This is a genomic window from Pararhizobium sp. P1_E7, assembly GCF_056405855.1.
Window position 1 is genome coordinate 57,672 of the sequence record NZ_JBFUBH010000007.1, and the last position, 57,671, is coordinate 115,342.

The window sequence follows — 57,671 nt, forward strand, 5'->3', positions numbered from 1 at the left end:
GGGATTGATCGGGCAATCGTCGGACGTGGCAATTTGCGGTCTGTGCTTCTCTGGTCGTGCAGCACGATGATTATGTCGTAGACAGGCTCTACTGTCGGCGGTGCAAACTCTAAAATCGGTTTCAATATTCAATCAGGGTCTTGGGCAATGGCAGAATTTCCGCAAAAGGCGAAGGTCGTCATCATCGGTTTGGGTGGCATCGTGGGCGCGTCGATCGCGCACCATCTCATCGAGCGTGGATGGGACGATATTGTAGGCATCGACAAGTCGGGCATCCCGACCGACATCGGTTCGACGGCGCATGCCTCGGACTTCTGCTACACGACCAGCCATGATTATCTTTCGGTCTGGACCACCCAGTATTCGATCGATTTCTACGAGAAGATGGGGCACTACGCCCGCATCGGCGGCCTGGAAGTCGTGCGCACCGGCGACGACGCCTGGATGGAAGAGATCAAGCGCAAGCTGTCCTCCGCCAAGGCTTTTGGCACCCGCGCGCATTCCGTTTCGCCCTCCGAGATCAAGCAGATGTTCCCGCTGATCGAGGAAGATCAGGTCATGGGCGGCATGTTCGATCCGGACGCCGGCCTCGTCATTCCGCGTTCGCAGACGGTTGCGGGCAAGCTGGTCGATGCGGCCGAGAAATCCGGCAAGCTTCAGGTCTACGGCAACACGCCGGCCCAATCGCTGATCGTCGAGGGCGGCCGCATCAAGGGCGTCGTCACCCATCGCGGCACGATCATGGCCGATCACGTCATCGTCTGTGCCGGCATCTGGGGCCGTCTGATTGCCGAAATGGTCGGCGAGGACCTGCCGGTCATGCCGGTCGACCATCCGCTCACCTTCTTCGGCCCGTACAATGAATTTGAAGGCACGGGCAAGGAAATCGGTTTCCCGCTTCTGCGCGACCAGGGCAACTCCGCCTATATGCGCGACACAGGCGACCCGAAGACCACTGAAGGCGGCCAGATCGAGTGGGGCTACTACGAGACCACCAATCCACGTCTCTGCCACCCGCGCGAGATTCTCGAAAAGCATGAGGCGCGCCTGTCGCCGTCGCAGCGCGACCTCGATATGGAACAGATCCTCGAGCCGCTCGAAAAGGCCATGGAGCTGACCCCGATCCTGGGCGAACTCGGCTACAACGAAGGCCATTCTTTCAACGGCCTGTTGCAGGTATCGGCCGCCGGCGGCCCGTCCTGCGGCGAGAGCCAGAAGGTGCGTGGCCTCTGGTACTGCGTCGCCATCTGGGTGAAGGATGGTCCCGGCTACGGCAAGCTGATTGCCGACTGGATGACCGACGGCCGCACCGAAATCGATCATAACAGCATCGACTATGCCCGCTTCTACCCGCACCAGCTGACGGAAGAGTTCATCGAAGGCCGCAGTTTCGAGGCCGCGCAGAAGATCTACTTCCCGGCCGTGCACACCCGCGAGCCCTATGCGTCCGGCCGCGGCGTCAAGCGCTCACCCTTCCACGAGCGCGAGAAGGAGCTTGGTGGCTACTTCATGGAACTCGGCGGCTGGGAGCGTGCGCACGGCTACAAGGCCAACGAGCACCTCCTGGAAAAATACGGCGACAAGGTTCCGGTGCGCGAGAACGAGTGGGACAGCCGCCACTTCTGGCGCGTCTCCAACGCCGAGCATCTGGCAATGAGCGAGGATTGCGGCATCGTCAACCTCTCGCACTTCCACATGGTGGATATCGAGGGACCGGATCATGTCGAGCTGCTCGAATGGCTCTGCGCCGCCAAGATCGGTGGCGACGGCAACATCGGCAAGGGCATCTACACCCACTTCCTCGACGACGAGGGCATGGTCCGCGCCGACTTCACCGTCATCCGCATGGCCGACCGCTGCCGGTTGATCAACGGCGCCGACGCCGGCCCGCGCGACTTCCACTACATGCGCCGCGTTGCGGAAGACCGGGGCCTTGATGTCACCATCACCGACGTCACCGAGAAGTACATCACCATCGGCATCTGGGGCCCGAACGCCCGCGATACGCTGAAGAAGGTGGTTGCGGACCCGGCCGGCCTCGATCCCGAGAACTTCGCCTTCGCCGCAATCAAGCAGATCGAAATCGGCGGCCGACATGTCACCGCCTTCCGTATCTCGTATGTCGGCGAGCAGGGCTGGGAACTGCATATGAAGTACGAGGACGGCCTGGCAGTCTGGGATGCGCTCAGGGCAACCGGCGTCATGGCCTTCGGCGTCGAGACCTACGCGAACTCGCGCCGCATGGAAAAGAGCCTGCGCCTGCAGAACGCCGACCTTCTGACCCAGTACAACCTTATCGAAGCCGACCTTGCCCGTCCGAAGGTCAAGGAAGCCGACTTCCGCGGTAAGGCCAAGCATCTGGAATATAAGGCGAGGGCCCATCAGCCAGCCATGCTTTGCACGCTGGTGATGACGGAGAATACCGATAGCAAGGGCGTCAAGCGCTACCCGGTCGGCTCCATGCCCGTTATGGATCCCGAAACCGGCAAGGTGCTGGTGGACGAACTTGGCCGCCGCTCCTACACCACCTCGGTGGCTTACGGTCCGACCATCGGCAAGAACATCGCGCTTGCCTACCTTCCACACGCCTATGCCCAGGAAGGCCGCAAGCTGACCGTCGAATACTTCGCCGAGACCTACCCGGTCGAAGTCGTCGGTATCGGCTACAAACCGCTCTACGACCCGGAAAATCTCAAGCCAAAGAGCTGATCTTTTCACGGCCAGTTACACAGGAACCCGGCACCCGCTCAATCGAGCGGGTGCTTTTTTTGTTTCATTTGCGAGACTGGCTGCCTTATCTGCAGAGCTGATGGCTCGGCACGAGATGAACGCCGGTTATCCCGATCATTCAGCCCCTATTCAGCCGCCTCCTAATATTTTCCATGCAATTCCTCCGGCGTGCGTTAGTCTGGTGCGGGGCGAAGAGGCATCTTGTCCTGTCCAGGTCTACCGCCTGGAAAAGCAGGGTGCCAACAAGGGGCGGCGCTGAAGCGCTGATAGGCAATGAAAACACTCGTAAGCGCATGGGTTCTGACTGTCGCGATGGCTCTTCCGGCGTGGTCGGCGACGGTGACCAACAAGGATAGCGAGGCCGCCGTGCTGGTCGTCGTCGAAGGCGAAAGCCGCATGGAAGTGGCCATCAGTGCCGGCGGGACGGAATCGATCTGCCCCAGCGGCTGCTTCATCACGACGCCGAGCGGCGACCGCATCGGTCTGCAAGGCGACGAAACGATCGAGATCGTCAACGGCTCGGCCGTCGTGAAGTAAGGCGCGACGACTGCGCGATACGCGCGATTAAGCAGGAACGTACGTTAGCCTAATCACGTCCTCGCCAACGTGATCGGTGGAAACAAGGCGGAGTGGTGGCCGCGGGCCGGCGAAAAATGGCTTGCCTCGACCAAGCACGACGGGGTGGAAGTAGAGTCGATACTCATCAACAAGACCAAGGTCGGTTAGGCTTTGCGCCAGATCTGGTCCGGAAACTGCAATCTCCCCAGCGAGCCGGGCCCTCAGGCCACGTATCACTGCCTCGATGTCATCCTCGACAAGTGTTGCGTTGGGGCCGACTGACGTCAACGAGCGCGACACGACCCATTTCGGTTGGTGCCGCCACGCCGCCGCGAACTCGCGTTGCTCCGCATTCCACTCAGGATGGTCTTCGTCCCAGTAACGCATGATCTCGTACATGCGGCGACCGTATACGCTGCCCGTCAGGTCGCGTACTTGCGCTATCCAGTGACGAAAGAGCGCGGGGCCAGGCGCAAATTCCTGGTAGTCGACGTAGCCGTCCAGAGACTGGTTCATTCCAAAGACGAGTTTCGCCATGCTGCAAAATCTCCACCGCAGGGGTATTCAGAATAGCCTGAGGCGGCATTACGCAAAAGTGAGGTTGGGCTGCGCCGCTTTGTCGGAGTGACGAATAACCAAAGGACCGCCAACCACCCTCGTGCGACGGGGTAAAAACAGCGCGGCCTGGCCTGTGCTGCTTATGCGTCCGGTCCGAATCTCAGCCTTTTCTTTTCGCATTGAAGCGGGCTCTTATTTCAGCAAGCAATTAACGACTGCGAAAACCTTTCTGCGTAGCTTGGCCCCGGGGACAATCTTTTCAGATAGGCGATCAATGTCATTTTTCGGCGTGTCCGGAATGTACTATTCCGGTGAATCCTTGCAGCAGCATCGTATTGTGCTTGCCGAGGATTCCAATCTCTTCTCCGCCTTGGTCTCCAAGAGGCTGAAGGAACTTCTCGACATCGACGTTATCGTCTGCCGCGACTATGACGACCTGCAGTTCTCCGTCGAAAACGCTTCCTTCCCGGCAACGCTCGCCATTTCCAACATCAATCTGCCCGGCGCCGAAAACGGCGAGGCGTTGTCCTATCTCATCGACATGAGCGTGCCGACGATCGTCTTTACCGGTACTTTCCAGGAAAGCACCCGCGAAACAATCCTTGCCAAGGATATCGTCGATTATGTTATCAAGGACAGCGTTTTCGCTGTCGATATGCTGGCAGAATCCGTCTGCCGCTTCCTGACGAACCACAAGCACCACGTCCTGATCGTCGATGACAGCCCGACGGCGCGCGCGCTTTTGACGACACAGCTGAAGCGCTACAATTTTCGCACCAGCTCGGCCGAAAGCGGAGCTGCGGCGCTTGAATTGCTGAAGAAGCATCCGGACATCGGCCTGGTGATCACCGATTACAACATGCCGGATATCGACGGCTTCGAGTTGACCCGCCGTATCCGCGGCGCCTACGGGCCGCATCAGCTACGCATCATCGGTGTGTCGTCTTCCGCAAACCGTCTCCTGTCGGCGCGTTTCCTGAAAGCGGGCGGCAACGATTTCATGCTGCGCCCGTTCGTCAATGAAGAGTTTTACTGCCGGGTGAACCAGAATCTCGATACGCTGACCAAAATTCAGACTTTGGGCGCGAAAATCGCCAAAAAAGCATAAAGCCGCCGTTGATGGCGGCTAAGACAAAAGCGGCGCCAGGCTACCGGCGCCGCTGTTTCAGATGAGATGTTTACCGCGCTGCCTGCAGCGTCAGCTTGCGTTCGGCGCGTTCCTGCTGGGGCGACCGGTTGTAGAGTTCGCGATAACACTTCGAGAAGTGCGAAGCCGAGACGAAACCGCAGGCGACCGCGACTTCGACCACCGGCATGGCCGACTGCACGAGCAGGTGGCGGGCGCGGTCGAGGCGAATCTCCAGATAGTAGCGGGCAGGGGAGCGGCCCATCTCCTGGCGGAACAGGCGCTCGATCTGACGGCGCGACAGTCCGGCACCGTCGGCGATTTCCAACAGTGACAACGGCTCGGAGAGGTTGCCTTCCATCAGTTCGATGATCGACAGGACCTTGGCATTCTGCACGCCGAGACGCGCGCGAAGCGGCAGGCGCTGGCGATCATGCGGTCCGCGTACACGATCGGTGAGGGCCTGTTCACAGACGCGGTTGACGAGGTTTTCGCCGAAATCCTGATCGATCAGGTTCAGCATCATGTCCAGCGAGGCGGTGCCGCCGGCGCAGGTGTAGATGTTGCTGTCGATTTCATAAAGATCGGCATAGACATCGACCTGCGGGAAGCTTTCGGCGAAGCCCGGCAGGTTTTCCCAGTGAATGGCGCAGCGCTTGCCCGTCAAAAGGCCGGCAGTTGCCAGCACATGGGCGCCCGTACAGAGACTGCCAACGGAGACGCCGCGATTGTAGACCTCCCGCAGCCAGGCATTGACGGATTTGTTGTTGAAGTCCTCGACATAGATGCCGGAACAGACCAGCACCATGGATGGCCGGTTCTCGCCGCCGAGAAACTTCCGTTCGTCGGCAAGTGAGGTGTTCACCTCCAGGCCGATGCCGCTCGATGACAGCACCTGCGAGCCGTCCGTCGAGGAAAGGCGCCACGTATAGGCCTCATAGCCCAGCATACGATTGGCGATGCGCAGCGTTTCGATCGCTGCGGAAAACGGCAGCATCGAGAAGTTGGGCACGAGAAAGAAGACGAGAGATCGCTTTTTGGTCAGTGGCTTGTTCATCGAAGGGTCCCATGCGCCGCGGATGTCGCATTTGTCACGTGGAAATGCGTCATCAAGCTTTCCTGAATGCGACATTGGCATGGATGCCAGCGACTGGGAAGAAATAAATTCCGGGCCCCTGAGGTGGCCTGCCTCTAAAATGGGCATAATAGGGGAAAATGGCCGAAAATTTCACTCCTAGCGACAAAAATGTCGTATCCACGTCTTGCGGCCCCGAGTTGCAGCCGGTTTTTTGATGCCTATCCGGACGTGTCCTTGACTGTTTACGACATCACGGAGGGGTGGCGAGACGTGTCGGAAATAGGCCATGCAAACCGCATGGTTTTCAACAAGCAAAAAGGGCATTCCGCCGTCCTGGCCGAAATGCCCTTTGCTAAACACGATTGACGGTTTTTCGACACGGCGGACCGTCACCGGCCGTTGCTGCCTGCGTCATCGTGGTGATGCTGCACCCTTGCTCCTGTCGGCGGAAGGGTAGCCGATGTCCTTCAAGGTGTCGTAGGGCAGGTTTTCAAGAGCCCGCTCGGTACGGTGCCGCTTCCACGAGGCGACAGCACGTGCGTGYAGGCCGAAAAGGGCCGAAGCAAAGGACGAGTGCCTTGACTTGCTACTATGTTCYAAACTGAAGAATGCCATTGTTCTGGTTCCTTTTGACTGGGAGGTTTCAAAAGGTCGCGACCATGAGAGAGTAATGCCGGAACGCCATTCATCATTCAAGCGAATATAATTGATCTCTTGCATCAAGAAACATGATGCATCCGCGGATTGAAATGACGTTTTAAAACCGTCGAAAAATGTAGAGACCAACAAATTAAAATTCTCAATCCAAGAGATTGCGACGCTGACATGTAGATTGGGATTTTCGGAATCGCGAAATGCACCTCGCATTGCCGAAATCAATGGATTGCGGATGTGCTTCACGCGACTTGCATTATCGCCGAGAGCTTCCGCCTGACGACGATTGCGATTTTATCCAAAAGATTGCGATTTTGTAGAAAGTGTGCATCCAGCTCCGCTGCTAACCCCAGAAAGCTTGATATCGCGGGCCGTGTGAGGAGGGTTGTTGCCCTTTCTCGGGGCTGTCAATCAAGATCGGAAGCGGGGCAGGGAGTTCCGGACCGACCACAATAGCCTCTCCTTGCGCTAACGAGGGGATGAATGCTGCCGCATCCCGATCCAAATCTCCACACGCTCGTTCTATCGTCTCTCGATCCCGGTCGTTTGTTAGCCGATGGACGAACAGCGTGCCCAGCTGGCTGAGCACGTCGGATGGGACATCGCGAGGCCTCTGGGTGGCGATAGCTGTGGTTAGCCCATATTTACGACCTTCCTTCGCTATGAGGCCGAAAGCATCAAGGGAAACCTGGTTCGCGTCATCGCCAATTGATCGACCAATAAATTGATGCGCTTCGTCGAGGAAGCAGACCAGTGGCTGGTTCTGGAAGGTGTTCTTGCGAGCGAGGCCGAGCAGGTACCGCCCGAGCGAGTTTAGCAGCAGCTCGCGGGTGTTGTACTTGTAGCTAACATGCTCGAACGAAAGAACCAGGGCGTGCTGGTTCCGGTCTGCGATGAATTCATCGAGAACGGCACAAATGTCGACGCCATCGTCAGAAAAGAGGCATCGCATTTCCGGAGACGATAGGTAGTTCTCAATGCGCACGTTAAGCGAGTTGCAGTTGCCGAGAAGGAAGTCATCGTGTTGCCCGTAGTTGCCCATCTCATCATTGGTGTATTGCTTGACGCATTCTTCCCGTATCTGGTCAGAGAGCAGCCTGACGTCAAAATCGCAATGGTGTGAGTCCATTTCACTGGTAAGGGCAATAAGTGCGAGTGAGACCGCATTTCGGCTTTTCCCTGCTTTCCTAATGACGCCGCTTCTTCGGACCTCCACGAATGCATTTTCGGTGATGTAGAACTGTTGGTGGTCGCCCGCGACCTTCTCCATTCGATAGCGATAGGGCTCTTTACGCAGAGCGCTAACTAGCCTCAAACTTTTGATTGCACTCCTGAGGTTGGGGCCTTGAGCTTGCGCTGACGGCGTGAGAAGTGCGTATAGGTCGACTTCCGACAATTTTTTGTATGGGAAATGCGCGAGCGGTTGCTTCTCTGTCGCCTGAGAAAAAGAGAACTCGGTAGCCCCCGATACCTTGCCCTGGAACTCGCCGGTCGGGTCGAAGAGAATGCACTTCCCCTTCAGCCTTACTATTTCATTCAAAAGTTTGGATAGCGTCCAGCTTTTACCGCCACCCGTCGCACCGAATACTCCACAATGGCGTCCAAACAGCTTTTCGGGCGGCATGGCTATAAAGCTATCCGTGATCCCGGACAGGCGACCGAGGTTCACCAGAAGCCTCTCCGTTTGACCGGGCTCCAGTTCCCCTTGGAGAGCTTCCTGGATGGCCGTCGCCAGGGCGCTACCGTCAGCAAGAAACACCCCGTCGCCAACACGCGGCTTCACATTGATGCCGCGCGTGACCTTATGGGTCGTTTTGCTGACGGTAGCTAAGAGCTGGGCGCGACCTTGGGGCTCAGCGATAACCTCGCTTTCCATCTGCCGTTCAAGGCCAGGCCTCTGACGGTCAGGAATAGCAACTTCGGTAATACGACCAAGGATACATTCCTTGTCGCAATCAATAAAGACAAAGTCACCTGTCGCACCTCGGGCCAACCCCCTCTGGCCACTCGCTGCCAGTGCCAACGRCACGGTCAGCTCAATTGATGCGGCGGACACGCGGGTTACTGTGCCAAGCCGTTTGTCTTGATCGATGAGCGCGTTTACCGGATCAATCACGCTGGAAAATCCCTGATTTGGTCCAGACGCATCTGTAAGCGTTGTCGATCCGACTCTCCGGTGATCGTTGGCATGGCGTCCACTAAGTCTTCAAAACGACCATTAAGGACGGTAATGCGGGGGTCGCCCTCTCCGACTAGACGCATAATCCTTTTCTGATACTGCCGTTGGACACCGATTTCCAGATCGATCAGGTGGCCACCGGCCCCGATTGCATCAAGTCTGACCACCGGAACGAAAGACGGGTCTACAAGAATAAGCCGCAAGCTCAGGTTTGACTCCAATGCAGACCAGATTGGTGCGCTGATGTGATCGTCGGCAAAGCCGAACCCCGCAACAACCAGCGTCGTGTCAGGTTCTCGCAGGGCTGCCTGGAATGCGGCGAACATATCGAGATACGGCACCTCGAACGCCTCCTGATACTTCGTCGACCTCGGGTATATCAGTACCGGCTTTAATCCCTCGGTATCGTTGGCTTGGGAGCGTATGACGACTCCATCTTGTTTCCGCCGCCAGTCAACTGACCCGTGAAGCTTATACAGGTGAAAAACGCCGTCGATATAATCCGCCTTTGTGCCCGATGTCGCCCTTCGGACAATGTCGTGCTGGAAGTAATCCCGGTTAAAACGTTGTTCGGCGCTGTGTGAGAAACCATCAATGAGGACAACCCCGATACGGGCGGCTGATTCTTCCAAGCACAGGTCATAGTTGGTGGTAAAAAGTCTTACGCGGGGCTTTTCCACCGCCCGCTTAGCCAATTTCTGAATTAGGGCCTTGTGAGCGGAGAGCACGGTTTCGTTGTCGACGAAGTCAACCCTCTGCAGAATCGCACTCTCGGCCTTATCGATAAACTGTTTTAAGACGGTGACAGGATCAGCCGAGCTGTCCGATGGCGCAACCTCACCAACGGGCTTCTGATTTTTAGCCCTAGCTTCCAAGAGTTCAAGCTTCATTTTACAAAGACTTAGAAGGTTCTCGATGTCGCCAGCCTTACCTTCTTCGGGCAACGAGCCGATGACATCAATCACCACGTTGTCGAAGTCATCGTGACCAAACAAATTTCCTTCGCAAACCTTGTCCCTCGCGGCATGCCACAAGTCGGCCATTCCAGGGGCTCGTTTGACAGTCGCGTTCTTTGCGCAAAAAGAAGCCCCCGAACCCAGCAAGGCTATCACGTTGGTAGAATGAAGCGCCTGGCTCAGTGTGTCCTCAACGCGCGTCTTAGCTCCGGCTATCCTCCTGCTCGAAGCATCATCTGGATCGGCGTCGCGGTCTTCCCAGGCAAGCCACTTCCCCTCTCGGGTAAGGAGACGTAAGTTGGCAGCCAATCCTGCCCTGTCTGACCAATAATCGCTCACGCCACCCCCGACTCGAAATTCTATAGTAAGTTGAGGAGGAAGGTATCTGACGTGGTTGTTGATCCGCAACCCGACGGTCGGCCTACTCGGCACATATGGATGTCATCCAACGTGCTGAATTGATCGAATTTCCGGCCTCGGGGAGCAAGGGTTTAGAACTTGCAGCACCCATGCTTCAGCGCTCAAACCCTTTTTGTGTTTCCGAAACCGGCATTCGGCCTCAGAGCTTTCTCAAGGAATTCTTTTAAATTGCGGAAAGGAATTCGATAAGGAAATACACCCTGCATTTGGAAGGAAAAATCCTAGCAACGCGCAAGAATTCCTTTGGAGAGCTGCCTGTCTTGGAAATTCTCGGTCGGCGGTAGTGAGAGAAATTCCTTTGTGGGTGGCCACCAGCACGCTTCGACACAGTGGCTTTAGAGCTAAAACCCACAGATGCTCAAGGAATTACAGAGTAACGTGTGGAAGGCGAATTCCTCTGGAATGCCCTTATGTTTGAAATGTCAACATTTTAAGCGACCAAACGATTTGCACGTTAATTCTAATAGAATTCCTTTAGAATTGACACTCCTCTCTAGGTTTCCAAGGTTTTCTTCTTGCGGGGCTTCCGAGTCCTAAATCGTTTGATGCGCTCGACCGGCTCGGTAACCGGCTCACCTACTAGCCAATAGCCGTTGTCATGATAGACAAAAGCGTCTTTTGCTTCCCACAGTATCTTCCCGATACGGTGGAGAGGACGCGGGGAGTCGATAACGAAGCCCGCAGCAGTCATTTTCTCAAGCAATTCCGCTCGACTAAGCGGATGCCCCGTCTCCTTCAATATCAGGTAGGCCTGTTGTCGAACTTGCCAGGCTTGCCCGTTTTTCCGCTCTGCATGCCGTTTTGCGAAGCCTTCAGGCACCTTTAAGGCTTCAGATGCGATTTCCTCGGCTTCTAGCTGCGTAGTTTGGATCAGCGTCAGCTGTCGCTTCGCCTCCCGGATTCGGCTGACGTCCTTCTCTCTCTCTCGGACCTGTAGAGTGAGCTTTTCGATCTCTTGTTTGAGAGCATCGATGTCGATCCCCTGACGGGTGATCTGCTCGTCAAGAGAGGCAAGTATCGCCCCAATCGCCTTATCCGGCTTTGAAGGATGGTTTTCAACCGAGGTCATCATGACCCTTCCATCTCAGATAGAATCGCTTTAAGCGTTCCATTCAGTTGCTGCTGGCGGATGTCTGAGTTCGTGCCAGCTGTATTAGTAAGCCTTAACACCAAGAGAACAGCCTGTCATCTGCGGACCCGAAAACATAGGGGCGCGGAGCGGAGTTCTTGTTTCCTATGCACAGGATTTTTTAAAAGGAGCTAGCATGGACGTCGATATTGAAAACGTTTCGACGACGGTTGAGGAACGGTCGGCAGGGACTATCGCCAGAATTCTGTGGGCCAGTGATGGGGGCCCCGTTCGCCGGATCATAAACGGGCGGCAAACCAAGCCCACTGGCACTTTTCCGTCAATCAAGGCCGGGATGACCATGCCTTGGGAGTCTCGCCTGGAACGTATAGCGTTTCAGATGGCCGATGCCTCCAGTCGCATCGATATGTGGCTGGCACAGCCCCATCGGTTAGAAATGATGGTGCGCGGTCGGGGTGCTCCGCTCTTGTACTTCCCGGATATGATGCTGAAGGCCCGAACCTCTCTCGGTATTGACCTGCAAAGGGGAATGTCTTTCTCGGAGGCGGCCGCGAAACCTGTGGKAAGAGGCGCGAAGGAGCATTTGCAAACGATCATTCTTGAAATCAAGGAGGATGTTGATCCCCGCGATGGTGATGRGGCCTATCAGCAGAAGCTCGTTTTGGCGAAGGAGGTTTATCGCCGTCGCGGGTTCAAGTTCTTCGAGCTAAGGCGGAAGAAGCACTTCACCTATGAAGTGATAGAGACCGTGAGGCGTTTGAATTTCGACAAATGGGTCGCGATTGATGCTTACGATGAGCATCTATGCCAGAACGAGTTCAAGAGTGACGGCCCAAAGCAGTATTGGCGGTTGGCGAAAGCGCTGGGCGACGGTCCCTTTGGTCGGGCGAAGCTTCATGCGCTGCATTCGCGCGGCTTCGTTTCGATTGACCTGAACACGGGTCTGAAGGGAAACACCAACGTATGGCTCCTTGAGCGGGAGGCCTGGCGGTGATTTTAGACCTTTCAAAAGGGGACCGGCTCCACTTCGTGGGGTCGGGAGCTGAAGTTCGAGGTGAGTTCGTTGTTGAGGGCGAGGGCTCAGCCGATCCACTCGAATTGAGGGCTGTCGCTACCGACAACCCTTATAAAATTGCCCGCATTGACTATGCCGTTTTGCAGGCCACTGGCGGCGTCATCCGTCTTGAGCGAGAAGGCGTGGTCACCGCGTTGATTACGGCGGCCGACATAAAGGTGTTGCAGGAGCCGCTAGACGCATCTCCAACGCCATCGCAGCTGAAGGCTTGGCAGATTCGCCGGAGAGATATTGAGAGAGCAGGGCGATTGCTCTTCTACGTTCGGTGCTACGACAATAGCCCTACGTTCGTCTCACGACAGACTAACAAACTCGATGCCTTCATTCTTAGTCGGTTTGATAAAGCCAAGGAGGCGGGTTGGAAGATAGCTCCTTCGGCCAGCGCCCTCCGAAAAGCGATTGCGAAGGGACTGCCAGGTAGACGATCTCTGGGTTTGTATCTGCGCAAGAAAGGCAGCGCTGTATCACGCTCCAAATGGGAAAAGTGGGTGTACGAGCTGGGCCAGCAGATGGTCGCCTACTATTGGGGCGACTGGAAGGTGAAGTTCATCGATGCCCATAAGTGGTTCGATGTTCGGTTTTACCAGAAAATCGACGCCCTGAAGGCCGAAATTGAGGCTGCCGGAGGCGAATTCGACGCCGCTCTTTTGGACGACGGTTCGTATGGGAACCTAATTCCTATTGTTGTGCCTTCGCCTGGGACAGCCAAGTGGATCGAACCCCCGGTAAATCAAACCTTGACCAACTGGATTTACGCGGCGCGATCCCATGCCACCGTCAAATCCAAATGGGGTATTGCACCGGCTAATCGCCAGCTGAGAGGGCGGGGCTCCAGTCTGAAGGCTGTCGCGCCGTTGGAGGTGCTCGTTTTAGATGCGACGGTGGGCGACATCTGGGCTGTCGAGGAAGTTCAGATCGATGGCAGCGTCAAAATTGTCCTCAAGCGCCCGTACATAGTATGGGCGATGGACCTTTATTCCCGCATGGTCCTAGGGATGGTCATGACGTTCGAGCCGCCGAGCGTTGCGACACTGATGGCATGCCTTCGTGAAGTCATGAAGCCTAACGTGGAATTGATCCAGCGTTTCGGTGAGGCCAAAGGTGCAACAGATGGTTTCGGGCTCTGGCAGTGGCTGATCCTTGACAACGCGTTGGAAAACATCGGTGTCAGCTTGCAGCTGGTCGGCGACGTCGTCGGCTTTCAAGTTGATTACGCTCCGATACGAACACCAGAATACAAACCATGGATCGAGCGGCTTATCAGAACGATGAATTCGCACCTTCATTCGTTGCCCGGCGGCATTCCATATTCGCCTGATATCCTGCGAGCCAAGAAGCTCGACCCTCGGAAGGGCGCACAGCTTCGATTAAAAGATATTCGTGCACTTACAGATCATAAGATCATCGAATATCACCTCGACGAACACGACGGTATTGGGATGGCCCCCGCCCGTCGTTGGAGTGAAGGCTTGATCGAGTTTGGCCGTCGAACGATTGATGACGCCAGGGCGATGAACCTCATCCTGGGGCGCTACAAGAGCCGCACTTTGACTGCTTCCGGCATAGAGTTCGACGGTCACGTTTTCCACGACCAGGCCATCACAACGATGTTGCTGAATGACTTGGCCCGCCGGAATCGGGAGCGTGGAGATGGAGACCAGTCAGCCACGTTTCGAGTGCATTTCTTTTACGACCCGATGAACGTGACTTCGATATCGGTGATCAACGAGTACACCAAAGAAATCGTTGAATTGCCCAACAGTGATGAGTTTTATGCCGCCACCGTTGTTTCGTTTGCATTCGCGGCCGGGGAAAGGGCGAAACAAGCATTGGCCAACAAGGTTTTCCACTCGCGAGAGGAAAGAGCCCGTTTTCGTGCGGAGTACGAGCGCGAGCTTGCGGCCAAACTTGCCACCGACACCCATGGCGAGGGCAAGCGGACGATTCGGACCATCCATGGCGGCCCGGTGTTGGAACTCGAATTGGTCCCTGGTGACAGGATTGTCGATGACCTAATCGATCCGTCGATCTCGGGAATGCCGAAAGCTCGCAACGTTCCCGTCAAGATGGCGCTTAGCTCCAAAACGGGCGACCTGATAATTCCAAAAGGTCGTAAACCAGCAACGAAATCCAAAAATCCCGCGAAAATTCCGCAGGTTAAGGCGGCAAACGACCCTGGCAAAGCGCAAGTGGGGGAGCCAGTCACCGCCTCTGCGACCGATACGACACTATCTGACAGCAATGCTGTTGATACCGAGGCAATGCTCGACGAACTCGACCGCCTCTACAATATCTAATCCCAAACTCAAAATTTGAAGAGGACTAAACGATGAACACCCGTTCAGCGACGAACACGATTGCGTTTGCTTTCCAGAGCATGAGGATCGAGCACACATTTATGAAGAAAGCGCATTTGTGTTTTGACGGCCTGCGCGAAACCCGCCGCCAGATTCTCAATATCGGGCTTGGGGGATACGAGGCCAAGTGCGTCACCCTTTTTGCCGACACACAGAGTGGCAAAACAACAATTTTGAAAGCTTATCTCGAAAAAAACGTGGTGGACAGGTGCTACGAAGTCGGCCTTTTCAGTAGAGAGGTGCCGAGGACGCTGGTTGCTGCATTGCAGCGTGTGGTCGTCCGGGTTTCGGTGTCCGGCACGTCGACGCTGATGTCCCTTCTTGAAGACATACTCAGGGCCTACGGGGACCCAAGGCCAGAGACCGGCAATATGGGCTCGAAAAAGCATCGAATATTTCGGTACATGCAAGAGTTTCGGACAGAACTGCTTATCTTCGATGAAATGAACCACCTCAGGATCGGTGCCAGGGGGGGGTATCAGAGCGCAGAGGCCACCAGGGTCCATAATGTGCTGAAAGACTTCTTGCTGGGTGGGTGCCCTATCGTGTTTGTGGGGACCACCGAAGCGCAGGCGAAGGTCCTGAGTGACTTTCAGATTCGTGCCCGTTGCGTGAAATCGCTCTTTTTGGGGCCGTTGGTCTATGGGAATACCGAGCATCGGAGAGCCTTCACAGAATACTGTGGGATGTTGGGCATCAATCTCATGCGATCTGGACTATTTCCAGAGCGAAGCAATTTTCTCGAAGACGACATCGTACCACGGCTGTTTGAGGCGGCCGGTGGCTATTTCGGTCACGCTGCTAACATCGTAGAATTGGCCGCTCACTATGCCAAGGACGAGGGCGCTAAGCGTGTGGAACGCTGCCATCTGAGCGCGGCTGCGGACGACTATTCGGTGCTCAACAAGCTGGCGACACGCAACCCCTTTGAAGAAGAGCTGGAGTTTGCCGATGCTTGATATAGTCGACGATAAGAATGGTTTGGTCGAACACCTTGCATCTCTCGTTGGGATGAAGGGAAAGATGTTGGCGATACCCACTGATATGCAAGAGGGTGAGGCGCTGAGAGACACGGTGTTGCGGGCGTCCGAACGAAACGGGTTCAGGAACACCAAGATGGCGGTTGATCTCGCTGGAAGTCGCTCGTTCAAGAGTGTCGCGGCAATTCCTATCGGCCCTTCGGACGAGATCGACAGGTTGGTCAATATTCTGGGCATCCGGAAGGATTCGGACGCTGCMCGTCGCATGCTCTTGGAGCCGGAGTCGTCGGGACGTGACTGGATCAACTTTTTCGGCATCAACGTCCGTCGCGGACATCTCAGCGGGGCGAGGCGTGTCTCGCCTCGTTCTCTTCGGCTGCATGGTCGCCAAAAGGCAATGTGGTCTCTGAAGCCATTAAGTTTCGATCCAGAAACTCGTGAAAAGCTGCTCGATCACTGCCCGGTCTGCAATCGACAGCTCGGCTGGTCTCGCAGCTACGGGGTTGGGTTCTGCGACATTTGTACCTCGCCAGGAAGTTTTGTTGGTGCGGTGGACCTTCGCGAGTTCCCACAGCCGGTTGTCGAAGTAAATGATGACGAGGCCCTTCGGTTCGTAACAGACCTCGTCGATCCTGAGCGATTGCACGCGATTAGTTCCGTCCCATTGCATCGCGATTTGGCGGAGCAGAACCGAGGCGATCTATTTCAGTTTGCAATTCAGCTGGCAGGGGTTAGCCAAAGGAACGAGGGTATTCATAGCGATGCGCTTAATCCCTTATGCATTGCCAAAGCGGGAAGGGCTTTGTTGGGCTGGCCAGACGCGTACGATGCTATGATCGCGGCATCGAAGCCTAGGTCGGCTATGAAAGAAGACCCAAGCAAAGATTTATCCAATCGGCTCCGATACGATCCGACCCTGTCTCCTTCCGTCAGAGGTCTTTTAAAATCCCGCTTCGAAGTCGACTTGCGTAAGCAGGTAGTGCGGCGTCAGCAAGAATTCGGAACCCAGGTGCCGTATCAGTGCTCTGTAGCACAGCCTCTTCGGCAAGCCCGCAGTGAGCTGCTGCGCCTTAGGTCCAATTCTGCTCCGGATAGCGAAGTCGCGGTGAAAGTCCTGCGCGATGCGCCTGAGGCTCGCCAGCTTTCCAAAGTGCTCGGGTTGCCCGTCCCCTTTCTGGTCGAGCTTTACGATGACGGTATGGTGTCTGAATTGACTAGTGTTCTCGGTAATTTCCGAAAGGCACGCCGAACGCACTGGACTACTTCGTTGCTGCAAACGTTAAAGACAGCACCATTGGTTGAGCCATCTGGTATGGTCTCGCTTGCCGTGCTCAGCTTTCAGATGGCCCACATGGATGGAAAGCGGTGGGTGCAAATTTTTCGTGCCATGGCAGACGGCCGTGTTTCTGTTTCGAGGGGAGCAACTGACAAAGGTTGCGATGTTCGAAACCTTTATATACCGCGAACGGATCAGCTCCAAGCCGTGCTTATGGGAAGCAGACAAGTATCGGCCACCGAACGGGTGCCGCTCCGACAGTGTGAGAGCGGGCTTGCGATGGGTATCTCCCGGCCCGTAGTTGCCTGCTTCATTAAAAATGATTTGCTCCCAACAAACCCGACGATCAACGATATTGGTGACCTGAGGAAACATTGGATGCTTGCTTCGGAAATCCGTACAAAGTTGCTTTTGGAAAATCGAGTCGCCACTCAAAGATTGAGGGCTTTGGAGAAGTCCGAGGTTGCGCGGCTGTCCGTCGGGCTGACTACACTATGGTCGAGGGTGGGGGCATGCGAAAACCTCGGACTCCAAACCAGATTCCATAGGTAGCCGAGCAGATCGAGATATAAGCAAACGACCATTGGCGAGTGCCGATGAGGGCGCTGATAAATGCAACTATGGCCAATCCTGCGGCGTCCTCACCATAAACGGCCGAGATGCCGGTGAAATCCTGATCTCGGAAGGCCTGGCAGTAGCATTCATCTGCGGCAAGACCAACTGCCCTCGCACGCCAAAGCCTTGGTGCCACTATCGACTTCATGAAACTTTTGAGCGTGTCTTTAGGCAAYAGCTAACTGCTGCTTGCTATGAGACCCTATGCAATTCGAAAGGACCCCTTTATGCGCGCCGTCGTTCAGCCCATCGAAAAACATCTCTCCTTTGCGGCATTGGGCGGCTTCATTGGAGTGTGCAACGACATCGCAACGCCTCTTGCCGGATCGAGTATTTACGGCGTTCTCGTAGGAGGTATTGCGTTCGGGCTCGGGCTCCTGTCCTGGTCAACTCTCGGCTGGAGCAGAGATATCACAAAGGGCCTGATCGGCGTCGGCGGCATCATGACGATCTGCAGCGTCTATTTCCTTTATCAGACGCCCTCCGGCCCGGAGGGAAGCGACGGCTTCCTTGCCAGCAAGTTTGAGCTGGTCAGCAAGATGCAGACGGAGATGATCGGGAAGCTCGATGATATCCACGTTGAAACGAAGAAGATCGCCGCAAACACCGAGACCTTGATCGAAACGACGGACGACCTTCGCGGCTATTCGATCAGCGACGAACGATTCATTCAGGCTCTCTCGACTGGCGACAAGAAGACCGTCGCTATGGCCTGCAGGTCTGGTCTCAGGGCGACAAAGTTCATTTTCTTCGGTGGATCATCTCACAATGAGCCTGTCGAGTCCTATCAGGACCCTGGCATGGTCAGCTTCTTGGTGGACCAAGGCTGTGTTCCCCGAAAGAAGCTGTGCCGCGAGCTTTTCGTGGAGGAACCCTTCAAGGGCTCGATGGCGCAATTTGCGATCCACGACCGCGTAGAACTGATCTGTGGTGCAGATGCGCTGACGAAAGCGAAAGCGATCCAGGCAGACTATGCCGAGCGCATGTCCAAGCCGTTGTTTCAGCCACTGACCAGTGATTTGAAATTTGACGTGGACGAGCTTCTCCCGAAGACCGAATGACGGTGGATACGCAGTCAGCTGGCGCGCGAACTTTGGATGTTCTAGCGTGTGATTTGTAGGGGATACAGCCTGAAGTATTTTCTTCCGGTTCCCCTGTCCTCTAGACGACTGACCGAGGCAGGTGAAACACCGATGAGCAATCCCAAACGCCACCATTTCGTCCCGGAGCATCTTCAAGCAGGTTTCGTCGATGGAAATGACGGGCTGTGGACGTTCGATTCACGGAACAGGGGGAAGGGTGTTTGGTGCGGGACACTCAACAATTTGCTCGTGGAAGGCCATCTTTACAGCTACGTGCGGCCTGATGGATCGAAAGATGTTTCCTTGGAGCAATGGTTTTCGCAGTTGGAGGGAGCGGCAGCGCCGGTCATCGAAAAGGTCGTTGCGAGTGCGAGAAAGGCCAAACTGCCGTCGTTGACCGCCACTGAAAAGGAAACCTGGGACAACTTCCTGTATCAACAGTGGAGGCGGGTCCCGGACCTCTACATGTCCTTGCTTCCGCCAGAGGCGCATAAGGCCGAAGTCGAGCGCCTTATTGATGAGTTAGCCACGCTTGGTCGGCGGCTGACCAACAGCGAACGAAGTGAGTTGCTAGCCCCAATTTCGCTGAAGAATATGCGCCAGAATGTTCGAGTTTCCAGTCTTACAACAAGCAGTGAGCAGGTTTTGTCGACGCTGGGGAGCCGAGGCTTGGCTGTAGCCAAGGTGGCCAATCCGAAGAAATCTTTCGTCCTGGGAAGCAGACCAGTCGTCAAGTGCACCTTGCCGGGCATAACAGATTTGAGCGATCCCCAAGTTGAGCTTTGGCTGCCTATTTCCCATGACGTTATGGCCGGGATCGGACGACTGGATGAGCGAGAAATACTGGCCCCACTGAATGATCGGCAGGTCCGATTGCAGAACGAGGCAGCGGCAGCGCAAAGCACCCAAATCGTTGGGAGGTCGCGAGAACTCGTTCAGTCGTTGTCCAGGCTTGTCGGAACGAAGGCCATCTTCACGCCGGTGGGGGCGTTCTCCGGTGCTCAGGTCGCCTTCGGGAAAACGGTGTAGCGGTTATCTTTCCGATATTCGCTTATGTTTGCGCGGTTGGTGGTCGCCGGAGTTTGCGGCGACGTTTGGTCTCGCCAGGAAGTGCCCGATACTTGTTATCGATTTCCAGTTCACGGGCATGATACTCTTCGGAGATCAGATCAGTGCGGCCAACACCGATGCCACCGTCGATCAGACGAGCATATGTCGTAACGAAGGCCAAGATCAGCATGTCGTTCTCAAGCACCCACTCCATCAACGCTTCGAACTTACTGGAGGAAAGGCGTGCTGGGTGTAGCGAAGGCTAGCCATGGTAGGAAATCCGGCATCGCAATCGCCACCTCAGACCTGTCAGCTTCAGAAACGTGTGAATACCGACGTGACATGGTCTGAGAGAGACTTGGGCTCGCGACCTCGTCGTGCACAGGCGTCGCAGCAGTATCGGAAGCGCTGTGCCTTGCTGTCGCGACTGAAAACCCAATTTAGGATCATTCGTCCGAGCCCTTGCCGGGTCGGGACCTTCGGCCCCTCAAAATATTCGATGAGCCCTGTGCGCAGACAACCATTGGCGTTGAGCAGCACACTTAGGCCCTCGATTTGGGAATACCGTTGTCGGAGCATTGACCGAGCCGTGATGTCGTCGAGTTCGGAACTTCCAGACGTCTTTTCAGCCATAAAGCGAAGGAGACCAACATCGCGCCCGGCACGTTGATTGCTTTCGGTGAATATGATTGCCGCCGATTGTTTGCCATCGCGTCCGGCTCTGCCGAACTCCTGAAGATAATCTTCGACTGACGACGGCTGCTGCCAGTGGATAATGAGGCGAACGTCAGGCACATCCAAGCCCATGCCAAAAGCGTTCGTGCAAATTATGTGGTCGACAACCGGGCGGCTTTCCCCTTGGAAGCGCTTCATCAATTCCTGGCGCTCCCACTCCGTACCGAGCTTCGAGTGATAGAACGGGATTTCAAGGCCGCTATTTCGCAGATTGGATTGCAGTTCCTGACCAATACGAGCCGTTGGAACGAAGATCATGGCCTTCCGTCCCTCGATAAACGGCCTGCGCAGCAATTTCGCAATTTCCAGATGACGAGAGGCGGTGGCACAGCGCCACCGGATTAATGCGATGTTCGGCCGATCAACGCCGCGAACGAACACGGTCGCGTCCTCAATCCCTAATGATGCGAGGATGCGTTTCTGCATCGCCAGCCCGGCAGTCGCGGTGAAAGCCAAAATCGGCGGCGAGCCCAAGCTCTGGCGCACGTCCCGCAAACGCCCGTACTCGGGGCGGAAGTCGCGGCCCCATTGATCGACGCAATGCGCTTCGTCGACCACCATATATTCTGGCTTGCTGCGTGCCAGGGCGTCTCGCTCCTCTTGTCGCCGCACAAAGAAACGCTCTGGTGCGAGGTAGAGGAACTTCACGGCCTGCTTCTCGACCATGGAGTATCGGATTTCCTTCTCGTCACGACTGAGACCACTGTTGACGAAGGTGGCCGGAATCTTCTTGCGGAGCAGCCCCGAAACTTGGTCGGCCATCAACGTTTTCAGGGGGCTGACGACAATGGTCATCCCCTTTCGCAGCATGGCGGGGAGTTGGAAGCAGAGCGACTTGCCGGACCCCGTCGGGCTCACGACCAGAATGGATTTTCCGGTGAGCGCAGCCAAAACGATTGGGAGCTGACCGTCACGAAAATGGGATGCACCAAAGAGCCGGAGAATGGGACCAAAGTTCTGGGTGGACTCAAGGTCTCGCGCCTCTTTGTCCAGCCACCGAGCAAGGCGCATTGCCCAGCGCTCGATTACCCGCCGCGCAAGGCCGCCTGCTAGATTCGGGTGATGGGCTGCGTGGCAGCCATCGCAAAGGGTGACGAGATTTGAAGGCTCGTCGGAGCCACCCATGGATCGAGGTAGTAGATGATGCACGTCGGCGTCGGCCGACGACACCGTCGTTGAGCATGACATGCATGTAAAGCCATCACGCTGCAGGACAACGCGGCGCGTATGCTTCCAGTTATCTGTCAAGCTCTGGTCAGCGGCTTTCTTCATTGGGCGAAGAATGGATGAAAGTCGCTGAAAAAGCGTAACTAATAACCGGAGATTGGAGCCTCAGTGGCGGCTCCAACGATATCTTGGCTATTTCGCGACATTCGACATGAAACGGATCGAACAGTGGAAGGCCACCCGCGAAATTCCACAACGGTGTAATGTGCAAAAACTCAGTTGACGAAGTTTCCGCCCTCGGTCGGATTCTACCACATGATCAGCAGGGTAACACCACCTACAAGCGTCAGCACCAGCGCGACAAATCGTAGGGTCTGACTCTTGGTCGGACCCACGCTTGCGTAATTATTGTCAGGTCCTGGTGACTTGTCCCATCCGCTTACCATCGTCGGCTCCTTGTGTTGGGTGGATGCAATCTGCCCGAAGCGCGAAACGCTTTTCTTCTGCACCTTAAGCTTGTCGATAATTGCCTTCTACGGCAAAGTCCTCGCAGGGAGCTGAGGCATGCGGAAGCGGTATTGGATAATCGGGGTAGTTCTTTTCTATGCGATTAGTCGGCTGATGAGTGGTGATCCTGGTAACGACCATGCCGGTGTCGCGAAAGGTACCTCTGTCTCTGAACAGCTAAAACGCCCCCAGTCGGTCAGCACCAAAACTTCGAAATCGGCTGCCGAGACGGCCTTATCCGAAGCGGACCGCGTAGATGTGCAAAATCTGGAGCGACGAGAGCAAGCTGAAAGTTTACCGGTCCGGTTTATTTCCGGCAATCGCGTCGCGTTTCGAAAGGGACCTTCCACGGGTGACGACATCATTGATCGCCTGGACAGCGGACGACAAGTCCTTCTGATAAAGCAGTCTGGCGAATGGTCCCATGTCAGAGACCAACTCACCCAGCGCGATGGTTGGATGGCGTCACGATTTCTGGCCGAAAGGCAAAAGCCGCGTGATGAAAAGCCCTCGGAGAAGGCGTCAAAGCCGCAAGAGCGGGAGAAGTCGGTCCCAACAATTCCGGACTCGGCGATTATTCAGCGCATCATCGCTGAGTCTCTCGCGAGCTACCCTAGCTCGTGCGCATGTCCGTACAATACAGATCGTGGTGGTCGGCGCTGTGGGAAAAGGAGCGCCTATTCGAAGCCGGGCGGTTACGCGCCGATCTGCTATCCTCAGGACGTGACGAAGGCGATGATCGATGCAGTTAGGCGACAATAGCGTTCGTTCAACTCCCCAACCTCTTCGGCGGACGAAGGACGACATGGTGAAGGCGACCATAGCGCAAACCTAATGCACACGCTGCCCGCCATCGGCTGTGGGAACGATCAACCTGACAAACCGGTCGAACAAAGCGGTCTTCCGGATCAGGCGCTCTTCGAGCCGAACATGGGGCTTCTGTTTGAGGTTGCCATCGTCGAGGAGCCCGAGCCAGCTCAGGGGGCGCACAATTCCATGGGCGACGAATAGGCAACCTTCGAAACGACTACCGAGGCTTCCGCGCGCAGGAAACAGTTCCGTCGGAATGGCCAGTTCCGAAAGCTCCGCAACTGTAGTCCAATCGGCCAACCGAGCGCCGATCACTCGCATGATATGCTCCAGGTTCCAGAACAGGGCGTTTGCTTGAGGATCGTCACCTATCGGAGAACGCAACATATATTCCGTTAGCGTAACCTGCAGATCGCCATATCGTCCGATCATGCCAATTCCCGCCTTGGTCAGTTTTGCCCGCCCTTTGTAGTGCCGGATCAGCCGAGCATTCAGCAAGATTTCATGGATCAGGAAAAGCGGCGGAAAGTCCGGCTCATTGAGTACCTTATTTACCGCGTAAAGCTCCGTCGGTTCATATCCGGGCCACTGGAATTCTTCGGCGGACCACTCCACGCATTTCCTGTAAAAATTGCCGAGCTTAGTGATCTGAATGCCAGCATGCTGCTCCGCATAGCGCAGGAGCTTCATCGTATTGATGCACATGGGGGACGCTCGAAGCTCTTGCTCCGTCAGCGAGGCTTCAAAGAACAACAGGGGAGAATTCGCTGAGGCTTTTAGCAAACCGGTCTCCGGCGAGGTTTGGCACCTGATAGGCTCGATCTAAATCAGAATCCCTTAGCCGATCAAATTGAGACAAGGGCTTAGCATGCTCATGTTTGCTGGGTCGTGGGTTGATAATGTGCAACGTTAACAAGCCGTCGACCGAAATCCTATCGTTTTTCTTGGAAGCATTTCGGTATTGCCGGGGCAGGGCCTGCAGCGATGGCACACTACCGCATGACGCTACCTGTGCATAACGTGCAGTATCGATATTAAATCGGTAAAACACACCCTCTCCCGCATTGCAGATCATGCAAAACAATCCGTAGTTTAGTAAAGGATTGGGAATCGTTCCGCTAGGATTGCAAATGAACGCCGCAGAAATACGTCGACACATACTGCTCGACGAACCGTCGAACAAAGACCTTTTCCACGGTAAGGGGCACGAAAGAACTGCCGACGCTCTGGTTTCAGCAATAAAGTCATTCAAGAACGCCGACCGGGCGATAGGTTTGGACGGACCGTGGGGGAGCGGGAAATCTAGTGTCGTGGGCATTGCGGAACGTAAGCTCCAGCAAGCAAACGGTAATGGGAAGGTCAAGTTTCACTTTTTCACCTTCGATATATGGAAATCCCAGGGGTCGGCATTTCGTCGCTCGTTTCTGGAGCACTTGGTCGCGTGGGCCCACGTAACTTTTCCGAAGAAATCGCAGAAGCTCTTCGAGATCGAGAGTAAGATCAAAGGTAAAATTCGGGAAGTAGACAGCAGTAATCAGCTCAATTTGGACCTCTATGGGATAGGTGTGCTCTTGGCGGTTCCTTTCCTCCCCATTTACGTACTTTGGAGCAAATCGGTATTCGACGCGTTGGTTGTGGCAAAGGAAGAAGCGCAGTTTTTCTTCTCTTGGCCGATGTTCCTGATCTATGTTTTTCTCGCGGCGACATTTTTGGCGGCCTACGCTAAATATAAAGGTCAAAACCCATCTGGAAAAGGCCGTGTGGCGAGATTCCGCTTGGCACTCTCTCAGACATTGCTGATTGGTGCGAAGCAATACGAGCACCAAAAGGTCACGCAGTACATTCGCGAGACTGACCCCAATGACTTCGAGTTTCAGTCTGTACTTCGCGAGATTTTGGCAACGGTCCAAGATGACCGATCCAAGGTTATCATCGTCTTAGATAACATCGACAGGCTCCCGCCGGATGAAATTGGCGAATACTGGGCTTTGGTCCGTTCCATCTTTTCGCGGACGCACTCTGATAGTGCAACCCAACGCCACGGCCAGATCACAGCGATTGTACCCTACGACCGGCGACACATCGAAGTTGTCACGGATAACGACAAGGGGGCGGATAACAGCTTCACACTCTTGCGCAAAAGGGAGCTGTTCTCAAAGACCTTCGATGAGGTTTTGAACGTCTCCCCCCCGGTCATGTCCAACACCAGAGAGTTCTTCGATCAGAAGATACGAGTGGCACTACCGGATGTTGACGATGCCGATGTGCTATTCCGCGTATATTTGATCTTCAACATGTTGATTGATCGCGGAGGTGGGAAGGCGACGCCTCGCCAAGTGATCTCTTACATAAACGAGGTGAGCGGCCTCTATTTCTTGCACGTCGGTCGCATTCCTCTCCCTACGATTGCGTGCTACCTGGCGGTTCAGGACAACTTGGAGGAACACCCCGCTGCGTTGGCCGAATCTGGCACCATTGACAAGCATCTCCGATCCGTAGCAGCAGATAAGGACCTTGAGAAAAATCTGGCAGCGGTTCTGTTTAACGTCGAGCCCGAACTGGCCTTTCAACTTCTTTTGGACGGCCAGATCGAGAACGCCGCTAACTCTGATTCACCGGATCAGTTGGTTGCACTTTCGAAGTCGCCTGGTTTTGACGTGCGCGTCAACGACGTCTTTGTGGCAAACGCTTCGGCTTGGCAAAGCTCGTCTAAGTTTGCTTCAGCTATAAGCAATTTCTCGGACCTTCTTAAAGTTTACGAGGGGGAAGCCGCTTCTCATCTGAAAAAATCCGCCGTCGCAGCTTTTCAGGGAGTTTCAGAGATCGCATTGGGACGGGACGCACAATTAGTCCAGAAGCTCCTGACTGTCTGTGCTCCCACTGATCGCCGCACCGTTTTAGAGCATCTTGTTACCGCCGCCACAAAGGGATTGGGCTCCGACAAACTCGACCAAGCTAAAGGCAAACTATTTATCAAATTTCTGTCCGACGCCACTGCGACTGCCGCCTCTGTGGACCCCGGCATGGAGATTGCTGCGTCGGTTAAGAAGGTGATCCTGCCGTCGAGCCCGACATTTCTCTTCGGCTTTGCAATAGACGCCTTCTCCTCACCGATTAAAATGTCTCATGTTGCCAAACCCGTACTCGACTTGACGGCCGATCCGACGTTCTTGGAAAAGATGGCGATTGCAAATCCCACAGAGTGCATCCCTGCCTTTGCCAGCTTCAAAAGCGCAGCGATTATCGGGGACGACCAATGGATCGCCATATCTAGCGCCGTAGCTAAGTCGCTAGTCGATGAGACCATCGAGTTAGACCAATTCCATGAACAACTTCCCGTTTTAAGCGCAACGGCGTCTTACATATCCCCTCAGAAACTTAAGGACTTCGAACTCACAGAGATGTTGGCGAATGCGAATTTCTATAAAAGCCTTCATGCTGCCTATTTCGATGACCCAACCGATGTCGGAGTCGCTCACGCTATCTTTTTGGCAGGCGATTTTTTTGTCGCGGGGAAACTCGCTCAACCGACACGAGTCCTACCCAACAATCAACGAGTAGCGGATGCTCAGGATGAGTTCGCGTGGTTCAACAAGTTGCTTTCTGACGGATCGCCTTTAACAAAGGAACAACTGGACGTCCTTGTGGATAGGCTAGTGACACACTATCGGATTCCTCGGTGGGCTGCTTACGGCAGCACCCAGCCAGACAACAAGCTGATACTATCGGTCATTGCTGCCGCCTTCTCCAGAGCAACTGCGCCCTGGATTGCGGCATCGGACCTATTGAGGCTATATCCCTATGTTAAACGGGCGCTCGGAAGTGAGTTCCAAAACGCACTGTCGAAATTAGGCCTCAAAATTCGCGCTGACGACCTACCGAAAATTTCTATCGCCGACTATCCGGCTGATATCCTCGTAGACACCGCCAAATTTTCCGAGGTTGAGTGGAAGCTACTCCACGATAAGGCAGACGCCCTTCTAGACCAAATCAGCTCCGAGGAATGGTTGGCCCACCTATCGTCCGGCGATCAGCAACTAACGTTGGTGCTTGATAAGGCGAAATCCTCTGGATATGTACCGGCGTCTACCGCACTGAAGGATGCTTTCCTGCAGTTCGTTCTAGGAACCCTCAACGGCTCGATTACGGATATTCCCATATCAGACTACGATGCGATCATGGGCGTGATCGATCAAGGCTATCACCTGGAATTTTATCGCATGGTGAGAGAGGGCATCAAGTCGACAACAATACAGACCCTCACAGAGGCCATCCGTCTTTTCCCCTCCATCTTGCGCAACGTTATTCACAAAGGTGAAAAGTCGAGGCAAGAAAAGGAGAATCTTATTCGGCACATTCTGAGGCCTAGCCTTGAGGGCGGACTCGTTCCCGTGACAGACGCGTTTCTTGAGTTGAAACGTAGCACAATCGCCGATTTCATTCGCGCGTCGGACGAAAGCGTTCAAACCAGTATGGAACCTGCTTTGCGCTTGTTTTCGATGGCCCAGCGAGGCAACAACGAATATGTTCGAAAAGTCAGCGAATTGGTTCAAGGGAAGAAGGCAAAGTCTTTCCTTGAACGATTGTGGGGCAGCAATGCCGACGATGAGGAGGAAGAACCAGCACCTTTAGACGACGCCCGCTCTTGATATTAAGTCCGAACTAGTTCTCTGGATCGCCATTGATGTCGACATTCCAGCTGGCGGAATTTGCTGCGCCGATCATCGTCCAGACACCTCTTTCGAACGATTTCAGCGGGCGCGGGGGCGAAAGATCGCCATGGCTCCATCGAGCAATGAGCAATGAAAACGGCCTGGGCGATGTCGTGTCGGACGGTAATGAGATGCGAAGCCAATTAGACTTTGCTTGCGTCGGGGAATACGAATTTGGTTGTCGAATGCAACAGCGTCTGAAAGTGGGGTGRCCAAGTGCTTTTTCGCCATTGAATATGCGGACCGCATCAGCAGCAGTTTATCGAGAGTGACCGTAGAATAGCCTTGGGCCAGCGTAAGGCGATCACGAAGTCCGAGAAAGCTGCCGACCGGCCTTTGCACGATGGCTTCAAATTTGGATGTCAGATATATTGGAATGAGCATTTCGGCTATAGGTTTTTTAGCATGATTTTTCACAAGATTTTCGCGTTGGGCCTGGGGTTTACTTCTCTAGTTCTTGTCACTGAGCCCACCATGGCTCAATCTCTGTCGGGGGTGACGATTGGCAGCGACAGGGCGTCTCTCAATCAGCTTGGAACCGCACCCGTTTCGACGCAAACGATGGGCCCTCATTCTGCCGTCAAATTCCAGCTCCCAGGTGGAAACGAGATGTCGGCGACGTTCCTTCGCTCCAGCGGCAAAATTATATATCTGGAAACTGATTGGGGTGGCGAAGCCGCAGGCTCATTCTCGGATTTTGAACCGTTTAAGTACGGTCAGACGTCACTTGACGATGTTCGGCGGCACTTCGGTCACAATGGCATGATGTTTGATGCCAGGCCGGTGGTGTCCACGATGCCCGACGGAGGGGTGGCCCTGTTCAATTCGTACGAAATATCCGAAAGCGATATGATCGCCACCTTCGTGACGGTGATTTCGGCGACCGCGCTCACCGAGCTGCAGACAATGCACGGGAACGAGAAACTTGCTGATTACATAGGGCCAGCGGCGAAGCTCCACGCGCTGATCCTTGCTGAACGGGATTATGTTGACACCATTTGGGGTGCAAAGAAAACCTATGACTCAGGCTACACACCCATAACCTGGGGCAATACCCAAAGCCCATCGAGGGGCCCTGTGCAGAAGGCCACCACCGCCATCAGGCCGGATGAATTTCCGGTAGCAGATATTTTCACCGGCAAGACCAAGCTTCCTGATTTCAGGGGTCGCGATAAGGCTTTCAATAGCTTCCGCACCCGCATCCGCAACGGGATGAACCAAGGCCCGAGCTTTGCAGGTGAGTTTTCGGTCATTCAAATCGGGTGCGGCACAGGATGCTCGTTTGTGGTTGTGGCCAACAATCGAACCGGTCAGCCCTTCGAGTTCCCGCGCAGTGGCGAGGATAGCATGTACCTTACCTTGAAGTACCAACTTACCAGCAAGCTGATGATTGCCCAATGGGCTGACTACGATCAGTCGAAGTGCTTCATTGAGCACTTCCTATTTGATGGTTCAAGCTGGACTGCCTTGGCGAAGCGCGATGTCGGCCCAATTGAGGCTTGCTATAACGAGATTACTGAAAACTTGAAGTGAATATGATCAAAAACGCTTGCGCGAATGCTTCAGCTGACACAGCTTGAGGGCGAAGCGTTTGCTGGTGGGGGCTAGCGATGGGGGAACGACCTGGGAAGCACCGTTGTAGCGTTACCGTGGGACCGGAGTTCCGCGCCTACATCAACGATGCCATAAGCCGCTTTTCGTATCTGCATCCGTCCGTGGAAATTGAGGTTGGCGCAGACGTCACGCTTGTTACAGATGCCAACATCGACCTGACCGAGTTGGTCCGAGATTTCCATTTCACTCTCTGTCGACAAAAAATCTACGCCGAAACTCTGCCGTTGCGGCGAACTCTCATTGAGGGTGTGATGGGCCGGTGACCGTCTTCCCGCTGAAATTCAGGTCGTGCAGCGATGGTGCGTTGCTATTCGCAGACGACGCAGGCGGATATTTCAAAGCCGATACCGCTTTCCTGGGACGCTATGCCGGAGGCAATCTCAACCCGGGCGACAGGCGGTTCCTCAGTGAGAACGGCCACTCCTTCGAGGAGATAGATGATCTGGCCTATACCGGCTTCGCCTACCGGTGGGCCAACCGGCTCTACGCGCCGACCGAACTGGACTATGTCATCCTCGTTCCGACGCTGCGCTGCAATCTCGCCTGCGGCTACTGCCAGGTGTCTCGTGTCAACGAGCAGACGCCCGGCTTCGACTGGGACGAAAGCACCTTGATCGCGGTCCTTGCCTTTCTCGACAATCTCCCGACGAACCGGTTGAAGGTCGAGTTCCAAGGCGGTGAGCCGCTTCTGAAATTGGACATGCTGCAGCGGGTTCGCGATTTCTGTCGCAATCGCTTCGCCCAGACCGGATTTGTCGTCTGCACAAATCTGCAGACGGTAAGCGCAGATGCTTGGTCGTTTTTGTCGGCGTCGGATACGTTTATCAGTACGTCCCTCGATGCCAATGCGCAGACACATCAGCGCCAGCGCACCGTGACTCCCGAGCGAACAAACGAGTTTCTAGGCAACCTGCGCCGGGCCGTAGACGGGTTCGGGGCGGGGAAAGTCTCGGCGCTTCCAACGCTCGACATTCGGAACCTGCCCGAACTCACATCCGTTATTGAGAACTTCTTGTCATTCGGCTTGCGGTCCATCTATCTGCGACCGGTCAATTACCAGGGTTTCGCTCGCAAGCGTTTTGCCGCCAAGGACACGACGGCCGCCTGGAATGCGTATCATTCGGCCTTCGTCGATGCGCTCATAGAATACAATTGGACTGCTGCAGAACCGGTTGAGGAATACTATTTCGTCCACTGTCTGCGGCGTGTGCTCCGGTCGGGGCACAATGGACATGTTGATCTGCGAAACCCGAACATCCTGGGGCACAGCTACCTCGTCATCGACTACGACGGGACCTTCTATCCAACCGATGAGGCCCGAATGGTCACCCGCGTCGGCCAGCTCGACCTTTCGATGGGAAACGTCCACACTGGCCTGAATAGGGCTGCTGTCGACGCACTCAACGACGAGGCTTCCAACAATTTTCACCCTGACTGCATCCACTGTCCGTATCAGGCCTATTGTGGAGTGGACCTGATCGACGACCTGTCGCGCTATGGCCGCATCGACGTACCAAAGCACCTCACGGATTTCTGCCAGCGGCACACACACATCTTCGACAAGATTTTTGAACTGATCTATTCAACCGATCCAAAGGCGCAGAAATCTCTGGCGCTTTGGGCGGGGATGCCGGAATACGAACCCGCTTTGGCCAAGGTCCATCAATGATCGACCTCCGGCTCAAAATCGATCCACTGCCGATAGTCGAGCCATTGGTGCTGCGGCTATGTGAAACCGACCGATCCGATCCCTCCGACCAAGACGCTCGTCTCATCCGACAGGAGAGCGATTATCGCGAGTACGAATATCTCGGGTTTTCAGTTCTGGTTCACGCCACCGAAGATGTCCCACTGGATGGTGACGTGCTTATGATTTTGCCCGGGCAGGGGAGTGCGCACCGGCTCATTCGAGCCTCGTCGAGACACAACACGCTGCTGGTGACAGAGCAGTGCGATCAACTGTGTGTCATGTGCTCGCAGCCGCCGAAAAAGCATCACGTCGATCTCTTTGATCAGTTCGCCATTGCCGCGACTTTGGCCCCACGTGGAGCCTATATTGGGATATCCGGTGGTGAACCGCTGCTGCACAAGGATCGGCTGTTCGAATTTCTGGCGTCTGCTGCTTCCGCTCGCCCCGATTTGCGTTTCCATGCTTTGACCAACGCACAGCATTTTGAGCCGGATGACGTCAGTCGCCTCGATTCAATCGGCCTTGATCGCGTCCTTTGGGGAATTCCTCTTTATGCATCTGAAGCCGAACTGCACGACGATATCGTGGGCAAACCAGGGGCGTTTCACCGACTGGAGCGCAACCTTTCTGTTTTGACGCGTGCCGGAGCTTCCGTCGAGTTGCGCACCGTGGTGACACAGCAGAACTGGGAGAACCTGCGAGACCTGGCGAACTACGTAGTCAATCGGACGCCATTCGTATCTGTGTGGGCACTGATGCAACTCGAACGGATCGGCTACGGCCGGATGAATTGGCACAAGACATTCCGGGACACGTCGGCAGACTTTACGATGATCAGGTCGGCGATCAATTTGGCAACAGCGAAGGGGATCGCCGTCTCCCTGTTCAATTTTCCGCTTTGCTCGGTCCCAGAACCGTATCGACAATTCGCGCCATCGACGATCTCGGATTGGAAGCGAAAATATCTCGATTTCTGTGAAGGTTGCTCTGCTCGCTCAGCTTGTGGTGGTTTTTTTGAGTGGTATAGTCACACCGAGGGGTTTAGTGAGCTGGGGCAAATATGAAAAAAGGGTTGTTCCTTATACCGTCGTTTCTGGCGGCGGGATTCCTGCCGTCCAAGTCTGACGCGGCTCCGGCGACGGGGCTGGTTGCGAAGAAAACCGTCTCTGTTTCAATCTTCGAACGCTTGCGGCTCAACCACGTTTATACCCTAGCCGGACATCGCTCACATTCGAGCCACAGGTCCCATTCCAGTCATTCCAGTCACCGCTCATCGAACGGCGGCGGCTATGTCACGCGAAATCTGCCTCTATATGACCCCACGCCGGTCATACCAAAACGACGGATTTATCAAGCCCAACCCGACACGTATCAGTTGTTGCCGAACACCAATCAAGCCGACACGTATCAGGCGATGCCCACTACAAGCTCAACGGATTCCGACCCGAACTACTATCCTCCAGTTCCGCAAACGCAGGAAACGAAGGTGCTTCCAGGGAATTCCGATAAGTTTCGGCAAATCGTCATTCAAGTTCAAAACGCACTGAGCCTATTTGGCTACTACCAAGGCGTCATCGACGGCAGAATTGGACCACAATCGAAAGTCGCGCTGGCGAAAATGCAAGAGGATTACGGTATCAAAGTCACGGGCACCATAACGCCAGAGGTTCTCAACGCATTGAATATCAGGGCCTATTGATGGCTACGGCCCTGACAGGATGCCATCGACCTTTGTCTATCCTGGATCGAACAAAGCTGGCATAGGACGCTGCATCTTTCGGGCGCTTCGGTCGGTGCCGCGTTTTGTTGCAATACAGACAGGCAGCGACGATATTCTCCTCGATGTCGCGCCCTCCGTCGCATTGGGCCACCAGATGCTCTGCTGTGCAACGGAAGAGTAAGGCAGCCCGTTTCGAAACTCGAAAGCGTGCTCTGAAAATTTTCGGATCGGTCTCCCACATGGACAGCTGGCAGTAGTAGCATCGCCACTCCTGACTCTCGGCTGCCTTACGTCTCAGATGGATTATTCGGCTGTTTGATTTCATGAGTCCACGTCCTTTGCTTCATTGCTGAAGCGGACGTGCAGCGGACCAAAGGGCCGCCCCTCAGTTGGAAGGATACAATCCTCGCACGAGACGACGCACATGAATTGCGTCACTCCGCAGTCTTTGAACGGTACGAGCGCTTATATCTGCGCCACGCTGACGGGCCTTAAACCGGCTCCCAAGCAAGCAAATTATCTTGCTTCCGCCCGAGCCGAAGCTAACAAGACTGGTCTGATTGTCAACTGGCACTGCTTACCCGTCTACGAGACATGAGTGGCAAGGGATCAGTTGCCGAATGGGCCCGTTCGGAACATCATTCTCAGTTGGATGTGAACCGGGGCCTGCCGTCAGAATGAAGACCGTAAAGATTGCTGCAGCTCAGACGCCGGAATTCAGGAACGAAGTCGAAGCCGCCACACAGCATGCGATTAATGTCATCGCTCAGGCCGAAGCCCAACACGCCTCGCTGCTTTGTTTTCCAGAGTGCTTTCTGCAGGGCTATCTGACGGACGAGGCGTCAGCCCGTCAAGTTGCGTTTGACCTTCAATCGGACGGATTCCTCTCCTTGTTGAGCCGACTCCCACGAACTGGCCCGATGATCGTTATGGGTTTGATTGAAAACGAGGGAGGCCGTCTGTTTAACACTGCGGTCGTTGTGGAACGCGGCGTCCTTGTCGGCCGCTATCGGAAAATGCACCTTCTGGGCGGCGAACGGGTCGTTGATGCCGGAAACGACAGCTCGATCTTCGAGGTTGACGGTCTGCGCTTCGGGATCAACATCTGCTACGACACGAACTTTCCCGAAGCGGCTCAAACGGTTGCTGACGCTGGAGCTTCCTTGATTGTATGCCCTTCTAACAACATGATGCGACGGGAAAAGGCGGAAGCTTTCAAGGCGATGCATAACGCTACGCGAGGCGAAAGATGCCGAGAGACGGGTCTCTGGCTTGTATCAGCGGATGTCACTGGTGAGCGCGATGGGCGCATTGCCTGGGGACCAACGGCCGTACTGAACCCCGTAGGCGAGGTCATGGCGCAACTTCCTTTGGGGGAACCCGGACTGCTCTTGTTCGATATCCCGTGCGTTCGCTGAAGGCTCAGTATCTGCTTCTGTTTCGGCTCCTGGTATCGTCTGCCGTCTGTGCCATGCTCTAGGCTGGCGACAGGGTTTTACGCATGAGACAAAATYGGTTCCGCCGGGATGACAAAAACGGTGGTTTCTGCCCACGTTGTTCGTCGCCACCCGTGTCAGGAAGGAATTTTCTTCGGCTGGGAAAACCCGCCAATGAAGCGTCAGAATTCCTTCTCCGAGAGTGTTCATGACCTCATGGATGCATGGATCGCCAGTGCAGACGGTGCCGCTGCGAGGGACATCCATGAGGTGATCTCGAAAACGATCCGGCCGAATATGGTGCTTGCGGTGATCGACACCTCTGCCGAAGATGCGATGGATTTCGTGATCGATTTCGTCCATCGGTATCAGATTGCCACCGACGTGCAGGTGGTACCGGAACTGCAGACGCGCTGCATGTTCCGCGATTTTCGCGACCAGGAATTTCTGCGTCAACATCTGATACCAGCATGCGAAGAGGTCCTTCAGCAGCAGCCCGGTTTTTTCGCGAGTGTTGACGACTGTCGCTGGATTGCGGATCGTTTACGAGTGCCTGCGGCTTCCACAAAAATGCAGAGATGGCCGCAGTTCATGGTGCATCAGTTTCGCGGATATCAAATTTCTTCTGCCGCCGTGTCCGAAACGCCAGAATTTCGATGATGCCGACCTGAGCATCCTTCAGTTGCTGCGAGAAGGGCTCTCCGTGAAGGAAATCGGCATCAGGATTGAACTGTCACACCGAACCATAGAGCACCGGATCGAAAGGTTGAAATCGAAGATGGGCGCTCGCAGCTTGCCGCACCTTGTGGCACTGTCGATTGCTTCAGAGCTATAGGCATGCTCCTGTGGAGCAAAGCGGGTTTCACTCGGAGCGAAGCGCTTTAATAATCGCGGCGGCACGCGCAAGCGAGGCCTGTGCGGCGTTCAACTCAATCGACAACTTGAAAAGGTCGCGGTTGGCCATTTTCAGAAATGCATGCAGGACCGCGTCCGAATTCTTCGCGAGCAGGATTAGTTGCCAACCGCCCGGAGCCTTCATACCCGACAGCCAGTATTTGGCCGCCCTGTCGCTCACTCCTGTCCACCTCATGACTGTTTTTGTTGCCTGGGCACTCGTCCCAAGCTCGTCCCTCAAAGCTTTTGAGATGGCGATGGCATAGTTGTTGCGAATTTCGGCGTTGCGGGTCGGAACTAAAGTGCCCTTATTCGGAACCATATTTCCCTTCTCCTCGATATATACTCCCGCCTGCGAGCCCGACCGCACAGGGAATTGTTGACAACTAATGGTCATCGATTGGAACCAGAAGAACGGAGACGCAATAGCGCCCGAGCGAATGAAGATTCGCGCTGCGGCATATGTTCGGATGTCTACCGATCACCAGAAATACTCGACCGACAATCAGATCGAAACAATCCGCCGCTACGCCGAAAAGAATGGCTATGAAATCGTGCGCCGATATGCGGACGAGGGCAAAAGCGGCTTACGCCTGGTCGGGCGGGACGCTCTCCAGTCGCTGTTGAGCGACGTCGAGAGCGGTAACGCAGGTTATCAGGCAGTCCTCGTGTATGACGTGAGCAGGTGGGGGCGGTTCCAGGACCCAGACGAAGCTGCGGAGATCGAGCTTCGGTGCAAACGGCAAGGAATCCTTGTTCACTATTGCGCCGAGCAGTTTGAAAATGACGGCAGCATCGGATCATCGATCATCAAGACCGTAAAGCGGGCGATGGCCGGGGAATACAGCCGTGAGCTATCGGTGAAAGTTTTCGCCGGTCAAGCCAATCTGATCCGTTTGGGATATCGACAAGGTGGTGCACCAGGGTTTGGGCTCCGTCGTCAGTTGGTCGACCAAGGCGGCAATCCGAAGGGAGAACTGTCACGGGGCGAGCAGAAAAGCATCGCTACCGACAGGGTCGTCCTGATCCCTGGACCGGAGAACGAGGTGCGCGTCGTCAGAAGGATTTACTCTCTCTTTGTCGCGGACGGTCGGGGAGAGGCAGAAATCGCGGAAATCCTGAATGCAGAGGGAATTTTGACAGACTGGGGGCGAGCATGGTCACGCGGCACGGTCCATCAGGTTCTTCTCAATGAAAAATACGTGGGGAACAATGTTTGGGGCCGGACCTCCTTCAAGCTGAAACAATCACACATCAAGAATCCTGAGGCGGATTGGATACGCGCCGACGGTGTTTTCCAGGGAATTGTACCGACGGAACTATTTCAGCAAGCGCGGTCGATTATTGAGTCCAGAGCGGAGCGCTTGTCGGATGAAGTAATGCTGCAAAAACTTGCAGAGGTCCTGGGGCAGCAAGGCTATTTGTCAGGTCTCATCATCGATGAGGCCGAGGACTGTCCATCGAGCAGTTCATTCTCCCATCGGTTCGGCAGCCTGTTGCGAGCCTATGCGTTGGTCGGTTTCGTTCCGGATCACGACTACGGGTACTTGGAAACCAATCGTGCGCTCCGGCGGATGTATCCGAAACTGCTCGCCGACGTGATTCAAGGTATCGGCGCGGCCGGTGGCGAAGTTCGACAGGACCCGGCGACGGACCTGCTGATGATAAATGAGGAATTCACTGCATCGCTTGTCATCGTGAGATGCATCCAAACGTCGGCGGGATCGTCGCGTTGGAAGGTGCGATTGGATACGGCCCTGAGACCCGATCTCACGGTCGTCATCCGCATGGACCCAAGTAATTTGGAGCCCTACGACTACTATTTGTTGCCCTTGCTCGACATGCATGAGGCAGTTCTGCGGCTATGCGAGTTCAATGGCCTTTCCCTCGATGCCTATCGTTGCGAGTCCCTGTCGCGTTTCTATTCGATGGCGGCTCGAACATCACTGCTGGAGGTCGCGTGATGGCAGCAGTCCCCGCTCAGAAAGTTGAGATGATCCCCATCAACCGGATCACCGTGGTCAATCCCCGCATTCGCAGCAAAAAACATTTCAAGGAAATCGTCGCAAATATTGGGCAGATCGGACTGAAGCGCCCTATCACCGTGACGCGCCGCATGGAGGCCAGTGGACCCTTTTACGACCTCGTTTGCGGACAAGGACGTCTTGAAGCCTTCAAAGCACTGGGACAGCAGGACGTTCCCGCGCTTGTCGTCAATGCCAACAAAGAGGATTGTCTGGTAGCGAGCCTTGTTGAGAACTGCGCCCGCCGACAACATCGCGCGGTCGATCTTCTGCAGGACATCGGTGCAATGAACGAGCGTGGCCACAGCCTTCCGGAAATTGCCCGTATGACCGGTCTTTCCGCCGAGTATGTCTATGCAGTCGTCCGGTTAATTGAGAAGGGTGAGGAAAGACTGTTAAGGGCCGTGGATTCCGGTCAAATCCCGTTCAGCGTCGCTCTGGAAATTGCTGAGGCTGAGGATCACGATATCCAGGCTGCTCTTCAATCAGCCTATGAGAAAAAGCTTCTGAGAGGCAGGAAGCTAATGATTGCCAAGCGAATTGTCGAGATGCGGCGGCGGCGCGGAAGGACACTGAAATACGGTCCGACGAAATCCAAACCCCGCCCCATTTCATCGGAGGCTTTGCTAAAGGCATTTCAAGATGACGTTGATCGCAAGCGAAGACTGATCCGTCGCGCGGAAACCGCCAAAGCTCGACTTACTTTCATTACGGAGGCCGTTCGCAAATTTCTGGCGGATGCTCAATTCACCGGCATACTGGGCGAAGAAGGGCTCGCCTCACTCCCCGAAGCGTTGGCCGCGAGGCTCCAAAGCGAAGGAGGATCGTCACGATGAAATCCTCGGACCACGGTTCTTCTATTCCACTCGCGTTCGAAAACATGAGCATGCGTATACCGATTGCCGAAATTCTGCCGTTGAAGCAGTTGTCGCCTGCCGCCTTGAAGTCCGTAAAATATTCACAAATAGCCGCCTCGATCACGGAGGTGGGAATTATCGAGCCGCCAGTTGTAATTCGGGATCGGCATCAGCCTGATAAATTTCATCTTTTGGATGGTCATATCCGTCTCGACGTGCTTGCCAAACGAGGCGATGCGGAAGTGGTTTGCCTGGTTGCCAAAGAAGACGAAGCTTACACCTACAATCGTCGCATAAGTCGTCTCGCCACGATCCAGGAACATAAGATGATCCTGAAGGCGATTGAAAAAGGCGTGCCTGAAGAACGCTTGGCGCGGGCCCTCAATGTAAACATTTCCAGCATTCGCCATAAGAAGAACTTGCTGGAGGGGATGTGCGCCGAGGCCATTGACTTGCTTAAAGAGAAGCAGGTGCCCATCAACACAATTGGCGAGTTGCGAAAAATGAAACCCATGCGCCAGATCGAGGCCGCCGGTTTGATGATCGCGATGAACAAATTCACGGTCAGCTACGCCAGGTCTTTGGTCGCTGCCACGTCCGATTCTATGCTGGTATCTCCGAAGAAAAAGATTGCCGGGCTTAGCGAAGATCAAATTTCGATGATGGAGCAGGAGGCGGCGACGCTTGACCGTGAGTTTAAAGCCATCGAGCACGATTATGGCGCGGATCATCTCGACCTGGTGCTCGCCATTGGGTACGTGACGCGGATAATGGCCAATGCGAGAGTGGTGCGCCACCTAGCGCAGTTTTATCCGGACATATTGTCCGAGTTCACGAAGATGATCGCAGTCCGCAGAGCGGCGTAAACCCTGCGCCCCAGATTTCGTCGTTGCTTATGCAAGCTTCGGTCGCTCCAGGAAGTCCAGCATTGCCGCGTAGGTCTGCCCGCGACTACGGGTGGCGCTTTGGACGCGAGCGACACGACCCTATCTCTGCGAGTTTCATGCAGGTCCGTGAATAGCGACCACCGCCGGTAGAAAAAACGGGTACGTACCTCAACCAGAGTGTCACATTTTCATCTTGTGCGCCTACTACTTTAGACTAAAGTTGCATGCGCTGGAGGYCGCAGGGAGGCGGCTTCTCAACAAAAAAGATGTCAATCCTTGGGAGGAAAATGATGCAGAAATCCGATATCGCAATACCGCCAAAAGACCTCAATATGCTCCAGACGGTTCGTGACGCTTGGTGCACACAGCAGCGCATTTCGCGCAAGGATGCCACTGCGGAAGCAAAGATACTGATCAACGAGTATCAGCGCGGCAATCGCTCGCAGATCGCACTCATCGATGCACTTATAAACAGCACCACGCACTAGCGGGCTCAACTGCCGCTTATAGTCGAGAACCCGGCCTCAGCAGCCGGGTTTTTCATGCCAAATTGTGATAGCTCCCAGGACAGACCCCAGGCCCTTCGTGATGCGCGCGCGATCTAATTCACTTAGGTCAAATCAACTTCAACGTTATCGAGTGGGTCTTTTCTTTCTCCATGGTTGCGATATGATCCCGCTGTCTTTGGCTCGTAGGGGGTGCGACATGGGACGCTTTGCTTCAGCATTTTTTGTTTTCGCTTTGGTTCTTGTAGGCTGCTCATCCATTCCGAGAACCGCTTTGGCTTGGGGTGAGTTCGGCCATCTGACGGTTTGCGACCTGGCTTATAGAAATCTCACCGATGCATCACGAGATGAACTGAAACGCATCTTCCACGCGGGGCAGGGTGGCATCACCGTTCATGCAAAAGATGGGACGGAGCTTCGGCATTACACGTCGTTCAATGTCGGCTGCCTGGAGGAGGACGAGAGGCCGCGCAAGCACGCAGCTGATCACTTCGTGAACGTTGACCGCACGACAACGTCGATTCCTGCTGCGAGCTGCCCTGTCGGCGGTTCCTGCATCTTTGCTGGAATTGATCGCGACCTCACAATTCTAAAAGATCGGTCGAAGTCTGATGAAGACCGGGTCTTCGCTTTGATGGCCGTCGGACATTGGATCGGGGACATCCACCAGCCCCTTCACATCTCGTTCGCTGACGACAAGGGGGGCAACGCGATCAAAGCAAGGGTTATTGGCGGATGCGGGACTTCCTCTTATCGGCCTGGGAATTTACATGCCGTATGGGACGGATGCTTATTGGAGGCCGGTCTCTTTCAAAAGGTTCGGAACCGTGCCGACTTTAAATCGAACTGGGGCAGGCGGACGATCACGTACCGCGCAGTCGATACGCTTCTCGCAAACACAAGCCTCGTCGAGGAACAGGCTATGGTGGGTACCGATCCTGCGGTCTGGGCCAACGAGTCTTTCCAGATCACGCTTCGGCCCGACGTCCAGTATTGCGTGAAATCCGGCAATGACTGCCATTACTCGGATACCCAAGCGGGCCTCGGCCCGGATGATGAAGAGCGAAAGGTATCGTTGGGCAGCGATTACCTGGAGGAGTACGCGCCTATTGCAGAAGACCGCGTGCGCTTGGCTGGGTTCCGACTGGCGCACCTGATCAATCTTGCGTTGGATACAGCGTACCAGGGACCTGCAAAGGACTCGTTGCAGCCGTGAAGGGCTCTCACATCCGATACCGGCTGAATTTTCTTCTTGCTGCACTGTTCGTTGCTCTAACCGGCGGGACAGCATCAGCCAGCATGGCGTTGAGCGAATGCAAGGACGTCTCCGACTTGGCCACGGTAGAATTCGATGACACCCTGATTGTCACCTTGTTTTCAGATCGGAATCAGCGTGTTTGCCGGTTTAGCGTGGCCTTGCCGCCGAACCCTTCATCGTCCGCTGACCCTGGCTTGGCGGCGACCTATAACGCCATGGACGTCCTGGGGACCATTCGTAACGAGTTCAAGGTGGGGACGCCGGAGCACGCGGACGCACTCCGCTTGAAGTTCGCCCCGGTACTCTCTGACGCACTCGTTAGACCTTTGACGGAAGGCAATCTTCGCACCGAGAAAGCAGGGCCTTTGATCGAAGCGATACAGACGGCGGAAGGCCGAAATCTGATCGAGCGTTGCGTATCTGAAGCTTTACCAGGTCGGCAGCCCTTCGCCGATGAGCAACGGCTCATCTCGTGTGGGACAATCGGGGAGAGAGGTTTCGGCATCCAGGCTCGGGTCGAAGATTTGTCCTTCTCCCTTCTTTTTCCGGCTTACTGAAATGCCCGATTGGGGGAGATATCGTAGATCATCTTGGGAATGGCTGAAGGAGGGCATTCCAGGTGATATCCGGTCCATAGTCGTTAGTTCCGTAGTCGCGGCCGTAATCACCATGGTGACGACCGCTTGGATCGGTCCGGAACCGCTCCATTTCTCTGCGTTCGCGAATGCTCAGGGGTATACGCAGCCGCTGGAGCCATTGAGCAATGCCGTCTCGAAGTCGGGCGAAACTGTCGAATTCGAGTTTCAGCCGCCAGAGCTTCGAAAGGCGTATGTTTGCGAGTTCGCACAGGTGGAGGCATCAACGCATCGCCAGCTGATGCTCAACTATTTGAGCCGATATCCGACATGTTTTGCTGTTTCACAGATGTCTCAGGACAAGTATCGGGTTTTCATGACAGGATCGACGGTCGATATTCGGAAGGTTAGCGGTAATTTCCTCTGCAAATGCCCCGCGCCCTGATTTGAAGGTTTTCTGCAAAGGCTCACCTAGAAGGCCCCCCCCCTTGAAGGCACCCCCCTTGTCGGCGATACTCGCCAATCTGGGTGGCTCGTTGTAGCCAAAGTCGATGGCATTGATCTCAGTATCCACCAGCTCCTGACAGAAGGCGCGGCGCAGAAGGAAATCGGACTCAGACCGGAATTGTCGCCTCGGGCAATTGAGCATCGGTTCGAGCGGCCTACGGCCAGGGTAGGGGCGAGAAACCTCCAGCATCTGGTGGCGCTCTGGATATCGAGCAGGCTACAAGCCTCCTGCTAAGACATAGAGGTCAACGATCTTCAACAGGTAATACCAATGATTGCCTTCAACCTTAAATCCAAAAACCTCCGAAACCTCCGCGTTCCCCTGCGCATCTCAGGTCGTGGTCGCCGATTTATCCTGCCAGAACCGCGCGCTGAAATTGTTCAACCCCGCAGTGCGATGATCGGCAGAAGCCGATATTTAATGAGAGTTTCCAACACGACGTGTTGCGTCGACATCTGAGTGATCGCAACGCTTGCGCGCAGGTTTAATGCGTGCAAGGTGTATCCGTTATGGTTGCGTGTTCCCGATCATCCTCGGGGTGAATCAGTAGCTAAGGCGAACATCTAAGGGTACCTTCATGTCCGAGCAAATTGAAAACGACAGTGCCCAGCAGGCCCCAACGGTCTCCAAGGCTGCTGAAGACTTCATGGAGCTGGTCAAGCTTTTCAGTTACCAGATGGGTCCCAATGAAACTCCGACAGGGCTGACAAATTTCACATTTTTTGCGGGCGCAGGCTTTTCCAAGTCCTGGGACCCTAATGCTCCAGTTGGGTCTCAATTATTCACTTTGAAGAGTAATGTGATCGAGGAAGTAGCAGACATCGGAGCGTTGTCTCGGATGTTCGGCTTGAACGCCTTCAACGAGATTACACCCGAGCAGCTCAGGCAAATCGTTTATCAGATGGATATGTACGAGCGATATCCGGACGTGCGGTCCCGTTACGTGGACGAGCAGAACATCAGAATGTTTCGAGGCGCTCTACGTGCAGCAGTAGTGGACCGCTACGACGAATTAGCCAATCTGAATTACTTCGACGCCAATCTCGGAAAATTTCCGCTCACTGAGCCTACATCCCGACAGCTGGATATCGTCAGGTTCTTCCGACACCTCCATGCGAGGATCGATGGATCGCAAGGACCTGCTGAAGGCCTTCGAACTCACTTTGTGACCACCAACTACGATTATGTCATCGAAACAATTTTGGACAATGTGGTGGAACCGGACGACAGTCTCTTTTTATACACATATCGTGGCTTCACACCCACGAGGATTGTGGACCAGCCGAACATGGCGAAGGTCCAACATCATTGGCTCGTGCAGCATCTACTAAAGATAAATGGCGGCTTCGAAATCCTTCGAAGAGGCGACGGGTATGTTCTCGACTATAGCGCCAGAACCAGCAGCCAGGTCACGGACGACCCTCCAATTCTCATGCTCGCATCCAGAGAACAGGACTATTCCGACCCCTATTTCAAGACGGTGTTCCCAAAAGTCGTTCGATTGATGCGGGAGACGACAGTATTGGTGATAGTGGGCTACAGCCTGCCGCCTGACGACGCCCTAATTCGTTTCTTTCTCCGCCAGTTCGCAGAGGAACCAGAGGACGGGCGGGGCAAGGTGATATTCTATATAGGGCCCGGCGACGATCAGCAGAAGCGGAACGTGCTGGAGGAGGTGTTTCCTTCTATGGGGATGGATAATGCCCCACTTCTGGTGCCCTACAACGGCGGTTTCGATGCATTTGCAGCCGAATGCCTTACGCTCGCCGATCCACTATTCGGTTAAAGGCCGTTCTAAACTCTTGATTAATTCTCGTTTCACGTCAGTTGGCCAAAGGATTCCCTTGTATCTGATCGCCGACCTGAGACCCAAGTTTCCTCCGGCATTTCGGAGAGCCTTGGGTTTTCAACTTAGCCTCATGCGGCGTATACATGGTCGAGTGTGCAGACTAGGTTTCGCAGGTTCGCGTGAAGGTCGCGATCTGCCTCGCTCGCTGAGCAGTTCCAAAGCTCTGCCAAGACCGGTAACACCCTGTCAGCGTCCCAAGGCATCAGCGGGGTGTCGCCGTCGGTGGCAAATGGCCCGTCGGTCTCGGTTAAAAGCCGATTGCGAGGCATGGAGGCAAGCAACTCGCGTCCTTTACGGCTCCGCAACATTGCTGGTCCGACGCTGAACCAGCAACCCAGCCCGATTGCTCGATCTAATTCCTTCCTGGTGCCGCTAAACCAGTGGAGAACCGGCAAGCTCTTGTTCAGATTCGCTTCGATGACATTCAGCACCGCTGTCGCAGCGCCACGAGAATGGACAGACAATATCCTGCCGCCGTGGCCTTCGGCATGTTTTAAGATAGTCGAGAAAACTTCGGTTTGCAGCTTGAGGCTAGGCGCATGATCTGGTGATCCATCTATGCCGATCTCTCCGACATACTTGGTCTGCTCCATAAATTTCCGGACGTCATCGACCTCCCGGTAACGGGTCGCAACAAGTTCGGGATGCAGGCCAACGGCGACACGAATCCGTTTCCGGCCTTCGGTCAACCTGACGTTGCCCAGGAAAGCCTTGGGTGTCGTCGTTACTGCGAGAACAAACGCTTCGCGTTTATCTGCCTCTGCAATTACCCGCCCGGGATTGGGGTAGAGGTCCAGATGGCAGTGCATATCGATCATCGGAGTCCAGTCGCTTCAAGAAATTCGCCTATTTCCAGAAGACCTTCCTTAGCTACCGCGCGGTATCCATCGGCATTGGCGCTGAAAGTTGTGGCTCCGATAGCGGGGCCTATCCAACGGCGAGCACCGTGCCTGTTCACATAGTCGAGGGCAGTCAACGTTTGCATGACGTCATCATACTCCGCGAACGCCTTACCATGAAACGCGTTGTTGATGCGACCCTGTACCGTAAGTTCGACATTAGGATGCATGTAGGTCGTGGTATCTCCATCGATACGCCTGCTCCATTTCAAGAATGCAGATCGACGTACGAGGCAAGGGAGGCACCGACCACAATGCGTGTAACTGCGCCCGGCACGACCGCAACTCATCGACATCGGGGCCAATTCGGTCAGAAGCTCTTGGCTCTGGCACTCGGCCATCATCGTGCCCTTGGTCTTGAGCTGATAACGGTTAGACAGCCGGACATTTATTGCAAGCTCGTCGAGCAAGTTCTGGAGCATCTCGATGAACTTAGGGTGCGTCGTTCTCGTACTGAGGCTCCCACGCCTCATCGTCGTGAGAGGTACGTTCAAGCTGATGAACCCGTTCTCAGGGGTATGCAGATCGACAGTCTCTCCTGCGATGTATTTGTCCAAAAGGGTGGCAGCGAGAACGCCAAACGCGATGAACACAATCGAACGCGGACGCTGCGAAATTTCTGCGGCAACACCTGATGTTCTGGGGTCAGCGTTGAGGGAGAGGAGCCGCTGTCCAGCGCCGGTTCGGGCGGCAAATTTTTCCTGCTTGGCGACGTCACCGCGAACTCTATTCGATACGTAGACTGGGAGATCGACACCCTTGGTTTCCATATCGATGGCCCCGATAAGGCTGTCCAGTCCGCCAGACAGGAGAGCCACGCAGGTTTCCGGTCGTGAACCAACGATCTTCTTGGGAGGAGCTGGATGATATCCGCCTTCCACAAAGGTCAGATTCCAGAAATCGCCCGTCAGGAACGAGAGCATCGCCGAAATCTTTTCAGACAGGGCTTGCCATCGATGAGGGTCGCTGACCCCGACGGTCAGATCGATCTCACGGGTCCAGCCATCAGGGCTGACGGTCGCTCGGTTCACCAACCGGTCGGCACCCACCACGCCCAGCGCCAACGCAGTAAAATCCCATGCCATTGTTGATGGCGACCGCCCCGCCCATTTGAAGAGTTCGCTGGCAACTGATAATCCTGCGTGGCCAGACGTCCGGCTCAGAGCGCCTATATCGCCTTCGAATATACTGATGCGATGATCAATGCCGGAGGGGGATGGCTGATCGGGTCGGAGCGCTGCGATTTTCATTCGAGATAACTTTCGAAAATATCCATAACCTGTGCAGTGACGTCGCGTGCGATCTTCGCCGATGTGTTTCGGCTGATTTTCGAACCGATGGCCTTTACCTTCGCATATTGCGCCCGGTAGGTTTCCCGAATGAAATCGCTAATTTCCTTCAGGCGGTCGTTGGCGAGAACAGCATTTCCGTGGGCGGCTCGCTGGACTGACGCACCAATGTCGGCGACCAGGATGTTGAAGGCAGAGTAGGACAAGGTTCTGACGAAGCATTCCTCCGCTAGCTCTGGCGGGAGATTGGTGACATCAGCATTTTCGTTCTCGTTGAGAACCGAACTGACGGCCTCGGCAATGGCTTCGCGAACACCGGCATCATCGAGCGACACTTCGCCAGGATTGACTGCCTCCGCAATCCGTTCGGCGACCTCACTGTGAGATAGCCCCGCCAAGGTCGCAACATCGAGTGCCGGTGGATCACCGTCAGCTTTGGCAACGCCGTCACCTCGCGCTAGGATGTTGAAAACACCAGCGGCGGCAGAAGAGGACTTGCTCATTCGACGGGAGGTCGTTGCCGATCCGCCGTAGCCCTTCTTTACATAATTGCCCAACGCGTTCCGGAGACTGCGGCTATCACCTGACCTGGCAAAATTTCCGATTGCTCGGCGGGCTGACGTGAATCTCCGAGCCGGAGCCAAGTCAGCCGGTGCCGGGATTTTTTGATCCTGATTTGGCGGTGCCTCGTCCGGCTTTTTGGGGGCAGGCAATCCGTCGGGCCGCTTTTCTGGAGACACAGGTGAAGGTAATGGAGCGCCGCCAGTTCTAGGAGGTGTCAATGGCGGAGATGGCGGCGGCGGCCGAATTGGTGCATTCGGAGCCACCCAGTTCGGGATCAGCGGCACATTTTTGCCAGGGCCGCCACTCGTTTTCGACGTGCCCATTATTTGCCCACCTTGAGTGCAGCGTTGATGGCTTTAGAAACGGGAATCGACAAATCCGTGCGTTTCCCGAGGGCGACGAGCACCTGTCTTCCCCATTCGGACGTTCCCAAACGGGGAATCAGACCTGTCTTTATCGCTGATGATGAAATGTTCCCCAAGAACACTGTCAGACGATCAGCCTGCGCGCGATCAGCCTCTGCGATAACGGCGAGCCCATAAAGAATAGGAGGTGTTCCCCACTCAGTCTCCGCGTTAGCCTTGTCGAGCAAGCTGGTCGTTATCAGTCCTCGCTCATCAGGAGATAAAGTCGCGATTTGTCCTTTCAGGGTTGCTGGAGGACTGGTCTTCAACGCGAGCAGTTGGGCCAGAAGTGCCGCAGCGTTTTTGGTGAGCTTGCTTTCCGCCGCAATGATCGGGGCGCTTTCTCGACCAACATGCAGGGCCCCTCGAAGATCGAGTCCACCCAAATCAGGCGGGAGCTTCAGCCAGTCTTCAATTAGTTTAGCGTCGTCTTTCCATCCGGACGGCCAGCGATTTTCATCAATCACATCTCCCTTTCGGACATCAATTTCCAAGTCACGGAGAGTTGGCGATTTTCCGTCCGGTGCCGCGCTGATCAGTTCTGTTAGAGAATTGAATGATGTCGCTGAAGCGAACCGTTCAAAAAGCATGAGCTTCGTGAAAACCGCATCATTGACGGCTATTTCCTGTACTTTTGCAAGGCTGCGGCGAATAGAGAGCGTATTCATGAAACGCTTGATGAGGCGCGGGTTGCCATTTACCTTTGGCGAGATGATCATCTGGCGTGCGAGGCGGTCCGCAAGCTCCAGTTCTGCTTTCAGGGGCTCCGGGCAATTCGCAATCAAGTTTTGCACGAATTCGGCATCAATAGCCTCGCCCTTCCAGCTAGAAGCGAGGCGCTTATTTACGGCTATACGGACGGCTTCTTTCGCCTTTTTGTCCTCGGTGTCGTTTGTGCCGAGCAGGCTCTTTTCGACGAAGAGCATCATAAGGTAGGCCTTAACCTCGTTCGTGCCGAGTGGCGGCACTCGAAGTGGCACTTGGATAAGCTTGTCGAAATAGCTGACTACAATATCATCATCGACCCGAGTGCCCTGGAACTGCACGCGGACGGCCTCTTTTATCATCTTGTCGTCGGCCGCAATGATGAACGCTGTTCGCTTCATGAACAGAAACAGGCGCATCGCCTCTAGGGTGCCAATAACAGTTGGAGGAAGGCATCGGTCGAGATCGTCAACGAACACGACCAAGGTAACGTTCAGATCAGCTAGCAGTTCTTCGAATTCCTTCCTGATCGCGTGGATCATCTGGGGAGGTGTCGACTGATAGCTCAAACCTGGTTTCAGCAATCCCTTTACGGTATCGGTGTGCTTCTCGACCTGGGAGGTGGCGGCATCGTAATCGTCACTCGAAATGTCGCCGTCAGTGAAGCTGTCGACAATTCCTTTTCCAGCCCTGGCGAGTGCGCCAACAGGCACGCCTGTGTAGGCCGTGACTGCGAGTTCGCCAATCAACCGAAGGCTTCTGAAGAAGTCGATGCGTTTGAGTAGTTTCACGCCCTTAGCGACGCTTGTTTCCTGCTTTTTGGCGTGATCCGTCAAAGCTTGGGCGATTTCCTCCATCAGCGCCGCTTTCGCGTCGTCCTGTCCCTGATAAAGCCATGCGTTGAAATTCACGAACAAAAGCGACTGAGCCTTCTCGGCGCTATCCTTCTTTTCTTGTTCGATTCGGGCTTGAAGGTCGGTCTCCACCAACCTCACCATCGATGATTTGCCGACACCCCATCCCCCGGAGATACCGATGCTCAAAGCCTCGCCTTTGGCGTCGAGGATCATCTGGGAGACTAAGCTCGCCATTACGTTGAAGTTCAGAAAATCACGACCAGTCTCGACATCAGCCCACATAAAGTCTCCTCCCAGTGACGGGAGACTTCCCGTTGTCTGCAACCAATGCAAGCGTTCATTACCCAATAATTCTATACAAAGCTGTATTCCACAGATATTCGCAGTGTTTTCGATTGAACACAGGAGCGGCAAATGGCGTGCGCGAATGGGGGGCAAGGAAACAAGCAAATGCCATGCGTCTGGTAGATGCTGACGAAGGTCAGACAAGGCAGGTCTTCGATGGAACCTGGATCACAGAACGACGGTAGCGACAATGTGGGGACGAAACGTCGATTACCGTGTTGCTCCACTCCGGCCGTGAAGTCTTGACGGATTCTTATATTAATTCGACTTTACTGGAATGCCATAGATATTCATCGCGGCCTTGCAGGGTCGCTCTGTCAGACTTGTAGCGCAGGTCACCTATAATTCCGAGGTTGCGAAGCTTCCTCAGCGTCTCACCTACGTCGTTCTCCCGCGACGTTTTGCAGTATGCACAGACGAGGTGGTGGCCGAGCTTCACATCAAGCCTAGCTGACGAAATCTTCACAGCCGCCAGCTTGCCCTGAGCCGCAGCTTCCGCCAATTTCGGCCATATGCCTTCAGGATCGCCAAGGGCTATGGGAACCAGCCATTTCCCAGATGCCGATTTGTCGTCGTCACCAACGATTTGCGAAGTGAACCCCGACTTTGAAATCGCAGCGTGCCACATAAGGCGCATTCCTCTCGAAGTGATAAACGTTGAAAATTGGCCTTTGGCGCGGAGACCAAATAACCAAGAGCCGAGGTCAGCGGCCCGACGAGAAATCGCTTGGCCGGGTCCGTTAAACGACAAGCGGCGTATCGTGGCTGGTTGACGTCGACGAAATTCCGCCCGATCCTTCAATGGTCGGAGACTGTGCAAAATTTCAGATGATGCCCCAAAATCCTAACCTAGCTGCGTCAAGAGCGGCGATTCCTCATGAGGATGCTCAACTGGAGGCGGCAAGTGCGTGTCTCCTTCAGATGGTAGGGCAGCGGGATACTGGCTTTCCGCACATGACTTTGGATGATGCCCGTGAAATTGCGCGCGTGATCCGAGGCCGTTTTCAATCCGGTTCCAGCTGAGCCTCAGATCATGGCGACGTTCCCGGTTGGACTAGGTGGCCTGGTTTGCCTTGGTAGAGTTGTTGAAATCCGGAAATTTCGTCGCTGGATAGGTGATTGAGCAGCTGTACAAGGCGCTCACCCGCTAGGAATTTCTCGTCCCTCAGTGCGCCCGCGATATTTATCAGCGCCTCCTGGTTCAACTCAAGTATTTCCTTCGATCTCCTGTATTCCGTATTGAGAATGAGATCGACATCAGCGCGAAGGTCAGGAAATATTGAAAATAATGCCCCTTTCGTCTGGTCAATTTCTACGGGAAATGTCGAGAGGCGTCTTCCTAATCCAAATCTCGTGACCAATTGCGAAGCTAATTCAGTTGCCTTCGCGACGTCGCTCCGTGGTGATCCTCCGGAAGTGGTCGAGCGGTTGCCAAATATCAGCTCCTCGGCGGCCATACCGGCGAGACCCATCGCGATGTCAGCTCGGAAGTACCTCTCAGTTTTGAACGGTGTGACCGGCTCGTCTATCCAAGTCGCCCCGTGCGCTTGATGTGCCCCTTCGTTTTCTGATGTATGATCGAAAATCTCGACTCGTGAGACGATCCCAACTTCCAGTACCTTCGCTACCAACGCATGCGCTGCCTCATGAATGCATATTCGCCAGAGATCGGCTCCGACTAATTTTACACGCTCAGAAATGTGCTCATTGAGGTCCTCAATCATCACACCTCTATTCGCAACGCGCGCCCGCTGACGCGCTTTCCTGGCAAGAAGTTCCAGGTCGGCTCCCGTTTTTCCTACGAGTGCTCTCGCAGCCTGCCGTATCGCTGGGAAGTCCGTTAGTTCCGGAAGATAGAACCGAAGGATTGAGGCCCGCTCTTCCGCATTAGGTGGCAAAAGTTCAATATGTTTCTCCAGCCTGCCCGACCGAATGAGGGCGGGATCAAGACGTTCCGGAAGATTCGTTGATGCCACCACTACAACGCCTTCGCGTCCGCCAGCCCCATCGAGCGCTTCTAGCAACGCGTTGACGACTTCATTGCAATACTGCTGGTTGTCCCCTGAGAATTTCCGACGGTCACCGAAAGCATCGAATTCATCGAGGAATAGGATGGACGGGGCGGATTCTCGCGCCTCATGGAAATCGAGTCTCATCGCTTTCAACAAATCGCCGAGATGCCCGTGACTTTGCCATTTTGCAAGCGAGGCGGCGACTAATTGAGCGCCGCACTCCGACGCGAGGGATATCGCAAAGCTGGTCTTTCCGGTGCCAGGCAGGCCGTATAGCAGAATTCCTTTATCTACATCGGCCCAGTGAAGCGCACCGGCACGCCAGAGTTCCAAATCGCGTTTTAGATCGAGCCCCCATGTGCCTGCTGCACCATACGATGAAAGGGGAAGGACCCGCCGTGAACTGCTGGCTTTTGAAGTTAATTCCTTGAGCCTTGCCAGCGCAGAACGTGCCGAGCGACCTTTCCGGAAGATGGAATCAATGTACCCAGGGTCCTGTTTGCGAAGAAGTGCTTTGTCTTCTTCCGATAATGGGCCGACTTCCAGTTGGCGAGCGAGGCTATCCAGATATCGGTCATCAAGGATTTCCAAATCGACGTTCGTGTCTGCACTTATCCTGAACTCGGCGTGCAGCTCCGCCCCCTTTGGGAGAAAGACCACTACCTTCTGAGCGTCCAGATATGCCCCAGGGCTGAAATCCCAATTCCCTTTTTTAGTCCTTGGGGGATGGCAGAAAGCCTTAATCCGCACGGAGCTGCGACCTCCAGACTTGAGGCCGAGTTCTGCGACATAGTCGAAGTCGTCCATCGGCCAAGCCCGTGGAACTTGGATCACTATTACTGATGTGGGAGCAGTGAAGAAATGCTGCTGATTTTTCATCAGGCGCACGAATGCGCAAAAAGCCAGAAACCGTCGCGGGCTGCTGGCCAAGGCTGTTGGGGCGGCTCGTCGGCTAAGCTCGGCAGGAAATTTGGAGATCGCGGCATGGACCTCGGCGGTTGCTGTTAGAAGGTTCTCTATCGCGGCATCGAGCATGTCCTGGGTGTGGGGTTTCATTGGTTGGGCCTTCCTTCAAGAGGACGTCCTAGGCGATACCAGCGGTTGAAAGTCCTGGCGAGGTTCTGCCTTTCATCCCAGAAGACGATCTCGGTAGTGAACCCGGCGTTCCCGCTCTTAATGTTCGGATGGCCGGTGATGGTCCCCACAAGAACAGGCACGGCTCTCTTGGCGATGACCCAGTCCGAAATAGTGGCGCTGGATACGATGGATTTCGGACCCAGCACCGCAAACCTTTCAAGGTCGTCAGCAAGTCGACGGTAGGCGTCAATCATTTCCTGCGGGGACGGAATTGGAGGGGAAGCCGAGTTAGCCATGAAATACCTCGTGGTGATTCTGATTTGAATCGCTGCGAAAAGAATCGTTGCTACTTCTTGTTAAATAAACGCAACTAAATGTCAACATTGTGCTACATTAAGTCGCTAATGTTGACATTTTTCGATAAGGTGCGTTTTTCGCTGTATGGCGATTAATTATCCACCAGAGATATTGCGTGCGGGCCGGGCATTAGTTGGCTGGAAACAAAGCCAGTTGGCTCAGGCAGCAGGGGTATCGCGCCATACACTCCTCCGTGTCGAAGAGGGCCAGAACGTCATGTTGGAAACGCTTACAAGCGTTGTGAGAGCCTTGGAGGATCAGGGGGTGGAATTCACCGGTGCGACCACGGCCTATGGAGTGGGCGTGCGCTGGCGTACCCCTTCCGGTCGGACTGGTGAGGACCCAACCGAGGACGACGTCCCAAAAAAGGGGTAACGGTCATACTTCGTTGCGCGCCCTCGAAGTGCAAATGGGTACTGTTGCCAATTCGCGGCGCGGCCAATGGCCGTCATGTTGCACGCGATTGGTGAGAGGAGCGCGGGGCCGCTTATGGCTAAGCAGTACGGACTTATAGATGGCGAGGCGGCTCGTCGCCACCACGCCCTGGCCGGTCGCAAACTCGCAGTATCTGTGCAGCCTATGCCGGGCGAGGGAGCCGCAGACCTGATTTTGAGAGCGAGCGCTCTCAATGCCTACCACTACCCCTTCGAAATTATGAAGATTATTGGCGGGAAACGCGAACAAAGATTTTCACATTACGGGGTAGCCAAGTGGGGGCTCACCTTAGATGGCCTCGGAGACCTTCTGGGCACTAGGAAGGGACAGTCCGATATTGCTCCGCTTCTTTACCCGTCAACTGGGCGGGATAGCTTTGACTTCTTTTCTAGCAATCTGCCGTACCATCAGCTTATCGGTCATCGACGGGTCGCGCCAACTTTTTTGAAGTATGGTGGCTATCAAAAGGCCATTTGGCACATCAAGTCACTTACGTTCGATCCTTCAACTTTCGAAACGTTGCTCGATAAATGCCCGGTTTGCCGCGCCCGACTAACCTTCGTCTCTACAAAGGGCATTTGCTCTTGCCACAAATGTTTTGATCCGAACGACCGTCGAAAGGCCTCGGTCGATTTACGTGACTACCCCCAACCCATTGTAGAATTCGACGACGAGGAGGCCGTCCGGTTCGTAACCGACCTCATCGATCCCGAAAGAGTAGATCGTGGACGTGCGGCTCTCCATCCCGAGTTACGCGAATTTAACCCTGGGCATCTTTTCGAATTCATAGTGCAGGCCGCGAAGGCGCTTGATTTCAAAACTGGGGTGTGTCGAGCGCTTCAGTCGAACTTTTCGGCTGTCGGAGAGGTCAGCGCGAAAAATCTTTCTGTAGCGGGTCGTGCAATGATCAACTGGCCTCACGGCTTCATCGAGATGGCTGAGAGTTTAAAGAATGCGTGGTTTTTCCCACAGACCAAGGATTTCTATGCGCACCCTCTAAGGGTCCGATTGATGTCGCCATTTTACGATCCACGCTTCCGAAAGTTGATGACGTCCGGGATCAAGTCATCGTTGAGGGCGAGCGTGCTAATTGCGGTCGATGGGACGACTAAAACGACGCCTAGTACGTCACCGCCCGTATCGTGGCATGACCTCTCCCGTTATGCCCACGCATCGAAACTGGTTCGCGAAGAGAGCGCGAAGTCGGGCCTCCCTGTGAGCGCCTTGCTCGCATGCTACGCTTCAGGTTTCTGGTGCCCAGACCAATTGCTCGCCAGAAACTGGCACGCGACCACACGATCTGTATGCGAACTCACTTCAATCGAGGTTCCACGCACGAGGGGCAAGAAGCGGACGCTCTCCATGAGCGATATCGTTTTGGCGCTTTACCACCTTCCCGGCAGTCCCTGGCCGCAGATGCTGCAGGGAATACTGGAACAGACCCTTCCGACATTGAGAAAATCAGTGAATTCGCCCTACATCCGTGGTCTTGTCATCGGTGACTTTGAAGTTTGGAAGGCTTTTTTTGCTGATCTGGCACCAGGACCCGACGGCTCCTCTGCGGAGATAACCGGTGGTGAAGCAGGGTTTTACCTAGGCATGAGCGGCCCCCAAATTTCGAACCTTGTCGCATACGGATTTCTATCAAGCGGTAGGATATCGATGGCGGAAATATGGGATTTTCGTAGAAAGTTCATATCGCCAAAAGAGGTTGCGGCTAGGCTCCAGGTTAACGGGGAAATTGCGCTGGCAAACCTTGTTGGAGGCGAGTTAAATAAAGCAGGGATTCCCGCTATCCGCCTTGGCTCCTTCGTTCGATCACGTATCCACGTCGAGCAATACTACGGTAGCCGTTTGGCCTGAAATAGGCTCTGTGAATCGCAATCTTGGTATCACTGCTTTATTGTTTCGAGACTTGTGGGAATCGCTTTAGATTGGTTCCAACAAAAAAAGGGGAATGCGCTGCTAGGCGGTTCAGATTCCTTGGGCTTATTTGCTGATTTATGTCAGGTCCCGGTTGCTGGAGATTTCTGAACTTCGCCACCAGATTGGGCTTCTTTTGCCGTTTCGACGAGCCTCTCGTTCGGTAAACCGGCGTTGCCTTGGACGTTCCGGCCCGAATCCTGCGCGGCCGAAGATTGAGTTAAGCGTTGCTAAAAGCTGGCGCAGATGTCATGTGTGGTCGTCTCAGTAGAACGCATTCGATCGAATGCAAAACGTTTACAATCTGTTTTCTCGGGGCAAATCGTGCTCTTGTACCCCCCGAGATTTCCCATGGACCGGGTTGTGCTCAACTGGTAACTTTCACTGATGATTATCTGCAGTTGAAGGAAACTACCAAATTAGCGCACCATGCGTCGTGGACAATGAGGGTGGAGGCCCCGATGAAAGCGCAGTCACATATCGTCGATCTTCTCAGTGCAGCCAAACTTATCGCTGACAGCCAATCCAATATCCTGTTGAGCTACATCATCAGCATGGCGATGATAGAGGCAACGACCGGAGCAGCAACGAGAAAGAATGAAAGCGAAAAGAGCGACGCAAGCGCTGCTTGACGCGGCTGCTGGGCAACGACCCCACATGCATGCACCGCGCTCTGATGGTTGCGGCCAATCGGTGATTTTGAAGGGCTGGTCGAAAGACCGGCCTTTGTTGTTTGGGCAGACTTTTCTGCGTCACTGACGCGAATGCTGACCCCGGCCGGATTCGATCTCCGGCAGGGGCGATGTCAAATCAAGCACGCGCAAGCGTGCGCCCGGTCAATCCTCTTCCTGGAACACCGCCTCGCGCTTGGCCTTGACGGCAGGCAAAAAGACGACGGCCAGCACGGCAAGGGCGATCAAAAGCAGGATGGCGCTGATCGGCCGCGTGAGGAAGGTCGTTGCATCGCCACGCGACAGGATCATGGCACGGCGCAGGTTTTCCTCCAGTAGCGGCCCCAATACAAAACCGAGCAGGAGAGGCGCCGGTTCGCAGCGCAGTTTGACCAGCGCATAGCCCGCCAGGCCGAAAAACGCGACGGCATAGAGGTCGTAGACGTTCGAGTTGACGCTGTAGACCCCGATCGAGCAGAAGGCCATGATGATCGGGAACAGCACGTAGTAGGGGATCGTCAGCAGTTTTACCCACAGGCCGATCAGCGGCAGGTTGAGGACGACCAGCATCAGGTTGCCGATCCACATCGAGGCGATGATACCCCAGAACAAAGCCGGTTGCTCGACCGCGACGTTCGGGCCTGGCACGATGCCCTGGATGATCATCGCACCGACCATCAGCGCCATCACCGGATTGGCCGGAATGCCGAGCGTCAGGAGCGGAATGAACGATGTCTGGGCACCGGCATTGTTGGCCGATTCGGGACCTGCGACACCGGCGATTGCGCCATGGCCGAACTCCTGCGGCGTCTTCGACATGCGTTTTTCCACCGTATAGGAGGCGAAGGCTGCAAGGATGGCACCGCCGCCGGGCAGAATGCCAAGCGCCGAGCCGATGACTGTGCCGCGTATAACCGGTGCAACCATCTGCTTGAAATCATCGCGCGTCGGCAAAAGGCCGCTGACCTTGGCCATCAGCACGGTGCGGGTCTTTTCACCCTCGAGATTGCGAAGAATCTCGGCGACGCCGAAGACACCGACGGCGACCGCGACGAAATTCAGGCCATCGGCATATTCGCGGATGCCAAGGGTGAAACGCGGCGTGCCGGTGTAGATATCGGTGCCGACGAGGCCGAGCAGGAGACCGAGCGCCACCATCGCCAGCGCCTTGACGATCGAGCCATGAGCGAGCGCAATCGAGGAGACGAGGCCGACGATCATCAGCGAGAAATATTCTGCCGCACCGAACTGCAGGGCAATGGCCGTCAACGGCAGGGCGAAGATCGCCACCAGGAAGGTCGAGACCGTCCCGGCGAAGAACGATCCGAGTGCTGCGATGGAAAGGGCGGCACCCGCTCGGCCTTTGCGGGCCATCTGGTAGCCGTCGATGGCGGTGACGGCGGACGAGGATTCGCCGGGCATGTTGATCAGGATGGCGGTGGTCGATCCGCCATACTGTGCGCCGTAGTAGATGCCGGCGAGCATGATCAGCGAGGAAACGGGCTCCAGCTGGAAGGTGATCGGCAACAGCATGGCGATCGTCGCGGTGGCGCCGATGCCGGGCAGAACGCCGATCAATGTGCCGAGCAGCACGCCGATCAGGCAAAAGAGGAGGTTTTCGGGCGAAGCGGCGGTGGAGAAGCCGAGGGCGAGATTGCTGAAGAGTTCCATCGTGATGTCCTACAATCTGACCCAGGGGCCGAAGCGCTGGAAGGGCAGGCCGAGCGCGTAGCTGAACACGGCGACCGAAAAGATCGTCAGCGCTACCGATACCGCAAGTGCGGTCAGCGGCTTCATGCGCTGGGACGCGAAGCAGGCGATCAGGGCGGTAAAGAACAGCGACGGCACGAAGCCGAGGCCGCGCACGGTCAGCCCGAAAAAGATCGGCGCCGGCAGGATGAACAACATGCCGCGCCAAGCGACAGGCCCGAGCGGTTCACCCTCGACACGGGCCGATTGCACGATGATGACGATGCMGAGAAACGTCAGGATGGCTGCCAGGAACAACGGGAAATAGCCGGGTCCCATCTTGAATGCTGTGCCGAGGTCAAGGCCGAGGCTCTGATAGATGAAGAAACCGCCCAGTCCGATGAAGAGTGCGCCGCAGAGCGCATTGGTGGTGTCGAAGGATAAGGATTTCATGATGCCTCCTTGATTTCAGCCCGGTCTGCTGTGCCGGCCATCTCATCGAATGGTTGTCGAAATGGCCTTGAGCAGGCGCCTTCCTCTTTCAGGGAAGAGGAAGGCGGAGGGCATATGACCGATAGCGGGCGTGATCAGTCGGCGTATTGGCCGGCTGCTTCGATCACTGGCTTCCAGCGGGCGATCTCGGTCTCAAGCTTGGCCTTGAGGGCAGCAGGTGACGCATCCGCCTCCGAAGACGGAACCGTGCCGAGTTCGGCGAAGCGCGCGACGACGTTCGGGTCTTTCAGCGCGGCTTGGAGCGCCTTCGACAGGCGCTCGGTGGCTTCTGCCGGCGTGCCCTTCGGCGCGTAGACACCATGCCAGATGCCGACCTGGAAGTTTGCCAGACCGGCTTCGGCGGCTGTCGGTACATCCGGCAGGACCGGAAGGCGTTGAGGCGAGGTGACGGCGTAGGC

50 protein-coding genes (1 of these 50 only partly in view) are annotated in these 57,671 nt (G+C 55.1%); 29 read left to right on the plus strand and 21 right to left on the minus strand.

The window, feature by feature from the left end; translation table 11 throughout:
* The first annotated feature begins 147 nt into the window (after window positions 1–147).
* The gene (locus AC1D17_RS10300) at window positions 148–2,709 is read left to right on the plus strand and encodes a GcvT family protein (RefSeq protein WP_477565314.1); all 2,562 of its coding nucleotides are present in this window, start codon (window positions 148–150) and stop codon (window positions 2,707–2,709) included.
* 294 nt (window positions 2,710–3,003) lie between these two features.
* Window positions 3,004–3,267: a hypothetical protein gene (locus AC1D17_RS10305; RefSeq protein ID WP_477565315.1), complete on the plus strand. Its 264-nt coding sequence runs from the start codon at window positions 3,004–3,006 to the stop codon at window positions 3,265–3,267.
* A gap of 27 nt (window positions 3,268–3,294) precedes the next feature.
* Here the strand turns inward: AC1D17_RS10305 and AC1D17_RS10310 are convergent, their stop codons facing one another.
* Window positions 3,295–3,825, minus strand: a complete 531-nt coding sequence (locus AC1D17_RS10310) for a dihydrofolate reductase family protein (RefSeq protein WP_477565316.1) — start codon at window positions 3,823–3,825, stop codon at window positions 3,295–3,297.
* A gap of 295 nt (window positions 3,826–4,120) precedes the next feature.
* Between AC1D17_RS10310 and AC1D17_RS10315 the strand changes: the two genes are divergently transcribed.
* Complete coding sequence (locus tag AC1D17_RS10315; RefSeq protein WP_477565317.1) at window positions 4,121–4,954, plus strand: response regulator; 834 nt, start codon at window positions 4,121–4,123, stop codon at window positions 4,952–4,954.
* 70 nt (window positions 4,955–5,024) lie between these two features.
* On the opposite strand, the gene AC1D17_RS10320 is transcribed toward AC1D17_RS10315, so the two are convergent.
* The 5 genes from AC1D17_RS10320 to AC1D17_RS10340 all read right to left on the minus strand — a co-directional run bounded on the left by AC1D17_RS10320 (window position 5,025) and on the right by AC1D17_RS10340 (window position 11,331).
* Complete coding sequence (locus AC1D17_RS10320) at window positions 5,025–6,029, minus strand: GlxA family transcriptional regulator (protein ID WP_477565318.1); 1,005 nt, start codon at window positions 6,027–6,029, stop codon at window positions 5,025–5,027.
* A gap of 432 nt (window positions 6,030–6,461) precedes the next feature.
* A complete protein-coding gene (locus AC1D17_RS10325; RefSeq protein WP_477565464.1) occupies window positions 6,462–6,665 on the minus strand; it encodes a hypothetical protein in 204 nt (67 codons plus the stop codon).
* Window positions 6,666–7,047: 382 nt separating this feature from the next.
* On the minus strand, window positions 7,048–8,820 hold the full coding sequence (locus AC1D17_RS10330; RefSeq protein WP_477565319.1) for an ATP-binding protein: 1,773 nt from the start codon (window positions 8,818–8,820) through the stop codon (window positions 7,048–7,050).
* Complete coding sequence (locus tag AC1D17_RS10335) at window positions 8,817–9,926, minus strand: SIR2 family protein (protein ID WP_237352625.1); 1,110 nt, start codon at window positions 9,924–9,926, stop codon at window positions 8,817–8,819. The genes AC1D17_RS10330 and AC1D17_RS10335 overlap by 4 nt, the downstream gene beginning before the upstream one ends.
* A gap of 826 nt (window positions 9,927–10,752) precedes the next feature.
* Entirely contained in the window at window positions 10,753–11,331 is a 579-nt protein-coding gene (locus AC1D17_RS10340; protein ID WP_477565320.1) for a hypothetical protein, read from the minus strand.
* Between the two features lie 193 nt (window positions 11,332–11,524).
* On the opposite strand from AC1D17_RS10340, the gene AC1D17_RS10345 reads away from it, so the two are divergent.
* The 6 genes from AC1D17_RS10345 to AC1D17_RS10370 all read left to right on the plus strand — a co-directional run bounded on the left by AC1D17_RS10345 (window position 11,525) and on the right by AC1D17_RS10370 (window position 19,763).
* Window positions 11,525–12,343 (plus strand): hypothetical protein, encoded by an 819-nt coding sequence (locus AC1D17_RS10345; protein WP_477565321.1) that lies wholly within the window; start codon window positions 11,525–11,527, stop codon window positions 12,341–12,343.
* The gene (locus AC1D17_RS10350) at window positions 12,340–14,721 is read left to right on the plus strand and encodes a hypothetical protein (RefSeq protein WP_477565322.1); all 2,382 of its coding nucleotides are present in this window, start codon (window positions 12,340–12,342) and stop codon (window positions 14,719–14,721) included. Before AC1D17_RS10345 ends, AC1D17_RS10350 begins: the two co-directional genes overlap by 4 nt.
* Before the next feature lie 32 nt (window positions 14,722–14,753).
* A complete protein-coding gene (locus AC1D17_RS10355) occupies window positions 14,754–15,740 on the plus strand; it encodes a TniB family NTP-binding protein (protein ID WP_477565323.1) in 987 nt (328 codons plus the stop codon).
* Window positions 15,733–17,589, plus strand: coding sequence for a hypothetical protein (locus tag AC1D17_RS10360; protein ID WP_477565324.1), 1,857 nt, complete (start codon window positions 15,733–15,735; stop codon window positions 17,587–17,589). The genes AC1D17_RS10355 and AC1D17_RS10360 overlap by 8 nt, the downstream gene beginning before the upstream one ends.
* Window positions 17,590–17,927: 338 nt before the next feature.
* Entirely contained in the window at window positions 17,928–18,713 is a 786-nt protein-coding gene (locus AC1D17_RS10365; protein ID WP_477565325.1) for a hypothetical protein, read from the plus strand.
* Between the two features lie 132 nt (window positions 18,714–18,845).
* On the plus strand, window positions 18,846–19,763 hold the full coding sequence (locus AC1D17_RS10370; RefSeq protein WP_477565326.1) for a DUF4238 domain-containing protein: 918 nt from the start codon (window positions 18,846–18,848) through the stop codon (window positions 19,761–19,763).
* A gap of 22 nt (window positions 19,764–19,785) precedes the next feature.
* On the opposite strand, the gene AC1D17_RS10375 is transcribed toward AC1D17_RS10370, so the two are convergent.
* Both AC1D17_RS10375 and AC1D17_RS10380 read right to left on the minus strand, forming a co-directional pair.
* Entirely contained in the window at window positions 19,786–19,998 is a 213-nt protein-coding gene (locus AC1D17_RS10375) for a hypothetical protein (RefSeq protein ID WP_477565327.1), read from the minus strand.
* Window positions 19,999–20,099: 101 nt separating this feature from the next.
* Complete coding sequence (locus tag AC1D17_RS10380) at window positions 20,100–21,767, minus strand: RecQ family ATP-dependent DNA helicase (protein ID WP_477565328.1); 1,668 nt, start codon at window positions 21,765–21,767, stop codon at window positions 20,100–20,102.
* 483 nt (window positions 21,768–22,250) lie between these two features.
* On the opposite strand from AC1D17_RS10380, the gene AC1D17_RS10385 reads away from it, so the two are divergent.
* Window positions 22,251–22,955: an SH3 domain-containing protein gene (locus tag AC1D17_RS10385; RefSeq protein WP_477565329.1), complete on the plus strand. Its 705-nt coding sequence runs from the start codon at window positions 22,251–22,253 to the stop codon at window positions 22,953–22,955.
* A gap of 69 nt (window positions 22,956–23,024) precedes the next feature.
* Here the strand turns inward: AC1D17_RS10385 and AC1D17_RS10390 are convergent, their stop codons facing one another.
* On the minus strand, window positions 23,025–23,708 hold the full coding sequence (locus tag AC1D17_RS10390) for a hypothetical protein (protein WP_477565330.1): 684 nt from the start codon (window positions 23,706–23,708) through the stop codon (window positions 23,025–23,027).
* Window positions 23,709–24,133: 425 nt separating this feature from the next.
* On the opposite strand from AC1D17_RS10390, the gene AC1D17_RS10395 reads away from it, so the two are divergent.
* The 6 genes from AC1D17_RS10395 to hxsA all read left to right on the plus strand — a co-directional run bounded on the left by AC1D17_RS10395 (window position 24,134) and on the right by hxsA (window position 32,718).
* On the plus strand, window positions 24,134–27,652 hold the full coding sequence (locus AC1D17_RS10395) for a P-loop NTPase fold protein (RefSeq protein WP_477565331.1): 3,519 nt from the start codon (window positions 24,134–24,136) through the stop codon (window positions 27,650–27,652).
* Window positions 27,653–27,687: 35 nt separating this feature from the next.
* The gene (locus AC1D17_RS10400) at window positions 27,688–27,987 is read left to right on the plus strand and encodes a hypothetical protein (protein ID WP_477565332.1); all 300 of its coding nucleotides are present in this window, start codon (window positions 27,688–27,690) and stop codon (window positions 27,985–27,987) included.
* A 13-nt stretch (window positions 27,988–28,000) separates the two neighbouring features.
* Window positions 28,001–29,248 (plus strand): hypothetical protein, encoded by a 1,248-nt coding sequence (locus AC1D17_RS10405; protein ID WP_477565333.1) that lies wholly within the window; start codon window positions 28,001–28,003, stop codon window positions 29,246–29,248.
* Between the two features lie 340 nt (window positions 29,249–29,588).
* Window positions 29,589–30,998, plus strand: a complete 1,410-nt coding sequence (gene hxsB, locus AC1D17_RS10410) for a His-Xaa-Ser system radical SAM maturase HxsB (protein WP_477565334.1) — start codon at window positions 29,589–29,591, stop codon at window positions 30,996–30,998.
* Entirely contained in the window at window positions 30,995–32,083 is a 1,089-nt protein-coding gene (gene hxsC, locus AC1D17_RS10415) for a His-Xaa-Ser system radical SAM maturase HxsC (protein WP_477565335.1), read from the plus strand. The genes hxsB and hxsC overlap by 4 nt, the downstream gene beginning before the upstream one ends.
* Entirely contained in the window at window positions 32,080–32,718 is a 639-nt protein-coding gene (gene hxsA / locus AC1D17_RS10420; RefSeq protein ID WP_477565336.1) for a His-Xaa-Ser repeat protein HxsA, read from the plus strand. Before hxsC ends, hxsA begins: the two co-directional genes overlap by 4 nt.
* Here hxsA and AC1D17_RS10425 read toward each other — a convergent pair.
* Entirely contained in the window at window positions 32,705–33,064 is a 360-nt protein-coding gene (locus AC1D17_RS10425) for an HNH endonuclease (RefSeq protein WP_477565337.1), read from the minus strand. The two genes, hxsA and AC1D17_RS10425, sit on opposite strands and share 14 nt — an antisense overlap.
* A gap of 352 nt (window positions 33,065–33,416) precedes the next feature.
* Between AC1D17_RS10425 and AC1D17_RS10430 the strand changes: the two genes are divergently transcribed.
* The 3 genes from AC1D17_RS10430 to AC1D17_RS10440 all read left to right on the plus strand — a co-directional run bounded on the left by AC1D17_RS10430 (window position 33,417) and on the right by AC1D17_RS10440 (window position 35,010).
* A complete protein-coding gene (locus AC1D17_RS10430) occupies window positions 33,417–34,157 on the plus strand; it encodes a carbon-nitrogen hydrolase family protein (RefSeq protein WP_477565338.1) in 741 nt (246 codons plus the stop codon).
* Window positions 34,158–34,265: 108 nt separating this feature from the next.
* Window positions 34,266–34,835 carry a hypothetical protein gene (locus AC1D17_RS10435; RefSeq protein ID WP_477565473.1) on the plus strand — a complete coding sequence of 190 codons (570 nt, stop codon included), beginning with the start codon at window positions 34,266–34,268 and terminating at the stop codon, window positions 34,833–34,835.
* A gap of 13 nt (window positions 34,836–34,848) precedes the next feature.
* The gene (locus tag AC1D17_RS10440; protein WP_477565465.1) at window positions 34,849–35,010 is read left to right on the plus strand and encodes a LuxR C-terminal-related transcriptional regulator; all 162 of its coding nucleotides are present in this window, start codon (window positions 34,849–34,851) and stop codon (window positions 35,008–35,010) included.
* A gap of 27 nt (window positions 35,011–35,037) precedes the next feature.
* Here AC1D17_RS10440 and AC1D17_RS10445 read toward each other — a convergent pair whose 3' ends face one another.
* Entirely contained in the window at window positions 35,038–35,391 is a 354-nt protein-coding gene (locus tag AC1D17_RS10445; RefSeq protein WP_477565339.1) for a hypothetical protein, read from the minus strand.
* 67 nt (window positions 35,392–35,458) lie between these two features.
* Here AC1D17_RS10445 and AC1D17_RS10450 point away from each other — a divergent pair, with 67 nt between their 5' ends.
* From AC1D17_RS10450 to AC1D17_RS10480, 7 genes are all read left to right on the plus strand, one after another.
* Window positions 35,459–37,033 carry a recombinase family protein gene (locus AC1D17_RS10450; RefSeq protein ID WP_477565340.1) on the plus strand — a complete coding sequence of 525 codons (1,575 nt, stop codon included), beginning with the start codon at window positions 35,459–35,461 and terminating at the stop codon, window positions 37,031–37,033.
* Window positions 37,033–37,929, plus strand: a complete 897-nt coding sequence (locus AC1D17_RS10455; RefSeq protein ID WP_477565341.1) for a ParB/RepB/Spo0J family partition protein — start codon at window positions 37,033–37,035, stop codon at window positions 37,927–37,929. The genes AC1D17_RS10450 and AC1D17_RS10455 overlap by 1 nt, the downstream gene beginning before the upstream one ends.
* Window positions 37,926–38,816 carry a plasmid partitioning protein RepB C-terminal domain-containing protein gene (locus tag AC1D17_RS10460; RefSeq protein ID WP_477565342.1) on the plus strand — a complete coding sequence of 297 codons (891 nt, stop codon included), beginning with the start codon at window positions 37,926–37,928 and terminating at the stop codon, window positions 38,814–38,816. The genes AC1D17_RS10455 and AC1D17_RS10460 overlap by 4 nt, the downstream gene beginning before the upstream one ends.
* Before the next feature lie 311 nt (window positions 38,817–39,127).
* Window positions 39,128–39,325 (plus strand): hypothetical protein, encoded by a 198-nt coding sequence (locus AC1D17_RS10465; RefSeq protein WP_477565343.1) that lies wholly within the window; start codon window positions 39,128–39,130, stop codon window positions 39,323–39,325.
* A 217-nt stretch (window positions 39,326–39,542) separates the two neighbouring features.
* On the plus strand, window positions 39,543–40,559 hold the full coding sequence (locus AC1D17_RS10470; protein WP_477565344.1) for a S1/P1 nuclease: 1,017 nt from the start codon (window positions 39,543–39,545) through the stop codon (window positions 40,557–40,559).
* A gap of 83 nt (window positions 40,560–40,642) precedes the next feature.
* Window positions 40,643–41,158, plus strand: coding sequence for a hypothetical protein (locus AC1D17_RS10475; protein WP_477565345.1), 516 nt, complete (start codon window positions 40,643–40,645; stop codon window positions 41,156–41,158).
* A 1,103-nt stretch (window positions 41,159–42,261) separates the two neighbouring features.
* Window positions 42,262–43,470, plus strand: coding sequence for an SIR2 family protein (locus AC1D17_RS10480; protein WP_477565346.1), 1,209 nt, complete (start codon window positions 42,262–42,264; stop codon window positions 43,468–43,470).
* A gap of 131 nt (window positions 43,471–43,601) precedes the next feature.
* Here AC1D17_RS10480 and qatD read toward each other — a convergent pair whose 3' ends face one another.
* From qatD to AC1D17_RS10515, 7 genes are all read right to left on the minus strand, one after another.
* Window positions 43,602–44,351: a Qat anti-phage system TatD family nuclease QatD gene (gene qatD, locus AC1D17_RS10485; protein WP_477565347.1), complete on the minus strand. Its 750-nt coding sequence runs from the start codon at window positions 44,349–44,351 to the stop codon at window positions 43,602–43,604.
* A complete protein-coding gene (gene qatC / locus AC1D17_RS10490) occupies window positions 44,348–45,682 on the minus strand; it encodes a Qat anti-phage system QueC-like protein QatC (RefSeq protein WP_477565348.1) in 1,335 nt (444 codons plus the stop codon). Before qatC ends, qatD begins: the two co-directional genes overlap by 4 nt.
* Window positions 45,679–46,608, minus strand: coding sequence for a hypothetical protein (locus AC1D17_RS10495; protein ID WP_477565349.1), 930 nt, complete (start codon window positions 46,606–46,608; stop codon window positions 45,679–45,681). Before AC1D17_RS10495 ends, qatC begins: the two co-directional genes overlap by 4 nt.
* Complete coding sequence (locus AC1D17_RS10500) at window positions 46,608–48,533, minus strand: KAP family NTPase (RefSeq protein WP_477565350.1); 1,926 nt, start codon at window positions 48,531–48,533, stop codon at window positions 46,608–46,610. Before AC1D17_RS10500 ends, AC1D17_RS10495 begins: the two co-directional genes overlap by 1 nt.
* A 316-nt stretch (window positions 48,534–48,849) precedes the next feature.
* Complete coding sequence (locus AC1D17_RS10505) at window positions 48,850–49,224, minus strand: putative phosphothreonine lyase domain-containing protein (RefSeq protein ID WP_477565351.1); 375 nt, start codon at window positions 49,222–49,224, stop codon at window positions 48,850–48,852.
* Between the two features lie 403 nt (window positions 49,225–49,627).
* Complete coding sequence (locus AC1D17_RS10510) at window positions 49,628–51,664, minus strand: AAA family ATPase (RefSeq protein ID WP_477565352.1); 2,037 nt, start codon at window positions 51,662–51,664, stop codon at window positions 49,628–49,630.
* Window positions 51,661–51,981 carry a hypothetical protein gene (locus AC1D17_RS10515; protein ID WP_477565353.1) on the minus strand — a complete coding sequence of 107 codons (321 nt, stop codon included), beginning with the start codon at window positions 51,979–51,981 and terminating at the stop codon, window positions 51,661–51,663. The genes AC1D17_RS10510 and AC1D17_RS10515 overlap by 4 nt, the downstream gene beginning before the upstream one ends.
* 145 nt (window positions 51,982–52,126) lie before the next feature.
* On the opposite strand from AC1D17_RS10515, the gene AC1D17_RS10520 reads away from it, so the two are divergent.
* The 3 genes from AC1D17_RS10520 (at window position 52,127) to AC1D17_RS10530 (ending at window position 55,032) form a co-directional block, all read left to right on the plus strand.
* A complete protein-coding gene (locus tag AC1D17_RS10520; protein ID WP_477565354.1) occupies window positions 52,127–52,417 on the plus strand; it encodes a helix-turn-helix transcriptional regulator in 291 nt (96 codons plus the stop codon).
* A gap of 114 nt (window positions 52,418–52,531) precedes the next feature.
* The gene (locus AC1D17_RS10525; protein ID WP_477565355.1) at window positions 52,532–54,340 is read left to right on the plus strand and encodes a hypothetical protein; all 1,809 of its coding nucleotides are present in this window, start codon (window positions 52,532–52,534) and stop codon (window positions 54,338–54,340) included.
* Window positions 54,341–54,861: 521 nt separating this feature from the next.
* Window positions 54,862–55,032 carry a hypothetical protein gene (locus AC1D17_RS10530; protein ID WP_477565356.1) on the plus strand — a complete coding sequence of 57 codons (171 nt, stop codon included), beginning with the start codon at window positions 54,862–54,864 and terminating at the stop codon, window positions 55,030–55,032.
* 204 nt (window positions 55,033–55,236) lie between these two features.
* On the opposite strand, the gene AC1D17_RS10535 is transcribed toward AC1D17_RS10530, so the two are convergent.
* The 3 genes from AC1D17_RS10535 to AC1D17_RS10545 all read right to left on the minus strand — a co-directional run.
* Window positions 55,237–56,742 (minus strand): tripartite tricarboxylate transporter permease, encoded by a 1,506-nt coding sequence (locus tag AC1D17_RS10535; RefSeq protein WP_477565357.1) that lies wholly within the window; start codon window positions 56,740–56,742, stop codon window positions 55,237–55,239.
* Between the two features lie 9 nt (window positions 56,743–56,751).
* Window positions 56,752–57,213: a tripartite tricarboxylate transporter TctB family protein gene (locus AC1D17_RS10540; protein ID WP_477565358.1), complete on the minus strand. Its 462-nt coding sequence runs from the start codon at window positions 57,211–57,213 to the stop codon at window positions 56,752–56,754.
* Window positions 57,214–57,347: 134 nt separating this feature from the next.
* Window positions 57,348–57,671, minus strand: partial view of a tripartite tricarboxylate transporter substrate-binding protein gene (locus AC1D17_RS10545; protein ID WP_477565359.1) — the final stretch only. 660 nt of this gene lie beyond the right edge of the window; 324 of the gene's 984 nt are visible here — the last part of the coding sequence; the start codon falls outside the window, past its right edge — the gene reads right to left on this strand; its stop codon occupies window positions 57,348–57,350.

Bases quoted from the DNA above. Each gene is read 5' to 3' on its own strand.
- AC1D17_RS10300 (WP_477565314.1), top strand. From the start codon at position 148: ATGGCAGAATTTCCGCAAAAGGCGAAGGTCGTCATCATCGGTTTGGGT.
- AC1D17_RS10305 (WP_477565315.1), top strand. From the start codon at position 3,004: ATGAAAACACTCGTAAGCGCATGGGTTCTGACTGTCGCGATGGCTCTT.
- AC1D17_RS10310 (WP_477565316.1), bottom strand. From the start codon at position 3,825: ATGGCGAAACTCGTCTTTGGAATGAACCAGTCTCTGGACGGCTACGTC.
- AC1D17_RS10315 (WP_477565317.1), top strand. From the start codon at position 4,121: ATGTCATTTTTCGGCGTGTCCGGAATGTACTATTCCGGTGAATCCTTG.
- AC1D17_RS10320 (WP_477565318.1), bottom strand. From the start codon at position 6,029: ATGAACAAGCCACTGACCAAAAAGCGATCTCTCGTCTTCTTTCTCGTG.
- AC1D17_RS10335 (WP_237352625.1), bottom strand. From the start codon at position 9,926: ATGGCCGACTTGTGGCATGCCGCGAGGGACAAGGTTTGCGAAGGAAAT.
- AC1D17_RS10340 (WP_477565320.1), bottom strand. From the start codon at position 11,331: ATGATGACCTCGGTTGAAAACCATCCTTCAAAGCCGGATAAGGCGATT.
- AC1D17_RS10355 (WP_477565323.1), top strand. From the start codon at position 14,754: ATGAACACCCGTTCAGCGACGAACACGATTGCGTTTGCTTTCCAGAGC.
- AC1D17_RS10370 (WP_477565326.1), top strand. From the start codon at position 18,846: ATGAGCAATCCCAAACGCCACCATTTCGTCCCGGAGCATCTTCAAGCA.
- AC1D17_RS10375 (WP_477565327.1), bottom strand. From the start codon at position 19,998: ATGGAGTGGGTGCTTGAGAACGACATGCTGATCTTGGCCTTCGTTACG.
- AC1D17_RS10385 (WP_477565329.1), top strand. From the start codon at position 22,251: ATGCGGAAGCGGTATTGGATAATCGGGGTAGTTCTTTTCTATGCGATT.
- AC1D17_RS10390 (WP_477565330.1), bottom strand. From the start codon at position 23,708: ATGTGCATCAATACGATGAAGCTCCTGCGCTATGCGGAGCAGCATGCT.
- AC1D17_RS10395 (WP_477565331.1), top strand. From the start codon at position 24,134: ATGAACGCCGCAGAAATACGTCGACACATACTGCTCGACGAACCGTCG.
- hxsC (WP_477565335.1), top strand. From the start codon at position 30,995: ATGATCGACCTCCGGCTCAAAATCGATCCACTGCCGATAGTCGAGCCA.
- hxsA (WP_477565336.1), top strand. From the start codon at position 32,080: ATGAAAAAAGGGTTGTTCCTTATACCGTCGTTTCTGGCGGCGGGATTC.
- AC1D17_RS10425 (WP_477565337.1), bottom strand. From the start codon at position 33,064: ATGAAATCAAACAGCCGAATAATCCATCTGAGACGTAAGGCAGCCGAG.
- AC1D17_RS10430 (WP_477565338.1), top strand. From the start codon at position 33,417: ATGAAGACCGTAAAGATTGCTGCAGCTCAGACGCCGGAATTCAGGAAC.
- AC1D17_RS10435 (WP_477565473.1), top strand. From the start codon at position 34,266: ATGACAAAAACGGTGGTTTCTGCCCACGTTGTTCGTCGCCACCCGTGT.
- AC1D17_RS10445 (WP_477565339.1), bottom strand. From the start codon at position 35,391: ATGGTTCCGAATAAGGGCACTTTAGTTCCGACCCGCAACGCCGAAATT.
- AC1D17_RS10450 (WP_477565340.1), top strand. From the start codon at position 35,459: ATGGTCATCGATTGGAACCAGAAGAACGGAGACGCAATAGCGCCCGAG.
- AC1D17_RS10455 (WP_477565341.1), top strand. From the start codon at position 37,033: ATGGCAGCAGTCCCCGCTCAGAAAGTTGAGATGATCCCCATCAACCGG.
- AC1D17_RS10460 (WP_477565342.1), top strand. From the start codon at position 37,926: ATGAAATCCTCGGACCACGGTTCTTCTATTCCACTCGCGTTCGAAAAC.
- AC1D17_RS10465 (WP_477565343.1), top strand. From the start codon at position 39,128: ATGCAGAAATCCGATATCGCAATACCGCCAAAAGACCTCAATATGCTC.
- AC1D17_RS10470 (WP_477565344.1), top strand. From the start codon at position 39,543: ATGGGACGCTTTGCTTCAGCATTTTTTGTTTTCGCTTTGGTTCTTGTA.
- AC1D17_RS10475 (WP_477565345.1), top strand. From the start codon at position 40,643: ATGGCGTTGAGCGAATGCAAGGACGTCTCCGACTTGGCCACGGTAGAA.
- AC1D17_RS10480 (WP_477565346.1), top strand. From the start codon at position 42,262: ATGTCCGAGCAAATTGAAAACGACAGTGCCCAGCAGGCCCCAACGGTC.
- qatD (WP_477565347.1), bottom strand. From the start codon at position 44,351: ATGATCGATATGCACTGCCATCTGGACCTCTACCCCAATCCCGGGCGG.
- qatC (WP_477565348.1), bottom strand. From the start codon at position 45,682: ATGAAAATCGCAGCGCTCCGACCCGATCAGCCATCCCCCTCCGGCATT.
- AC1D17_RS10495 (WP_477565349.1), bottom strand. From the start codon at position 46,608: ATGGGCACGTCGAAAACGAGTGGCGGCCCTGGCAAAAATGTGCCGCTG.
- AC1D17_RS10500 (WP_477565350.1), bottom strand. From the start codon at position 48,533: ATGTGGGCTGATGTCGAGACTGGTCGTGATTTTCTGAACTTCAACGTA.
- AC1D17_RS10505 (WP_477565351.1), bottom strand. From the start codon at position 49,224: ATGTGGCACGCTGCGATTTCAAAGTCGGGGTTCACTTCGCAAATCGTT.
- AC1D17_RS10510 (WP_477565352.1), bottom strand. From the start codon at position 51,664: ATGAAACCCCACACCCAGGACATGCTCGATGCCGCGATAGAGAACCTT.
- AC1D17_RS10515 (WP_477565353.1), bottom strand. From the start codon at position 51,981: ATGGCTAACTCGGCTTCCCCTCCAATTCCGTCCCCGCAGGAAATGATT.
- AC1D17_RS10520 (WP_477565354.1), top strand. From the start codon at position 52,127: ATGGCGATTAATTATCCACCAGAGATATTGCGTGCGGGCCGGGCATTA.
- AC1D17_RS10525 (WP_477565355.1), top strand. From the start codon at position 52,532: ATGGCTAAGCAGTACGGACTTATAGATGGCGAGGCGGCTCGTCGCCAC.
- AC1D17_RS10530 (WP_477565356.1), top strand. From the start codon at position 54,862: ATGAAAGCGCAGTCACATATCGTCGATCTTCTCAGTGCAGCCAAACTT.
- AC1D17_RS10535 (WP_477565357.1), bottom strand. From the start codon at position 56,742: ATGGAACTCTTCAGCAATCTCGCCCTCGGCTTCTCCACCGCCGCTTCG.